Source organism: Pseudomonas sp. MWU13-2100, from assembly GCF_023242365.1.
In the GTDB taxonomy this organism is placed as follows: Bacteria; Pseudomonadota; Gammaproteobacteria; order Pseudomonadales; family Pseudomonadaceae; genus Aquipseudomonas.
Window position 1 is genome coordinate 57,433 of sequence record NZ_JALLIX010000009.1, and the last position, 57,671, is coordinate 115,103.

Consider the following 57,671-nt stretch of genomic DNA (forward strand, 5'->3'; position numbering starts at 1 on the left):
CGGATTCTCGGCGGTGGGTCTGGGGGTAGTGTTCGGTTTTATCTGGCCGCCGATCCAGAGCGCCATCAACAGCCTTGGCCTGCTGATGGTCGAGAGCGGCAGCCTCGGTGCCTTTGTCTTCGGCGTATTCAACCGCCTGCTGATCGTCACCGGCCTGCACCATATCCTCAACAACATGATGTGGTTCGTGTTCGGCAGCTACACCTCGCCCGAGACCGGGCTGGCGGTGACCGGCGACCTGGCGCGCTACTTCGCCGGTGACCCGAAGGCCGGGCAGTTCATGACCGGGATGTTCCCGGTGATGGTCTTTGGCCTGCCGGCCGCTTGCCTGGCGATGTACCGCAATGCCCTGCCGGAACGGCGCAAGCTGATGGGCGGCTTGCTGCTGTCGATGGCCCTGACCTCGTTCCTCACCGGGGTGACCGAACCGATCGAATTCGCCTTCATGTTCCTCGCGCCGATGTTGTACCTGCTGCACGCCTTGCTCACGGGACTGTCGATGGCGGTGACCAATGCGCTGAATATCCACCTGGGTTTTACCTTCTCCGGCGGCGCCATCGACATGGCCCTGGGCTGGGGCAAGTCCACCAACGGCTGGCTGGTGTTCCCGGTGGGATTGGCTTATGCCTTGCTGTACTACTTCGTCTTCGATTTCTGCATTCGTCGCTTCGACCTGAAAACGCCTGGGCGCGAGAACATCGCCAGTGCCAGCGCCACCCGGATACTCAGTGAGAACCAGCGGGCAAGGGCTTTTATCCAGGCCCTGGGCGGGGCCGCCAACCTGCTGACGGTCGGAGCCTGCACCACGCGCCTGCGGGTGGAGTTGCGGGACCGGGACAAGGCGCTGGACGCCGACCTGAAAAACCTCGGGGCGATGGCGGTGGTAAGACCGGGTCATGGCGGCAGCCTGCAAGTGGTGGTCGGGCCGTTGGCGGACAGCATTGCCGATGAGATCCGCCTGGCCTTGCCGGCGACCGGCTCGATCGACGTCGCGCTGAGCGAGCCGCCGTGTGCCGAACCGCTTGCGATCAGCGCGCAGCAGCTCCAGCAGTGGTTGGACGCGCTGGGCGGAAAAGACAATGTGCGGGCCTTGGAATGTGTTGCCCAGACGCGGCTGCGGGTGCAGCTCGAGGACGGTCGCCGGCTGTCGGAAGCGGATCTGAAAACCCTCGGCTGCCAAGGCGTCAGTCAAGTGGAAGGCGGAGCCTGGCATGTGTTGGTGGGGAGTCGGGCCAGCGGCATCAGTGACGCGCTGAGGACGCTATTGAACCGCAGGGAAACTTGCACGGCGCCACTCTAGCCGGCCACCCCGCTTGAGGTAACGGACTCGACCCGTTACCTCAGACTGCCTTGTTGCCGCCGAACAATAATCAATCGGGAGTTCTTGATATTACGAAGTCCCATGGGCCTTTTTTTTGCCAGCGGCAACAACCTCAAAGCGCGCGACGTTGCCACTGGGAATGTCAGGAGTGCGCGCCGTGAGTGCATATTTTTTTACGCCAGGCAATTGAAGCCCAATGACCCACCACTGCCCCGCCTCGCCGACAGGTTCGTCGGACCTCGCTAACGGAACTCGATTACCCTCATCATAAATGGAAACAACACTACCGGGTTTGGCGTGGCCTCCGTGTATATTGATCACCAGATCGGTGGTTTTTTTCCCCTCTATAGGCAGATGGGGATGGCTTACACCTACAACCAATGTAATAAGCACGCCCTCTGTATCTGCAGCCATGATGACTCTCCTCGTTAAATATCAAGTCGAGAAATCATTCAAAGGCATAACCAGGCACGTGACTACTGTCAGAAATAACAGGTAGCCATTGATTTCCGACCGGCGGAATCAGAGCAGGAGTGAATCAGAAGTCCGCCAGGCGCCAGACTTCATAAGCCGGCGTTTCGTAGGGATGACTCTGCTTCAGAGCCATCACCACCGCCTCGATCAAGGTGTCCGCCACCACCAGCTCAACCTTCCACTCCTCCACCTGCTCGACCACGCCGGTCTGCCCGAGAAACGGCTGGCTGCCGTCCAACGGGCGAAACTGGCCTTGGCCGAGCACCTGCCATGCGCACTGGTCGTAAGCACCGATCCGCCCGCCTCCGGCGGCGAATACGGCACTCTTGACCTGTTCCACATGGCTCGGCGGAACGAAAAAGCTGAGCTTGTACATGAGCGCTTAGTTCACCCAGACGCGGGCGTTACGGAACATGCGCATCCATGGCGCGTCTTCGTTCCAGTCTTCCGAACGCCAGGAGTTCTGCACGGCACGGAAGACCCGCTCAGGGTGCGGCATCATGATGGTGACGCGACCATCACGGCTGGTCAGCCCGGTGATCCCGCGCGGCGAGCCGTTCGGGTTGGCCGGGTAGCTCTGGGTGACCTTGCCGTGGTTGTCGACGAAACGCATGGCCACGCAACCCGACAGGTCGGCTTGCAGCAGGGCTTCCTCGCTTTCGAACTCGGCATGGCCTTCGCCGTGGGCGATGGCAATCGGCATGCGCGAACCGGCCATGCCCTGCAGGAAGATCGAATTCGACTCCTGAACCTGCACCATCGCCACCCGCGCTTCGAACTGCTCGGAGCGGTTGCGCACGAAGTGCGGCCAGAATTCGCTGCCCGGAATCAGCTCGTGCAGGTTGGACATCATCTGGCAACCGTTGCACACGCCCAGGGTGAAGCTGTCAGTGCGCTCGAAGAAACCCTGGAAGGCATCACGGGCACGGGCGTTGAACAGCGCCGACTTGGCCCAGCCTTCGCCAGCGCCCAGTACGTCACCGTAGGAAAAGCCGCCGCAGGCAACCATACCCTTGAAGTCGTTCAGGTCGACGCGACCGGCGAGGATATCGCTCATGTGCACGTCGATGGCGTTGAAGCCGGCACGGTCGAACGCCGCGGCCATTTCCACCTGGCCGTTGACGCCCTGCTCACGCAGCACGGCAACCTGTGGGCGGATGCCTTTCTTGATGTACGGCGCAGCGATGTCCTGGTTCACATCGAAGCTGGTCTTGTAGCTCAGGCCCGGGTTGCCCTCGTCGAGCAGTACATCGAATTCCTGGTCGGCGCACTCGGCGTTGTCCCGCAGGCGCTGGATGCGATAGCTGGTTTCCGCCCACTGGCGCTGCAACAGACGACGCTCGCCGGTGAAGACCGTCTCGCCGTCGAAGGTGATGCTGACTTCGCCGTTGTTCAACGGCTGGCCGATCACCGACACACAGTCGCCCAGGCCGGCGGCGCTGAACTGCGCCAGCACGTCCGGAGTGGAGTCCTGGCGCACCTGGATCACCGCACCGAGTTCTTCGTTGAACAGGATGGCCGCGAGGTCAGCCGAGGTTTCCGCCACGCCGTCAAGGTTCAGGTGCAGGCCGCAATGACCGGCAAAGGCCATTTCCAGTACGGAGGTCAACAGGCCGCCGTCGGAACGGTCATGGTAGGCCAGCAGGTGACCGTCGGCGTTGAGGCCCTGGATCACCGCGAAGAAGGCCTTGAGGTCTTCGGCGTCGTCGACGTCCGGTGCCTGCTTGCCGAGCTTGCCGTAGACCTGGGCGAGGATCGAGGCCCCCATGCGGTTCTGGCCGCGACCGAGGTCGACCAGGATCAGATCGGTGGTGCCCTTGTCCATGCGCAGTTGCGGGGTCAGGGTCTGGCGGATATCGGTGACCGGGGCGAAACCGGTAACGATCAGCGACAGCGGCGAGGTCACGCTCTTGTCGGTGCCTTCGTCGTTCCAGCGAGTGGCCATGGACATGGAGTCCTTGCCCACTGGAATGGTCAGGCCCAATTCAGGGCACAGTTCCATGCCGACCGCCTTGACGGTGTCGTACAGGCGGGCATCTTCGCCCGGATGACCGGCAGCGGACATCCAGTTGGCCGACAACTTGATATCGGACAGCTTGCCGATCCGCGAAGCGGCGATGTTGGTCAGGGTTTCGCCGATCGCCATGCGCCCGGAGGCCGGTGCGTTGAGCAGGGCCAGCGGCGTGCGCTCGCCCATGGCCATGGCTTCACCGGTGTAGACGTCGAAGCTGGTGGCGGTCACGGCGACGTCAGCCACCGGAACCTGCCACGGGCCGACCATCTGGTCGCGGGAGACCAGGCCGGTAATGGTGCGGTCGCCGATGGTGATCAGGAAGCTCTTGCTCGCCACGGCCGGGTGATGCAGGACGCGCTCCACGCACTCGGCCAGGGCCAGGGTGCTCGGATCGAAATCATCGCCCAGTTCGCTTTCACGCACCGCCGAACGGTGCATGCGCGGGGCCTTGCCCAGCAGCACTTCCAGCGGCATGTCCACCGGGCTGTTGCCGAAGTGGCTGTCGGTGACCGTCAGTTGCGGCTCGGCAGTGGCTTCGCCGACCACGGCGAACGGGCAGCGCTCGCGCTCGCAGATCGCCTTGAAGCGTTCGAAGTCCGCCGCGCCGACCGCCAGGACATAACGCTCCTGGGACTCGTTCGACCAGATTTCGTGCGGGGCCATGCCCGGCTCGTCATTGGGGATGTTGCGCAGTTCGAAACGACCGCCACGGTCGCCGTCGTTGACCAGTTCCGGGAAGGCGTTGGACAGGCCACCGGCACCCACGTCGTGGATAAAGCTGATGGGGTTCTTGTCACCCAGTTGCCAGCAACGGTCGATGACCTCCTGGCAACGGCGTTCCATTTCCGGGTTTTCGCGCTGTACCGAAGCAAAATCCAGGTCCGCCGAGCTGGTGCCGGTGGCCATGGAGGAGGCCGCACCGCCGCCCAGGCCGATCAGCATCGCCGGGCCGCCCAGCACGATCAGCTTGGAGCCGACGACGATTTCACCTTTCTGTACGTGCTCGGCGCGGATGTTGCCCATCCCGCCGGCCAGCATGATCGGCTTGTGGTAACCGCGCACTTCGTCGCCACGCGGGGTGGTGATCGATTGCTCGAAAGTACGGAAATAGCCGGTCAGGGCCGGACGACCGAATTCGTTGTTGAACGCGGCTCCACCCAGTGGGCCTTCGATCATGATGTCCAGCGCGGTGACGATGCGCTCAGGCTTGCCGTACGGCACTTCCCACGGCTGTTCGAAGCCTGGGATCTGCAGGTTGGACACGGTGAAACCGGTGAGGCCGGCTTTCGGCTTGGCGCCGCGACCGGTGGCGCCTTCGTCGCGGATCTCGCCGCCGGAACCGGTGGCTGCGCCCGGGAACGGGGCAATCGCGGTCGGGTGGTTGTGGGTCTCGACCTTCATCAGGATGTGCACCGGCTCCTGCACCGCGCCGTACTGGCGGGTTTCAGGGTCCGGGAAGAAACGTCCGGCAACGTTACCGACGATCACCGAGGCGTTGTCCTTGTAAGCCGACAGAACGCCTTCGCTGTGCATCTGGTAGGTGTTCTTGATCATGCCGAACAGGCTTTTTTCCTGGTTCTGGCCGTCGATGTCCCAACTGGCGTTGAAGATCTTGTGGCGGCAGTGCTCGGAATTCGCCTGGGCGAACATCATCAGTTCGATGTCGTGGGGGTTGCGCTTGAGGCCATTGAAAGCATCGACCAGGTAGTCGATCTCGTCTTCCGCCAGGGCCAGGCCCAATTCGACGTTGGCTTTTTCCAGCGCGGCGCGACCGCCGCCCAGCAGGTCGATGGCCGTCAGCGGCTTGGGCGCTGCATGGCTGAACAGACCGGCGGCCTGCTCCAGCGTGCCCAGTACGATCTGGGTCATGCGGTCATGCAGGGCCGCGGCGATCAGCTCGGCGTCGGCGTCACTGAACTGGCCGGCCACGTAGAACGCGATACCGCGCTCCAGACGCTGGACTTTCCCCAGGCCGCAGTTACGGGCAATGTCGCTGGCCTTGCTCGACCAGGGCGAAATGGTGCCGAAACGCGGCAACACCAGAAACAGACGACCGGTCGGTTCCTGGACCGGCACGCTCGGGCCGTATTTCAGCAGGCGGGCCAGCACTTGCTGTTCGTCGCCAGTCAGCACGCCAGTCACTTCGGCGAAATGGGCGAACTCGGCATACAAACCACTGACAGCCGGAACTTTTTGGCTCAGTTGTTCAAGCAGTTTGCTGTGGCGAAAGGCGGAAAGGGCAGGAGCGCCGCGCAGGATCAACATCTTCGGGACAGCCTCGGGAAGGGGTGTGCTTTGAGGCCGTGCATTCTAGCCTAAACCGCCCGCGACGGCACCCGAAACGGCACGCCTGCCTCACAAAGCAAATACCCCTCAAGGCTTACCGCCCTTTCCTACAGACAACAAGCATCATTCATCACTGCTATTTTATAAAGTTCGTGCGTACTCAAAGGCCCATTCCTACAGCCTCCAGCCATTCCTGCGGATCGCTAGCAGACCGGCGCGATTCTGTCGAGATATGGCGGCCGGGATCCTTTGCGTATACTGCGCAGATGTTCTCCCCAACTGCTTTCCGCCCGCGTTGTGCCAGGTGGCTCATCGCAACCGGACTCTTCCTGATGCTCGGTGCCTGTGTTGATAAACCCAGCACACTCGAGCGCGTAAAGGAGGACGGTGTACTGCGGGTGATCACCCGCAACAGTCCGGCCACCTATTTCCAGGATCGCAACGGCGAAACCGGCTTCGAGTACGAGCTGGTCAAGCGCTTTGCCGATGATCTGGGGGTCAAGCTCGAGATCGAAACCGCGGATAATCTCGACGACCTGTTCAATCAGCTGGGCAAGCCCAACGGCCCGGTACTGGCCGCCGCCGGCCTGGTGAGCAGTGACAAACGCAAGCTGCAGGCGCGCTTTTCCCATCCGTACCTGGAAGTCACCCCGCAGATCGTCTATCGCAACGGCCAGTCCCGCCCCACCACGCCGGCGGATCTGGTGGGCAAGCGCATCACGGTGCTCAAGGGCAGCAGCCATGCCGAACAGCTCGCCGAACTGAAAAAGCAGAATCCTGCGATCGAATACGAAGAATCCGACGCGGTTGAGGTGGTTGACCTGCTGCGCATGGTCGACGAGGGGCAGATCGACCTGACCCTGGTGGACTCCAACGAAGTGGCGATGAACCAGGTCTACTTCCCCAACGTACGGGTCGCCTTCGACCTCGGCGATGCCCGTAGCCAGCGCTGGGCGGTGGCCCCGGGCGAAGACAACAGCCTGCTCAACGAGATCAACACCTACCTCGACAAGGTGCAGAAGAACGGCACCCTGCAGCGTCTGAAAGATCGCTATTACGGGCATGTCGATGTACTGGGTTACGTCGGCGCTTATACCTTTGCCCAGCATTTGCAGCAGCGGCTGCCCAAGTACGAGAAACATTTCCGCGCCTCGGCCAAGGAAGAGAAGGTCGACTGGCGCTTGTTGGCGGCCATCGGTTACCAGGAGTCGCTGTGGCAGCCGGGGGTCACGTCCAAGACCGGCGTGCGCGGCCTGATGATGCTGACCCAGAGCACGGCCCAGGCCATGGGCGTGTCCAATCGCCTGGATGCCAAGCAGAGCATCAGCGGCGGAGCCAAGTACCTGATGTACATGAAGGATCAGTTGGACGAACAGATCGAAGAGCCGGACCGTACCTGGTTTGCCCTGGCGGCCTACAACGTCGGCAGTGGTCATCTGGACGATGCGCGCAAGCTGGCCGAGAAGGAAGGCCTGAACCCGAACAAGTGGCTGGATGTGAAGAAAATGCTCCCGCGCCTGGCGCAGAAGCAGTGGTACAGCAAGACCCGCTACGGGTATGCGCGAGGCGGCGAGCCGGTGCATTTCGTCGCCAACATCCGCCGTTACTACGACATCCTGACCTGGGTGACCCAACCGCAGCTGGAAGGCAGCCAGATGGTGGATGGCAACCTGCATGTACCGGGTGTGGACAAGACCAAGCCGACCGAGCAGCCGTCGCAGCTCTAAGCTGACGGGTGTTGTAGCGGCCAGCCTGGACTATTTTTAGCGTTATTTCGGGCCCCTTCGCGGGCAAGCTCCGCTCCCACATCCATGGCTCCCCCCTCCTCCCCGTGAACGCCAACTGAGTGTTCAAAGGGGGAGGCAGGGGTAGGGGTTACGCGGTCAAACTGTGGGAGCGGAGCTTGCCCGCGAAGAGACCGGAACAGACGCAACGACATTTCAGGTTGCGCCGCGAGATCACATACCCGGTAGTCAGGCCTTCGCCGCAGCCGCCAGGATCAACGCTTTCATCTCCACCACCGCCGCCTTGAATCCGACGAACAGCGCATGCGCCACCAGCGCATGACCGATGTTCAGTTCGTTGATCCCCGGGATCGCCGCCACCGCCTCGACATTGTGGTAATGCAGGCCATGCCCGGCATTGACGATCAGCCCCTGGGCCACGCCAAATGCCACGCCATCGGCTATCCGCTTCAGCTCTTCGGCGACTTCCGCCGGCGTATGGGCATCGGCATAACGTCCAGTGTGCAACTCAACGGCAGGCGCCCCGACACGCTTGGCCGCGGCGATCTGACGCTCGTCGGCATCGATGAACAGCGACACTTCGCTGCCGATCTTGCTCAAGCGCGCCACCGCCGCCTTGATCCGTTCCTCCTGCCCCGCGACGTCCAGACCACCTTCGGTGGTCAGCTCCTGACGGGTTTCCGGTACCAGGCAGATATGCGCCGGCCGAATGCGCTCGGCAAACGCCATCATCTCTTCGGTCACGCCCATCTCGAAGTTCATCCGCGTCTGCAGCACCTCCTTGAGCAGCAACACATCGCGCTCCTGGATATGCCGACGGTCTTCACGCAGGTGCACGGTAATACCGTCGGCGCCCGCCTCTTCGGCATCCAGCGCAGCCTTGACCGGATCGGGATAACGCGTGCCCCGGGCCTGCCGCAGGGTGGCGACGTGGTCGATGTTCACGCCGAGAAGGATACGAGTGCTGGTGCTCACGGAAAGACTCCTGAAGAGTGGAAGATTTGCCGCACAGCATACACGTCAGCCGCGGCCTGCATGGCCAGTTCTGTGTATCGGATGCGGATGTCGAGGGCTCAACGGGCGATCACTGAAGCGGCGTAAACCTGGCGCCGCCCTACCCGCCCTTCAGGACTTGCGAAACAACTCGCGACTGACCAGCGGCTTGCCGCCCAGGTGCACCGCCAGGGCTTGGCGCATCAGGCGCTTGGCCGCCGACAGCGCCCCCACCGCAGCCCAGTCAGCCTGCGCCATGGCCAGCAGTTCGGTGCCCTGGAACAGACCCGGTTGCAACAGATAGACGCGCTCCAGGCCGGCATCGACCTGCAGGCGGTACAACCCATCGGCTGCCAGGGGTTCGCCGTGAATATCCTGGTCCAGGGAAAAGCCATAACCGAGATCGTCCAGCAACCGCCATTCGAAGGAACGCAGCAGCGGTTCGAGCGGCCGGCCTTCGGCCAGGGCCAGCAAAGTCGCGGCGTAGTGGTCAAAGACCGCAGGATGCGGATCTTCGGCGGGCAGCAGGCGGATCAACAGTTCATTGAGGTAGAGACCGCTGAACAGGGCTTCGCCAACAAGCCAGGTGGAAACCCCGGCGCTTTCCATCCGACCGACGTTCTTCAACTCGCCGCGGCCGCGAAACTCCACCTCGAGGGGCACGAAAGGCCGCGCCAAGGTCCCGGCCTTGCCCCGCGCACTGCGCAGCACGGCACGCAGCCGACCTTGCGGGGTGATGAAATCCACCAGCGCGCTGCTTTCGCGGTAGGCACGGGAGTGCAGGACATAGGCGGGTTGGCCGGGAGGTGGCTGGCTGGACATCGGCGTATGAATGTCTCTGAAGGATATTGCTTGTGTGGCAAGAGGCCTTAGCTCAACCCTAGCCCGAACACCTGACTTGTGGGGAAGGTGCTTGTGTGGGAGCGGTGCTTGCCCGCGAAGCTTTTAGCGCTCTCACAGACCTCTTCGCGAGCAAGCTCTGCTCCCACAATGATCGCGCTCCGCCAGGGAGCGCTCGAACAACCCGATTACAGGTCGCCGTAACCCAACGAACGCAGGGCACGCTCGTCATCGGACCAGCCGCCCTTCACCTTGACCCACAGGTTGAGCATGATCTTCGAATCGAACAGCAGCTCCATATCCTTGCGCGCCTCGGTGCCGATGCGCTTGATGCGCTCGCCCTTGTCGCCAATGATGATCTTCTTCTGGCCGTCACGTTCGACGAGGATCAGCGCATGGATGTGCAGGGTCTTCCCCTGCTGCTTGAACTCTTCGATTTCCACGGTGATCTGGTAAGGCAGCTCGGCACCCATCTGACGCATGATTTTCTCACGCACCAGTTCCGCCGCGAGGAAACGGCTGCTGCGGTCGGTGATCTGGTCTTCCGGGAAAAAGTGCTCGTTTTCCGGCAGGTGCGTGGCGATCAGGCTTTCCAGATGCTCGAGGTTGTGCCCGTGCTGCGCCGAGATCGGCACGATCTGCGCCTTGGGCAACTGTTCCTGCAACCAGGTCAGGTGCGGCATCAGCTCGGCCTTGTCCTCGATCCGGTCGGTCTTGTTCAAGGCCACGATCACCGGGCCTTCGACGTACTGGATGCGCTCCAGGACCATCTGGTCCTCATCGGTCCAGCGAGTACGGTCGACCACGAAGATCACCACGTCGACGTCTTTCAACGCCGCCGAAGCGGTCTTGTTCATGTAGCGGTTGAGGGCCTTTTCGCCGCCCTTGTGCATACCGGGGGTATCCACGTAGACCGCCTGCACGGTGCCTTCGGTCTTGATCCCGAGCATGTTGTGGCGAGTGGTCTGGGGCTTGCGCGAGGTGATCGCCAGTTTCTGCCCGAGGATATGGTTCAGCAGCGTGGACTTGCCCACGTTCGGCCGGCCGACGATGGCGACGTAGCCGCAGCGTGTTGCCGTTGAATCAGTCATTACCATTCTCCACGCCCAGGGCAATCAGTGCTGATGCGGCCGCTACCTGTTCGGCAATACGACGGCTCACGCCCTGTCCTCGGCTTTTTTCATTCAATAGGGTGATCTCGCACTCGACGAAGAAGGTCCGGCAATGCGGCTCACCCTGGATATCCACCACTTCGTAACGCGGCAGGTCGCAGGCCCGGGACTGGAGAAACTCCTGCAGCCGGGTCTTGGGGTCCTTGTTGGTGTCCACCAGCGTCAGGCTGTCAAACTCCGAGGTCAGCCAGGCCAGCACCCGGTCCCGGGCCGCTTCCATGCCGGCATCCAGGTAAATCGCACCGATCAGCGCTTCCAGGGCATCGGCGAGAATCGACTCGCGGCGGAAACCACCGCTTTTCAATTCACCGGAGCCCAGGCGCAGGTACTCGCCCAACTCGAAACCACGAGCCAGCACCGCCAGTGTTTCACCTTTCACCAGGCGCGCGCGCAAACGCGACAACTGGCCTTCGCGAGCCTGGGGGAAACGCTCGAACAGCGCCTCGCCGGCGACGAAGTTGAGAATGGCATCACCGAGGAATTCCAGGCGCTCATTGTTGCGCCCGGCAAAACTGCGGTGAGTCAGGGCCAGGAGCATCAGCTCCTGATCCTTGAAGGTATAGCCGAGCTGGCGCTCGAGACGACTCAAAGACACGCTCACGGTTTGGCCACGCTGAATTCGTGGTCGAACTTGACCACCAGATCGATGTTCTGGATCAGCGGATCACGCTGCTCATATTTCAAGTGCGCGAGGAACCGGTTGTTCTCCAACGTCACGCTTAACACCTTGTTCAAATCCAAATCCTGAATACTGTTGACCTGCATGCCGCGGGTAACATGGGTATAAAAGTCGTTGACGGTGGTGATATCCGCCGCCTTGTCGGTTTCCACCGACATGATGATTTTCTTCATCGACATATAGTCGAGGTAATGCGGGACCAGCTTCAACGCCACGCTGGCGGCAAAAGCCACCAGGGCCAGGGTCAGTAACCAGCCAAAAAACGACAGGCCTTTTTGCGAGCGAGCAGATGTCATCTTCATGGTACTGCGGCACCTGAAAAAGCACTCGGCGCTGTGTGCACAGCGCCGGGTTTGGTTACTTGATCAGACCGACCCGGGAAAAATTCGGGAAGTGGCTGAGTTTCGGTTCAGGCCAGCTCATCCAGACCGCGAAGGCCTTGCCGACGATGTTCTCGTCGGGAACCATGCCCAGCAGCTCCTTGGGAATATTCGGATCATCCCAGTAGCGACTGTCGTTGGAGTTGTCGCGGTTGTCGCCCATCATGAAGTAGTGGCCCGCAGGGACCTTCCACTCGTGATCAGGCGGCGCGCGGTAGCGGCCCATTTCCTTGCGGATCAGGTGCTCGGCGGCGCCCAGTTGCTCTTTATAGAGCTCGGCACTGCCCAACATGCCCGGCTCGGCGCCGACCAGCTGTTCAGCCACCGACTGGCCGTTGACGAACAGCTTCTTGTCACTGGTGTAGCGCACCACATCGCCCGGCAAGCCGACTACACGCTTGATGTAGTTGACGTTGGGGTCGCTTGGGTAGCGGAACACCATCACATCGCCGCGCTGCGGATCACCGACTTCGATGACCTTCTTGTCGATCACCGGCAAGCGAATCCCATAGGAAAACTTGTTCACCAGGATGAAGTCGCCGACATCCAGGGTCGGTTTCATCGAGCCGGACGGAATCTGGAACGGCTCCACCAGGAACGAACGCAGTACCAGCACGATGAACAACACCGGGAAGAAGGATTTGCCGTATTCAACCAGCAAAGGCTCCTTGTTCAGCTTTTCGACCACATCGCCATCGGGCTGCGTCACGCTGCCCCGATAGGCTGCGATAGCGGAACGCCGACGAGGCGCCAGAAAGACCAGATCGAACAACGCCAACACACCACAGACGGCGACGGCGATGACCAGCAACAGCGGGAAATTTAGTGACATAGGACCTAACTATCCAACCTGAGCACTGCAAGAAAGGCTTCCTGTGGAATTTCCACGTTGCCCACTTGCTTCATGCGTTTCTTACCGGCCTTTTGCTTTTCCAACAGCTTGCGCTTACGGCTGACGTCGCCGCCATAGCATTTGGCCAGTACGTTCTTTCTGAGGGCCTTGACAGTAGTCCGCGCCACGATCTGCCCGCCAATGGCGGCCTGGATGGCAACGTCGAACATCTGACGAGGAATCAGTTCTTTCATCTTCTCGGTCAACGCACGACCTTTGTAATGCGCGTTATCACGATGCACGATCAGCGCCAGCGCGTCGACCTTTTCACCGTTGATCAGGACATCCAGCTTGACCAGATTGGCCGACTGGTAACGATCAAAATGGTAGTCCAGCGAAGCATAGCCGCGACTGGTGGATTTGAGACGGTCAAAGAAGTCCAGGACCACTTCGTTCATCGGCAAATCGTAGGTCACCTGCACCTGCGAACCGAGGAACAGCATGTCGTGCTGGATGCCACGCTTCTCGATGCACAGGGTAATGACGTTGCCCAGGTGCTCCTGCGGTACAAGAATATTCGCCCGGACGATCGGTTCGCGCATATCCTCGATGGCCGACAGGTCCGGCAGCTTGGACGGGTTGTCGACGTAAATGGTTTCGCCGTTCTTGAGCAGCAGCTCGAAGATTACCGTCGGCGCGGTGGTGATCAGGTCCAGGTCGTATTCGCGCTCCAGGCGCTCCTGGATGATCTCCATGTGCAGCATGCCGAGGAACCCGCAACGGAAGCCGAAGCCCAGGGCGTCGGAGCTTTCCGGGGTGTACTGCAGCGAGGAGTCGTTCAGCGTGAGCTTTTGCAGGGCTTCGCGGAAGTCTTCGAAATCGTCGGAGCTGACCGGGAACAGGCCGGCGTAGACCTGCGGCTGGATGCGTTTGAAGCCTGGCAGCACGTCGACATCAGGGGTAGTGCTCAGGGTCAGGGTGTCACCCACCGGCGCACCGTGGATGTCCTTGATACCGGCGATGATAAAGCCCACTTCGCCGGCCTTCAGGTCGACGGTGGCGGTGTGTTTCGGGTTGAACACACCGACGCTGTCCACCAGGTGCATCTTGCCGGTGGACTTGACCAGGATCTTGTCGCCCTTCTTCACGCGGCCGTGGCGCACGCGCACCAGGGACACGACGCCCAGGTAGTTGTCGAACCAGGAGTCGATGATCAACGCCTGCAGCGGATCTTCGATATTGCCGGTCGGCGCGGGAATGGTGGTCACCAGGCGCTCGAGCACTTCGTCGACCCCCAGGCCGGTCTTGGCGCTGCAGGTGACGGCGTCGGTGGCGTCGATACCGATGATCTTCTCGATTTCTTCCTTCACGCGGTCCGGATCGGCCTGGGGCAGGTCGATCTTGTTCAGCACCGGCATGACTTCCAGGCCCTGCTCGATAGCGGTATAGCAGTTGGCAACGGACTGGGCTTCGACACCCTGGCCGGCGTCCACCACCAGCAACGCACCTTCACAGGCCGCCAGGGAACGGCTGACTTCATAAGTGAAGTCAACGTGGCCGGGGGTGTCGATGAAGTTCAGCTGATAGGTGATGCCGTCACGAGCTTTGTAGTACAGGGTAACGCTATGGGCCTTGATAGTGATCCCGCGCTCGCGCTCGAGGTCCATGGAGTCCAGCACCTGCGCTTCCATCTCGCGCTCGGCAAGGCCGCCGCACATCTGGATGAAGCGATCGGCCAGAGTCGACTTGCCATGGTCAATGTGGGCGATGATGGAGAAATTGCGGATATGACTCAAATCACTCACAGGTCAACACTCAAAAAGGTTGCAGGCAGACTGCCCGCCGAAAAATAGCCGGGAATTGTACCTGATGCGCGGCCAGGGCGTCACGTTAACAGGCCCGGCGGCACGGACAAAAAAGCCTCGGTCACTGGACAGAGGCTTTTTCCTGGATCATTTACCGCTCGATCGCCGCATCATCCGGCCCGACGCAACAGCCAGACACCGGCCACCGCGCAGAACGCCGCCGGCACCACCACCGCCAGCAGCGGCGAGAAACCGAATACCAGGCTCGAAGGCCCGAGCAGGTCCTGGGCGATGCGGAAGGTGAAGCCCACCAGCACGCCGGTGAACACCCGCTGCCCGAGGGTAACCGAACGCAGCGGGCCGAAGATGAAGGAAATCGCCATCAACACCAGCGCCGCGGTCACCAAGGGTTGCAGGACCTTGACCCAGAACGCCAGCCAGTAGCGACCGTTGGCCAGGCCCTGGTCCGCCAGGTAGTGGATGTAGCTCCACAGGCCACTGATCGACAGGGCCTCGGGCACCATCACCACGGTGCTCAGCAGGTTCGGGCTCAAGGCCACGTCCCAGCGCTCTTCCGGTACATTGATCACTTCGGTGCGACCGTCGCGGAAATAGGTGGTGGTGACGTCCGTCAGTGTCCAGAGGTCGTTGTCGAAGTGGGCCTTCTTGGCAAAACTCGACGACAGCATGTGCCGCTCGCTGTCGAAGTGATAGCGGGTCACACCGTAAAGCAGGCCGTTGGGCTGCACGGCGTTGATATGGATGAACTCGTCACCCTGGCGATGCCACAGGCCGTTGCGCGAGCTTTGCGCATCCCCCGACCCCTGGGCCAGGGCCTTGGCCGCCTGGGCCTTGCTCTCGGTGGCCGGGGCGACATACTCGCCGACCAGCACGCCGACCAGCATCAATACCAGCATCGGCTTCATCACTGCCCAGACGATACGCCCGACGGAGACGCCCGCCGCGCGCATGATGGTCAATTCGCTGTTGCTGGCCAGGCTGCCCAGGCCGATCAGACAGCCGATCAGGCCGGCCATCGGCAACATGTCGTAGACCCGGCGCGGCGCCGTGAGCGCCACGAAGCTGAGCACATTGCCCAAGGTATAGGTATCGGAGATGCTGCCCATCTCATCGATAAAGGCAAACAGCGAGGCCAGCCCGAGGATGATTCCCAGTACGGCGAGAATCGCCATGAACACACTGCTACCGATGTAGCGATCGAGCTTACCCACGAGCCATCTCCTTCACAGTGCGACGACTCGCCAGTTTCAAACGCAGGGGTTCCCAATACAGCAGCGCCAGGCCGATGACCAGGAACAGGCCGTGCACCCACCACATGCCCAACAGCGGTGACAAGCTGCCTTTCTCCAGCGCGCCACGGGCCGAAATCAGCATGGTCAGGTAGGCCATATAAAGGAGGATCGCCGGCAGCAGCTTGAGGAAACGCCCCTGGCGCGGGTTGACCCGCGACAACGGCACGGCCATCAGGGTCACGATAAACACCAGCAACGGCAGGGAAAGACGCCATTGCAATTCGGCGACCGCCTTCAGATCCGGATTGCCGAGCAGGCTTGAGGTCATCATCGCATCGCGGTCGGTGACTTCTTCGCTGATTTCGGGTTTGGGCAACATGACGCCGTAGGTGTCGTACTTGATCGCCCGGTAATCAGCCATGCCCGGACTGCCATCATAGCGATAGCCGTTTTCCAGGATCAGGTAGCGATTGCCATCCTTGCGCACTTCCTGACGACCTTTCTCGGCCACCAGCACGGAAATGCCACGGTCCTTCTTGTTCACACCGAAGCGCTTTTCCGAGATGAACACCCCCCCCAGGTTTGCCCGGTCATCGGAGAGTTGCTCGGTATAGGTGACCCGCGAGCCGTCGTTGAGCTCCTGGAAGCGGCCGGGCACCAGGGTGTCGAATTCGGTCATCGCGTCCTGCTGGTTGAGCAGCAACTGGAATTGCAGGGCACCCTTGGGCGCCAGGCTCAGGCTGATCCAGGCAACGAGCACGGCTACCAGCAGTGCCGGCGCCATGGTCATGCCCAACAGGCGCTGCTGGCTCATGCCGGTGGCGGACAGCACGGTCATCTCACTTTCGAGATAGAGCCGTCCGTAGGCCAGCAGAATCCCGAGGAACAGCCCCAGCGGCAGGATCAGCTGGAGGAAACCGGGCAGGCGGAAGCCCATGATCAGGAATAGCGAACCCGGATCCAGTTGGCCGGAGGCGGCCTGGGCCAGGAACTTGACGAAGCGTCCGCTCATGGTGATGACCAGCAACACGGCGCTTACCGCACTCAAGGTAATCAAGACTTCGCGGGACAGATAACGAAAAACAATCAAACCAGACACTCCAGGGTTGTCAGGCTAAGGTGGCCGAACAAGCAAACATAGGCACCGACAGATGGCCCGCCGCGGCGGGCTGTCTAAAAGAGGCGCATTATCCTGTGATTGCTCCCGGCTGTCACTGCGCACTTGCCTACAGCACCCGCCTTATTGCAATGCCGCATTCAGTCGTAGGCAAACTCCTGACTTGACCCCGAGCATTGTGGGAGCCGGATTTATCCGCGAAGAGGCCCCAAAGGTCACCAAAAGCTTCGCGGCGGTGCGGCGTCCCGACAAGCGCCGCTCCCACGGGTTATCTTGCACGTTTCAGATTACGCCCCCTTAAAACGAACAGCTTTGCCTTCGGTATTGGGGCTTGCCCCCGGCCAGCGGCGAGGTTCAAACTGCGGCCTTTGCCGAAGGCCACGCCATTGCGTCGCCTCGCCCCGGCGCAGAGCTGTCTCTGTGCCCTTTGACCTTAATATTCAGGGACCCGGACATGGAACTGGTTGTAAAAAGCGTCAGCCCAGAAACGTTGAAAACCGCCACCCTGGTACTCGCCGTCGGCGAAGGCCGCAAACTCGGCGCGGTCGCCAGCAAAGTCGACGAACTCAGCGGCGGCGCCATCAGCGCCATCCTCAAGCGCGGCGACCTGGCCGGCAAAGTCGGCCAGAGCCTGCTACTGCAAAGCCTGCCCAACCTCAAGGCCGAACGCGTGCTGCTGGTGGGCGTGGGCAAGGACGCCGAACTCGGCGACCGTCCGTTCCGCAAAGCCGTTGCCTCGATCCTCGCCACCCTCAAGAGCCTGGGCGGCAGCGATGCCGTGCTGGCCCTCGACGAAGTCGTGGTCAAGGGCCGCGACAGCTACGGCAAGACCCGCCTACTGGCCGAAAGCCTGCTGGACGGTGAATACAGCTTCGACCAGTTCAAGAGCCAGAAGGCCGAACCGCGCACCCTGAAGAAAATCACCCTGGTGACCATCAAGGCCGCGCAAGCCGAAGTCGAACGCGCCGTCAGCCACGCCCGCGCCATCGCCGGCGGCATGGCCTTCACCCGCGACCTGGGCAACCTGCCACCGAACATCTGCCACCCGAGCTATCTCGCCGAACAGGCGAAGAACCTCGGCAAGGCGAACAAAGGCCTGAAGGTCGAGGTCCTTGACGAGAAGAAGATCAAGGAACTGGGCATGGGCTCGTTCTACGCCGTGGGCCAGGGCAGCGACCAGCCGCCACGCCTGATCGTCATGCAATACAACGGCGGCAAGAAATCCGAGAAGCCGTTCGCCCTGGTCGGCAAGGGCATCACCTTCGACACCGGCGGCATCAGCCTCAAGCCGGGCCTGGGCATGGACGAGATGAAATACGACATGGGCGGTGCCGCCAGCGTATTCGGCACCCTGCACGCCGTGCTCGCCCTGCAACTGCCGATCAACCTGGTGTGCATCCTCGCCTGCGCCGAGAACATGCCGAGCGGTAGCGCGACCCGTCCGGGCGACATCGTCACCACCCTCAGCGGTCAGACCGTGGAAATCCTCAACACCGACGCCGAAGGCCGTCTGGTGCTGTGCGATGCCCTGACCTACGCCGAACGCTTCAAGCCGCAGGCGGTGATCGATATCGCCACCCTGACCGGCGCCTGCGTGGTCGCCCTCGGCGCCCATACCTCGGGCCTGCTGGGCAACAACGACGAACTGATCGAGCAACTGCTCAGCGCCGGCCGCCAGGCTGACGACCGCGCCTGGCAACTGCCGCTGTTCGACGAGTACCAGGAACAGCTGGACAGTCCGTTCGCCGACATCGCCAACATTGGCGGGCCGAAAGCCGGGACCATCACCGCGGCCTGCTTCCTGTCGCGCTTCGCCAAGCAGTTCAACTGGGCGCACCTGGACATCGCCGGCACCGCCTGGACCAGCGGCGGCAAGGACAAGGGCGCCACCGGCCGTCCGGTGCCCCTGCTGACCCAGTACCTGCTGGACCGCGCCAAGGCCTGAACCTGAGCCTGCCGGGCGGCGTCGACCAATGACGGCGCCCGGAATCCGGAATCCTCTATGACCCAAGTCGACTTCTATATCCTTCCCAGCGCGGATCCTTCGGCACGCCTGGATTTTGCCTGCAAGCTGACCGAAAAGGCCTGGCGCCTGGGACACAAGGTCTACCTGCATTGCCGCGACAGCGCCCAGCGCGACGACCTGGACGCCCGCCTGTGGCAGTTCAAGGGCGAAAGCTTCATTCCCCACGGCCCGGCGGAAAACGAACCGGAAGGCCGCGTGGTCCTGGGCCTGGGCGAAGATCCTGGCACGCATCAGGACCTGCTGGTGAACCTCGATATGAAGGTACCGCCGTTTGCTTCGCGCTTTGCCCGCGTGGCGGAAGTGGTGGTCGAAGACCCGGCTATTCGTCAAGCGGCGCGGGAGAGTTTCCGCTTCTACCGCGAACAGGGCTATCCTCTGCAAGATCACCGTCTACAGCGACTTTGAGCACCCCGATGGACACTCCAAAACAGCCCCAAAAAGCCGCGCCCCTGCTGGACGAGCTCGAATCGATCCGCAAACTGCTGGGCGACGACACCTTGCAACCGCCGCTACTGACCGAAACGGTCGCCAGTGAAGGACAGATCCCCCTGTTGTTCGACATGGTAGGTAATAAAACCAAGGTCGAGGTGCAGCCCGAGGTGGTTGCCACGCCGGTGGTCGAGCCCAAACCGGCACCGCCAGTCGTCGCGGCGGAACCGGCCAAACAGAAGAGCCAGGACGCCCTGCTGCATCTGGACAGCGAACTGCGCGCCGCCGCGCAATTGATCATGCAGGACGTGATCGACGACTTCGCCCCGCATATCGAGACCGAGATCAAGCGTCGCCTGGATGCCCGCATGGAACGCCTGCTCAGCCAATATCCTTCCTGACCCCATTCGCCCTTCTTGGTAGAAGCAGGGCTTTCCCCCTCCACAACGCTCTCAAGCCTGACCAGGATCTGTGGCGAGCGGGCTTGCCCGCGCTGGGCTGCGAAGCGGCCCTAAAACCAGCGATTGCGGTGTATCAGGTACAGCGAGGTGGCCAGTTATACGACTGCTGCGCAGCCGAACGCGGGCAAGCCCGCTCGCCACAGGACCGCGCTCGGCTTCAAACGCTCTGAGCTGACCGAGACTGGCCCGCCAGCGGGCATTTTTGTGCCAGCCGCCCTCACCTCGCTCTACGCCCCGCGCCATATCCCCGTTATACTTGCCGGCTTTCCTGAATTAATGCCTAAGGGTCCCGCCGCGCATGGATAAGACCTACCAGCCGCACGCCATTGAAACTTCCTGGTACCAGACCTGGGAGTCCGAGAATTATTTCGCCCCGCAAGGTACCGGCGACGCCTACACCATCATGATCCCGCCGCCGAACGTCACCGGCAGCCTGCACATGGGCCACGGTTTCAATAACGCGATCATGGACGCCCTGATCCGTTTCCGCCGCATGCAGGGGCGCAACACCCTGTGGCAGCCGGGCACCGACCACGCCGGGATCGCCACGCAGATGCTGGTGGAGCGCCAACTCGAAGCCCAGGGCCAGAGCCGCCATGACCTGGGCCGCGAGAAATTCCTGGAAAAGGTCTGGGAATGGAAGGATCAATCCGGTGGCAACATCAGCCGGCAGATCCGCCGACTCGGTTCGTCCGTGGACTGGAGCCGCGAGCGTTTCACCATGGACGACGGCCTCTCGGAAGCGGTCAAGGAAGCCTTTGTGCGCCTGCACGAAGACGGCCTGATCTATCGCGGCAAGCGTCTGGTCAACTGGGACACCAAGCTGCACACGGCGATCTCCGACCTCGAAGTGGAAAACCACGACGAGAAAGGTTTCCTCTGGAACCTGCGTTATCCACTGGCTGACGGCGCCAAGACCGCCGACGGCCTGGATCACCTGATCGTCGCCACCACTCGCCCGGAAACCATGCTCGGCGACTCGGCCGTGGCGGTAAACCCGCAAGACGAACGCTACAAAGCGCTGATCGGCAAATTTGTCGAGCTGCCGCTGGTCGGCCGCCGCATCCCGATCATCGCCGACGACTACTGCGACCCTGAATTCGGCACCGGCTGCGTGAAGATCACCCCGGCCCACGACTTCAACGACTATGAAGTCGGCAAGCGGCACAACCTGCCGCTGCTGAACATCTTCGACAAGAACGCCGCCATCCTGCCGGCCTGCCAGGTGTTCAACCTCGACGGCACGCTGAACGACAGCATCGACGGCAAGATCCCGGCGCAATACGTCGGCCTCGACCGCTTCGAAGCGCGCAAGCAGATCGTTGCCGCCTTCGAGGCCGCCGGCCTGCTGGTCAGTGTTGACGACCACGGCCTGAAAGTGCCGAAGGGCGACCGCTCCGGGACCATCATCGAACCGTGGCTGACCGACCAGTGGTATGTGTCGACCAAACCTCTGGCCGAGCCGGCCATTGCCGCCGTGGAAGACGGCCGCATCGCCTTCGTGCCCAAGCAATATGAAAACATGTACTTCTCCTGGATGCGCGATATCCAGGACTGGTGCATCAGCCGCCAGCTGTGGTGGGGTCACCGGATTCCGGCCTGGTACGACGAGTCGGGCAAGGTCTATGTCGGTCGCGACGAAGCCGAAGTACGGGCCAAGCACCACCTCGGCCCGGATGTGGCGCTGCAACAGGACAACGACGTCCTCGACACCTGGTTCAGTTCGGGCCTGTGGACCTTCTCGACCCTGGGCTGGCCGGAACAGACCGACTTCCTCAAGACCTTCCACCCCACCGATGTGCTGGTGACCGGTTTCGACATCATTTTCTTCTGGGTCGCCCGGATGATCATGCTGACCATGCACCTGGTGAAGAACGAGGACGGCACCCCGCAGGTACCGTTCAAGACCGTCTACGTGCACGGCCTGGTACGTGATGGCCAGGGCCAGAAGATGTCCAAGTCCAAGGGCAACGTCCTTGACCCGCTGGACATCATCGACGGCATCGAACTCGAAGCCCTGGTGCAGAAGCGTACCACCGGCCTGATGCAGCCAAAATTGCAGAAAGCCATCGAGAAACAGACCCGCGCCGAGTTCGCCGAGGGCATCGCCAGCTACGGCACCGATGCCCTGCGCTTCACCTTCTGCTCGCTGGCGTCCACCGGTCGTGACATCAAGTTCGACATGGGCCGCGTCGAAGGTTATCGCAACTTCTGCAACAAGATCTGGAACGCCGCGCGCTACGTGCTCGACAAGGGCGAAGACTGCGGCCAGAACGGTGAAGCGTTCGAACTGTCCCTGGCCGATCGCTGGATCATCTCGCAGTTGCAGCGCACCGAAGCCGAAGTGACCCGCCAACTCGACCAGTTCCGTTTCGACCTGGCCGCCCAAGCCTTGTACGAGTTCATCTGGAACCAGTATTGCGACTGGTACCTGGAACTGTCCAAGCCGGTGCTGTGGGACGAGAATGCGCCGGTCGAACGCCAGCGCGGCACCCGTCGCACCTTGGTGCGCGTGCTGGAAGTAGCCCTGCGCCTGGCGCATCCGTTCATGCCGTTCATCACCGAGGAAATCTGGCAGCGCCTGGCGCCGCTGGTCGGTGCCGAGGGCAAGACCATCATGCTGCAACCGTGGCCGGTGGCGAACGAAGCGCGGATCGACCCGGTTGCCGAAGACGATATCGAATGGCTCAAGGGCCTGATGCTCGGCGTGCGTAACATCCGCGCCGAGATGAATATCGGTCCGGGCAAGCCACTGGCGTTGTTCCTGAACAACGTCAAGGCCCAGGACCAACGGCGCCTGAGCGAGAACGAGCAGCTGCTGAAAAAGCTGGCCAAGCTCGAATCGATCACCGTGCTGGCGGCCGGCGACGAAGCCCCGCTGTCCGCGACCGCCCTGGTCGGCGAGATGGAAGTGCTGGTACCGATGGCCGGGTTGATCGACAAGGCCGCCGAACTGGCGCGCCTGGACAAGGAAATCCAGCGCCTGCAAGGTGAAGTGCAGCGGGTCGGCGGCAAGCTGTCGAATGCCGCGTTCGTCGACAAGGCCCCGGCCGAAGTCATCGAGAAGGAACGCGCCAAGCTGGCCGAGGCCGAACAGGCCCTGGGCAAGCTGGCCGAGCAGCATGCGCGGATCGCCAGCCTGTAAGCTTGGTGATCGACTGAAAAAGGGAGGCCCTCGGGCCTCCCTTTTTCATGCCCACATGCAGCCCTGAACAGACTTCTTGCAGGCCCCACAAAACCGGTGGGCACGGAGCTTGTCGGATCGCCGCACCGCCGCGAAGAGGCCCGTGATACCGCTAAAAGCTTCGCGGGCAAGCACCGCTCCCACAGTCCTTATGGGACAATACCCGCCAATCAAAGCCCTGCCCGAATCGACCCTGCCCATGACCGCCCCGAGCAAACCCAAAGCCCCACGCAAGAAGCCCAAGCCCGCGCCCCCGGCCAAGGCCGTCGAGCCACGCGAAAAAGCCAGTCTGCACCCGCGCAATCGCCATCAGGGCCGCTACGACTTCCCGCAATTGATCAAGGGCTGCCCTGAACTGGGCCGCTTTATGATTCTCAATCCCTACGGCAAGGAAAGCATCGACTTCGCCGACCCGGCCGCCGTGCGTGTATTCAACCGTGCCCTGCTCAAGTCCTTCTACGGCATCGCCCACTGGGATATCCCGGCGGACTTCCTCTGCCCGCCAGTGCCAGGTCGGGCCGACTACGTACACTTCCTCGCCGACCTGCTGGCCGAGGACAACGAAGGCGTGATCCCCCGAGGCGCGGCTGTACGCGTGCTGGATATCGGCGTCGGCGCCAACTGCATCTACCCGCTGATCGGCCACAGCGACTACCGCTGGCAATTTCTCGGTTCGGACATCAATCCCACCGCCCTGGCCGCGGCCAAGGCCATCGTCCAGTCCAACGCCCTGAACAAGGCCATCGGCCTGCGCCTGCAAGGCAATCCGAAGCACATCCTCAACGGCCTGCTGGAAAGCACCGAGCATTTCGACCTGACCCTGTGCAATCCACCCTTCCACACCTCCCTGGACGAAGCGCAAAACGGCAGCCGGCGCAAATGGCGCGCCCTGGGCAAGGCCGATCCGCAGCGCAGACTGCCCGTACTGAACTTCGGCGGACAAGCGTCGGAATTGTGGTGTGAAGGCGGTGAAATACGCTTTGTAACCCAACTGATCGCCGAAAGCGCCGCCCTGGGCCAACAGGTATTGTGGTTCAGTACCCTGGTGTCCAAGGCCTCCAACCTGCCAGCCATAGAAAGCGCGCTGAAAAAGGCCGGCGCCCTGCACAGCCAGGTGGTGGAAATGTCCCAGGGGCAGAAACAGAGCCGTTTCGTGGCCTGGACCTTCCAGGATCAGGCGCAGCGGCAAACGTGGCGCCAGGAGCGCTGGAGCCGGCTTAACAGCTGAACCACGCCCCGCTGAGGCGCCCCACACTTTTCCACAGGCGAAAAAAAACCGTGCCCGGATAGACTCCGGGGCACGGTTTCAGTGCATCTTACTTGTTTACAGCGTCGGTCAGAACCTTGGCCACAACCAGCTTGATCACTTTCTTGGCAGGGATTTCGATGGCAGCGCCAGTCGACGGGTTACGGCCGGTACGGGCAGGACGCTCGGTCACTTTCAGTTTGCCAACGCCTGGCAGAGTGATTTCGCCGCCGTTTTCCAATTGATCAGCAACGATCTGGGCCAGTTGGTCCAGAGCGGCACGCGCGGTAGTTTTCGGCGCGTCGATAGCTTCGGCGATATCGGCGATCAGTTGGTCTTTGGTAATAGCCATTGAGATGTTCCTTCCCTATCAAATTCATTTGGATTGCAGAGTGCAGTATCAGCCATCGAGCCAGCCTTGTGCCCCCCCGCAGACAACCACGACGGATCGCAGATGTAGATAGCAGATTTGGGGTTTGGTTCGACGTGACACCTGCTGAATGCACGCTTTGCGCCGTTACCGAGCGCAAGACCGGGCAAAACTAGCACAGAGACGGGGAAATATCCGCCTCTACCTAGCCATTTGGTCAGCTTTTGCGCTCGTTTTCGAAAAAAAAGCTCTCTGAAACCGCTCACACTGCCCGAACGACCGCGCAAAGACGGATTCACCCCGTGGGTGCGGTACACTGGGCGCTTTTCCGGGGAGCTCGCCTTCCCCCTGACAAATCAGCCGAGAGACCTATGCCGATCCGTCATTGCATCGTCCACCTGATCGACAAAAAACCCGACGGCAGCCCCGCGGTCCTGCATGCCCGTGACTCTGAACTGGCCGAATCCCAGGCCATCGAGCACATGCTTGCCGACCTCAACGAAAGTTACAATGCCAAGCAAGGCAAAGCCTGGGGCTTCTTCCATGCCGAGTCCGGCGCGCATCCGTTCAGCGGCTGGCTGAAGGAGTACCTGGACGGCGGCAAGGACTTCACCGCGTTCAGCCGAATTGCCGTCGAACATCTGCAAAAGCTGATGGAGGAGTCCAACCTCTCGGTGGGCGGTCATGTACTGTTCGCCCACTACCAGCAAGGCATGACCGACTACCTGGCGATCGCCCTGCTGCACCACAGCGAAGGCGTGGCGGTAAACGCCGAGCTCGACGTAACCCCGTCGCGCCACCTGGACCTGGGCCAGTTGCACCTGGCGGCGCGGATCAACGTGTCCGAGTGGCAGAACAACAAGCAGTCCAAACAGTACATTTCCTTTATCAAAGGCAAGAACGGGAAAAAGGTTTCGGAGTATTTCCGCGACTTTATCGGCTGCCAGGAAGGTGTCGACGGTCCGGGCGAGACCCGCACCCTGCTCAAGGCCTTCAGTGACTTCGTCGAAAGCGAAGACCTGCCTGAGGAAGATGCCCGGGAAAAAACCAAGACATTGGTGGACTACGCCAGCAGCCAGGCGAAAATGGGTGAGCCCATGGGTCTGGAAGAGCTCTCCGGGCTGATCGACGAGGATCGTCCACGGGCGTTCTACGAACATATCCGCAACAAGGATTACGGCCTGTCGCCGGAAATCCCGGCCGATAAGCGCACCCTGAACCAGTTCCGCCGCTTCACCGGCCGCGCCGAAGGCCTGTCCATCAGCTTCGAGGCGCACTTGCTGGGTTCGAAGATCGAGTATGACGAAGAAGCCGGGACCCTGATCATCAAGGGCCTGCCGACCCAGTTGACCGATCAGCTCAAGCGGCGCAAGGACTGAGTCATGCTTACAGGCCTGCTGAAGAAGGTCCTGCTGATCCTGCTGGTGGTGGTGGTTTATCAGAACTGGGGCAAGATCGAGCGAGTGTTCAATCCGGGGCAGATGGTCTCGGAGCAGACCCGGGCCAAGGCCCGGGTGGTGCTCTATGCGACCGACTGGTGCGGTTACTGCAAGCAGACCCGGCGCTTTCTCGACCAGAAAGGTATTCCTTACCAGGAATTCGATATCGAGAAAAACGCCGAGGCCCGCAAGGCCTACCAGGTCCTGGGCGGCGGAGGGATCCCGATGCTGGACGTGAACGGCACCTTGATCCGCGGCTATGAGCCGGACGCGATCCTCGCCGCACTGAAATAATCACCGCCGAACACGGACCGTGCCGGAGCCGGCTTGCTGGCAATGGCGGCCGCAAGATCGATACAAGGCTCACGGGCCTCATCGCTGGCAAGCCAGCTCCTACAGGGGTTGCGCTGTGCTCAACCCTATAGCGCTTCGATCTTGAAGCCGAGCCGCGGGAAGTGCACATGCACCACGCCCGCGCGCTCATCCTCACGGCGCACGATCAACTCTTCGCAACCGGCAAACACCAACTCGCCCGCCACCGGATCAACGCCATAGTCGGTCGCCGCGACGATCACCGACTGGCCGGCGACAAAACCGTTCGGATCGTTGAACAGCTCATCAGGAAGCGCCGCCGGCGTCGACTCGCGGGCCACCTGCAAGGCCTGCTCGGCGGTCATCTCACTCGGGGCGCCGTGCCCGAACGCCATGACCCGGGCCAGCCAGGCAACCACCGCCGGATAGGCATCCACCAGCGGCGCGGTCACTGGCGTCGCCTTGAGGAACCACAGCGGATGAGCCATGGCGATATCGGCAATCGACGGCTCGCCGAGCAGGAAGTCGCCCTCCTCATGCTGCAACTGCTGCTCCAGCCGCGCCATGAACACCGGCCACTGGTGCTTGGCCACCGCCAACGGGACCTTCGCCGCCGAGCCGCCGCTGAACAGGCCGGCACGGTCGATCATGAAGTCTTTGACCTGCTCCGGGGACAAGCGGGCAAAGCGCACCGCCACCGAATCGGGCTGGAACACCAGGCTGACCGCATGACTGAACACCACCGAATCGGCCCAGGCGGCAAAGGTCGCCGCGACCATTTCCAAACTCTGGGGGAACAGCCGCGGCGTGGCCTTTTCCTGCTCCAGACGGCGGGCGATCAAGGCGGTGTCACAATAGATATCGGCACCGACCTGCAACACCGGGGTTTTCCGATAGCCACCGGTCAGCGCGGTCAGCTCGGGCTTGGGCATCATCGGCGGAATGTGCACCGAGCGCCAAGAGAGCCCTTTGAACCCCAGCAGCAAGCGGGCCTTTTCGGCAAAGGGAGAGGTCGGATAATGATGAAGAATCAACTCAGACATGCTGGAGTCCGCCGGGCAAATAAGAACCTGCAGCTTAGCCTGCAAATCGCCGGCGGCCTACCCGACAAGCCTGATGTTGCCTTATCAACAGCATCAATTGCCGGAGCACCGAAAGACGCCCCGACTCATTTCCGCCCGGCGGCAAAGGCATCCAAATCGAAGCCAGCCGCCAGGGTTTCCTTGGCGCTCTTGCGCAACTTCTTGATCAGGCGCTCCTGGCGCAGGGCCTCGCCCTTGTCGCGACAGGCCTCCACATAGACCAGCGCGATCGCCGGGCTGGAATAGAAGAAGCGCGCGCCCTTGCCACTCTGATGCGAAGCAAAACGCCGCTGCGGGTCATCGCTGATCCCGCAATACAGCGAGCCATTGGCGGCGCGCACCAGATAGACAAACCAGGGTTTGACCGCAGGCGCTGCCGGCTCGGTTTCGGCACTGGGCGTTTCACTGATGTTCACGTGGCAAAGGGCTTGATCGCTGACGAGGCCGCGATCTTAGCAGAACCTAGCGGCTGGCCTGGAAGGCCTTCAAGCCTTTCAACGCCTGGGCACGCACGGCGTTCCTGACCAGCGGCGTCCAGCCCAGCAGCAAGCCCTTGGTCCCCAGCGCCTGACGCGACCAGCGCCACAAGTCGAAGCTGTCATGGTGCTCGCAAATCTTGCCGTCGCGAAACACGAAGCGCGCATTGATATCGTTGACCACGGTATTCCCGGTCTGGCTGAACAGGTAGGTCGCGATCCAGTGGGCACCGCCACTGCGCTCGTCGGCACGGACATTGTCAAAGGTCAGGGAAAAATCCTTGGCCCGACTGGTCAGCATGCGCCACATGTCGCCGGCATCGCGGCCACGCAACTCGCCGAACGCCGGATCACTGAACACCACATCCTCGGTGTAGCAGGCACTCATGGCCTCGGCATCCAGCCGTTGGAACGCTTTATAGAACTCAGTAATCAACGCGCTGTGGGCATCACTCATGAACGGGCTCCGTGCAGGTAAAAGGATCGCCTGCACGATAGTCTGCAAATGCCCGGCTGACTATCGGCATTCGCGCTCCGAATACCGGGAGTGCGAGGTGCTTCAGAGTTTTTCGCTGGTCACCTGTACATAACGCGCCCGACCGGCACCGAGGCCGAAGACAATAGCGCCCAGGCCGATCACGGCGAAGATCCAGCCCAGCGCCTCCCAGCCACCGGTGAGGTCATGTACCAACCCGACCGCGAACGGCCCCATGGACGCCAGGGTGTAACCGATGCCCTGGGCCATGCCCGACAGGTTCGCCGCCACATGGGCGTCGCGCGAGCGCAACACGATAAGAGTCAGCGCCAGGCTGAAGGTCCCGCCCTGCCCCAGACCGAGCAGGATCGCCCAGCCCCAGAGCCCTTCGAGCGGCGCATACAGGCAACCGAACAGGCCGCCCAAGGTCAGCACCATCACCACGACAATCGCCAGCCGCTGATCCTTGCCTCGCGTCGCCAACCAGGGCGTCGCCAATGAGCTGATCAGTTGGATCAGAATCGATCCGGACAGCACGATCCCCGCTTGGGTAGCGCTCAGGCCGCGTCCGATCAGCACCGAGGGCAACCAGCCGAAAACGATATAGGCCAGGGACGATTGCAGGCCCATGTACAGGGTCACCTGCCAGGCCAGCGGATCGCGCAGCAAACCGCGCACACGGTAGGACACGTGATGGGCACCGTGTTTCTGCCCCACTTGCGGCAACCAGAAAATCGCTGCCACCAACGCCGGCACCACCCAGAAACCCAGGCCGATCGACCAGCTCCCGGCAAAGTGCTGGCTCAGCGGCACCGTGGCCCCCGCCGCCAGTGCCGCGCCCAGACACAGGGCCATGGTGTAGACGCCGGTCATGGTCCCGGCCTGCTTCGCGAAGTCGCGCTTGACGATGCCCGGCAACAGCACGCCGATCACCCCAATGCTCGCGCCAGCCAGCACACTGCCGGCAAACAGGCCGAACTCGCCCAGGAAACTGCGCAGGATGATCCCGCCGGCCAGCGTCAGCAGAATGCCGAGCACAACCCGCTCACTGCCGAAACGCCGGGCCAGCAACGGTGCCAGGGGCGCCGCCAGACCGAGGCAGAGTACCGGCAGAGTGGTCAACAGGCCGGCCTTGGCCGCCGACAACCCCAGGCTGCGGGACACGTCGCCGAGCAACGGCGCCATGCTCGACAACGCCGGACGCAGGTTCAGGGCCACCAGCACCAAGCCCAGCAGCAACAGCCAGGGCCGACGCAACACTGGCGGTTGCTGCTGGACCAGATCGTCATCGGCCTCGGCGTCGATCAGCAGTCGATCGAGCTCGACCGGCTGCGAGGCGACACCGGGTTCTACAGGAGCACGGGACATGGGGCTCTCGCTTTCAAGGTTCATTGATCAAGCTCCGGCACAAGGCCTTGGCACGCTCGGGATCCTGTTGCTCCACCGCTTCGAGCAGGGCCACATGCAGGTCGAACACCGATTGGCGCCGGGGGCTGATATCCAGGGTCTGGCGCAGGGCACCGGCGATCACGCTGGAGAAGTAACGGTACAGCTCGCTGAGCATCGGGTTGTGCGCGGCGTCGATCAGACGCTGGTGAAACGCCAGGTCGCAGCTGATGTAGCGGTCGAGATCGCCGTGATAGTGGTCGCCGCTGGTGTGCAGGGCCTCGCGCAAACCCTTGAGATCCTCCTCGGTGCGCCGCAACGCGGCCAGGCCGACGGCCTCGACCTCGAAGCTGTGCCGGGTCTCACGGGCCTGGTCGAGGGAACAGCGCGACAACGCCTGCATGGTCGTCAGCGGATCGATGGTCGCCCGCAGGTAGCTGCCGTCGCCCTGGCGGATCTCGATCAATCCGGAAAACGCCAGTACCCGCAGGGCTTCACGCATGGTATTGCGGCTGATGCCCAGCTCCGCGGCCAGTTCCGGCTCGGTGGGCAACCGCGCGCCCACGGCCCAGGCACCACGGCTGATGCGCTCGCGCAATTGCTCCAGGGCCTGGTCGACCAGGGAGCGCTTGATAAGGGGAATGCTCTGAGACATGAAAATCGCCCTGACATCCAGTCATAGGATGAATTGAGCAAAAGGTTACTGCAAACCTGACTGCGAGTTCAAGAACCAACGTTTCCTACAGGAGATGGGGAATCCACCGCCTATCTAAAAATTACCCTATAAGGGTAATTTTAAGCTCTACTATATCAAAGGTGTCTTATGGAAAAGAAAACACCTCATTATGATCTGGCGGCGATCAAGACGGACGTGACAAGGCTTGGCGCCACGGCATTCACGCTAAGCGCCAGGGATGGCGGCAGGAAAATGGGGTTCACCCTCGCCGATATGCTGCAAGTCATTGAATCATTGGAAAGAAGGATGCTTTATAAATCAATGACCACCTACGCCGATCACAGAATCTGGCAGGACGTTTACCACTATCCGCTCCTGGGTAGACTGATTTATATAAAAGTGAGCTACCGCCCTGCTGGCGGCCCTCCAGTGATCTCCTTCAAGGAGAGTGAGTCATGAAACGACAGAACTGCGTCAGCTGCGGCGCGCACAACGCCATGCACTGGTTTGAAGGTCGGGACTTCGAAGTCGACTTCAAGGCATTGAAAAAACCGGTTGCGGCGCTCTCGGGCTGGCAGTGCGAGACCTGCTCGGAGATCGAGCTTGATCCTGGAAGCGCCCAGCGCTATTCAGACGCCAGCGATGAGCTTATCTATCAGTCTAGGCGAGAAGTAGCCAATGAGATGAAGCGAATCCGTCGCAAACTTCACTTCACTCAACGCACAGCGGTGGAGCTGCTGTCGGGCGGTGGACACAATGCGTTCTCAAGGTATGAAAGGGCGGAAATCGACCCACCAAAACCCTTGTTCGTACTCATGCGCCTTCTGGACCGACACCCTGAGCTGGTCGACGACATCAAGAGCATCAGCGAAGGCAAGGAGCCCTGGCATCCATCAAGTGCCAGAGAAGGCGAACACCCGCTCACCTGATCGATAAAACGCAATCGAGTAGGAGGCGGATTTACATCCGCCGTCCTCTCACGCCACCGTACGTACGGTTCCGTATACGGCGGCTCAGGCCAGGCGGCTAAGCCGGTTGATCGTATCCAGTATTGAGACCAGCCCAAGAGCATCGGCGACAGCGGGCCGCCTTGCGGCGTCCCCTCCTGCCGTTGGCCGATCAGCCCGCCCGACAGAACACCCGCTTCGAGGTAACGGCGAATCATCCTGAGCACTCGCTTGTCTTCGATTTGACGCTCGACATAAGCCATCAGGACATCGTGTGTTGAGCCGATCAAAGAACTTCTCAAGATCGAGTTCCACGTACCAGCGCTGTCCCGCCGCCACATGGTCGCGAGTTATTTCGATGGCTTGATGAGCGCTTCTGCCCGGACGAAAGCCGTAGCTGTAGTCCGAGAACAGGGGATCGAAAATCAGCGTGAGCTGTTGCAGCAAGGCTTGTTGGATCAGGCGATCCACGACACTGGGAATACCCAACTGCCGGGTTCCGCCTTTGGGTTTGGGAATTTCGACGGCGCGCACACCTTGCGGGTGATACTCACCGGCCAGCAGCCGTGTCTTGAGGATCGGCCAATACTGTTTCACGTAGTCTGCCTATTGCCCGACCGTCATGCCATCGGCACCCGGCGCGCCCTTGTTGCTGACCACGCGTTGATACGCACGCTTGAGGTTGGCGGGTGCAAGCACCCGCTCCATCAGCCTGCCCGGCTCCGCGTTCGTTCGCACGACCTTCCTGCTTATGCCTGTCGGATCTACGTCGCAGCGTTCCGTGCAAGTATCGGGTTTTGACGATTACCGCCGTCTTACCCCGCTGCGCCGCCTCTATCCGCTTCCTGTTCGTCAGGCCAGCATTTTGCCTCGGGCTTCCTTCGGATTCGCAGTCACCCGCGACACCCTTGCCTCCGGCTAGCACTTCCCCTTGCCGGGTGTGTAGAGGACTTTCACCTCCAAGTCACCAGCGAAGCCAGCACAGCCAAGCTGGTTGCGCTTGCGCGCAACGCGCCATGCCTGGCGCACGGCGAAAAAAACCCGGACCAGGTCCGGGTTTTTCATTCAACGCGAGCTGATCAATGCAGGATCTGGCTCAGGAACAGCTTGGTCCGATCGTTCTGCGGGTTGTCGAAGAAGTCGTTCGGCGCCGCCTGTTCGACGATTTCGCCCTTGTCCATGAAGATCACGCGGTTGGCCACGGTACGGGCAAAGCCCATTTCGTGGGTCACGCAAAGCATGGTCATGCCGTCTTCGGCCAGGCCGATCATGGTGTCCAGTACCTCTTTCACCATTTCCGGATCGAGCGCCGAGGTCGGTTCGTCGAACAGCATGATTTTCGGCTTCATGCACAAGGCACGGGCAATCGCCACACGCTGCTGCTGACCACCGGACAACTGGCCCGGGAACTTGTGGGCCTGCTCCGGGATACGCACGCGCTGCAGATAATGCATGGCGATTTCTTCCGCCTCGCGCTTGGGCATCTTGCGCACCCACATCGGCGCCAGGGTGCAGTTCTGCAGGATGGTCAGGTGCGGGAACAGGTTGAAGTGCTGGAACACCATGCCGACTTCACGGCGGATCGCTTCGATCTGTTTGAGGTCGTTGGTCAGCTCCACGCCATCGACCACGATACGACCCTGCTGGTGCTCTTCCAGACGGTTGAGGCAGCGGATGGTGGTGGACTTGCCCGACCCCGACGGACCGCAGAGGACGATACGCTCGCCCTGCCGGACATTCAGGTTGATGTCTTTCAACACGTGGAACTGGCCGTACCACTTGTTCACGCCCTGCATCTGAATAATGCCTTCAGGACCCACAGGCTGTTTGATCGCTTCACTCATGAAAAAACTCCTAACGCTTGTGGCCTGTGTCCAGCTTGCGTTCCAAATGCATGGAATAGCGGGACATACCAAAACAGAAAATCCAGAACACCAGGGCGGCGAACACGTAGCCTTCGGTGGCCATGCCCAACCATTTCGGATCGGCGGAGGCTTGCTTGACGCTGTTGAGCAGGTCGAACAGGCCAATGATGATCACCAGGCTGGTGTCCTTGAACAACGCAATCACGGTGTTGACGATCCCCGGGATAACCAGTTTCAAGGCTTGCGGCAGAATCACCAGGCCCATCGCGCGCCAGTAACCCAGGCCCATGGCGGCAGCCGCTTCGTACTGGCCCTTGGGAATGGCTTGCAGACCGCCGCGCACCACTTCGGCGACATAGGCCGACTGGAACAGAATCACCCCGATCAGTGCTCGCAGCAACTTGTCGAAGTCCATGCCCTCAGGTAGAAACAACGGCAGCATCACCGAGGACATGAACAAAACGGTGATCAGCGGCACGCCACGCCAGAACTCGATAAAGGTCACGCAGACGACCTTTACCGCTGGCATGTTCGAGCGCCGCCCCAGCGCCAGTAGAACCCCCAGCGGCAAGGCCCCGGCGATACCGACGGAGGCAATGACCAATGTCAGCATCAGACCGCCCCACTGGCTGGTGGCAACACTGGTCAGCCCCAGGTCGCCGCCACGCAACAGCATGAAAGCGATGATCGGGTACAGCACCAGAAAGCTCAGGCCGTAGATCGCCTTGCGCGGGAAGCGCGAGATGAACAGCGGCGCCACACCGAGTACTGCCAGCAACACGGTAGCGTCCACACGCCAGCGCAGCACGGGCGGGTAGTAGCCGTACATGAACTGACCGAAACGCTGCTGGATAAATACCCAGCAGGCACCTTCCTTGGTGCAGTCGGCGCGGGAAGTGCCGACCCAGTTGGCGTCCAGGATGGCCCAGTGCAGCAGTGGCGGGACGATCAGGTAGATCAGGTAGAAGGCAAACAAGGTCAGCAGCGTGTTGAGCCAGCTGGAGAACATGTTGGCGCGCATCCACGCCACCACACCGATACTGTTGTTCGGCGGTGGCATGTCAGGTTTGAAAGTATGCGAACTCATGGGCGTTTCCTCACCGCTCGATCAGCGCAATGCGCTTGTTGTACCAGTTCATCAGCAAGGAAATGCTGATACTGATCGCCAGGTACACGCTCATGGTGATGGCAATGACTTCGATAGCCTGTCCGGTCTGGTTCAACACCGTACCGGCAAACAACGAAACCATTTCCGGGTAACCGATACCGGCGGCCAGGGACGAGTTCTTCGCCAGGTTCAGGTATTGGCTGGTCAGCGGCGGAATGATCACGCGCAAGGCTTGCGGGATGATCACCTTGCGCAGGGTCGGACCGTTGCGCAGGCCGAGGGAACGCGCCGCCTCGGTCTGGCCATGGCTGACCGACTTGATGCCCGAGCGCACGATCTCGGCAATGAACGCTGCGGTGTACACCGTCAGGGCCAGGGTCAAGGCCAGCAATTCAGGGATCAATACCCAACCGCCGACGAAGTTGAACCCTTGCAGCTTGGGCATTTCCCAGTACACGGGAGCACCGAAGACCAGGGCGCACAACCCCGGGATCACCAGGAACAAGGCCAGGCCGACCCAGAACTTGTGGAACGGCACGCCGGTTTCTTCGAAGCGTTTGGTCGCCCAACGGCTCATCAGCACGATTGCCACGATGGCCAGCACAACGCTGATCACGAATGGCCAGAAACCTTCGGAAGCAATGGCCGCCGGCATGTTCAGGCCGCGACTGCTCATGAAGAAAGTGTTACCGAAGTTGTGGCTGTTGCGTGGTCCCGGCATGCTCAGGAACACGGCAAAATACCAGAACAGAATCTGCAACAACGGCGGGATGTTACGGAATACCTCGATATAGACGGTGGCCAGTTTGTTGATTACCCAGTTCGACGACAGTCGCGACACACCGATGATGAAACCCAGCAAGGTCGCCAGGATGACGCCGATGACGGTCACCAGAAGGGTATTGAGAAGACCGATGACAAACACCCGGGCATAGCTGTCCGATTCGGTGTAGTCGATCAGATGCTGGGCGATACCGAAACCGGCACTGCGCTCAAGAAAGCCGAAACCCGAGGTAATGCCTCGGTGCTGCAGGTTGGTCTGGGTATTGTGAAACAGATACCAGCCCAGCGAGATCACCGCGACAATCGTGATGATCTGAAATAGCCACGCACGCACTTTGGGGTCGCTGAAGCTGAGCCTCTGCTTGGGTGCGCCGATTTTATTTTGCATGAAGTGCCCCAGGAAGAACGGAACAGGAACATCGCCCGGCAGTTGGCCTGCCGGGCGATAGGTCAATCAGCGCACGGGAGGTGCGTATTGAATGCCGCCGTTGGTCCACAGAGCGTTCAGGCCGCGGTCGATGTCCAGCGGAGTGCCCTTGCCGAGGTTCTTCTCGAAGATCTCGCCGTAGTTACCGACCTGGGAAACGATTTTGACGACCCAGTCCTTCGGCAGCTTCAGGTCCTTACCATATTCACCGTCGCCACCCAGCAGACGGGCAACGTCAGGGTTCTTGGTGGCCTTGGCTTCGGCCAGCACGTTTTTCGAAGTGATACCGGCTTCTTCAGCGTTGAGCAGCGCATAGCCGACCCAGCGCACAATTTTCATCCAGTCTTCGTCGCCATTGCGCACCACAGGACCCAGCGGTTCCTTGGAGATGGTTTCCGGCAGTACTACGTAGTCCTTCGGCGAGGCCAGCTTGCTGCGCTGGGCGAACAGTTGGGACTTGTCGGAAGTCAACACGTCGCAACGACCAGACTCCAGCGACTTGGCGCTTTCATCGGAGGTATCGAAAGTGATCGGGGTGTACTTCAGGCCATTGGCGCGGAAGTAGTCGGCCACGTTCAGCTCGGTGGTGGTACCCGCCTGAATGCAGATGGTCGCGCCATCCAGTTCCTTGGCGCTTTTCACACCCAGTTTCTTGTTGGCCAGAAAACCGATGCCATCGTAATAAGTGATGAATCCCGGGAAAACCAGCCCCATGCCCGCATCACGGGAACTGGTCATGGTGGTGTTACGCGACAGGATGTCGATTTCGCCCGACTGCAGCGCGGTGAAACGCTCCTTGGCGTTCAACTGGCTGAACTTGACCTTGGTCGCGTCGCCGAAAACGGCAGCGGCCACGGCACGGCAGACGTCAGCGTCGATACCGACGATCTTGCCGGAAGCATCAGGCACCGAGAAGCCCGGCAAGCCATCACTCACGCCACACTGAACAAAACCCTTCTTCTGTACGGCATCCAGGGTAGCGCCCGCTTGCGCGAAACCGCTGACGCCCAGTACGACGGCTGCAGTCACGACTGCCAGGGTGGATTTCAACATCTTCATTCAAACCTCCAGTTGCTCTTGTTGTGTCGGAGCTAGAGTCTAGCCGCACCCTTATGAGGCGTTGTTAACCCGTGCTGGCTTTTTTTTGGGTCAAGCGGCTAAAGACTTGAGCTATGAGTTTAGTAGGAGAACATCTCCCGTCTGTAAAACTCACCGCCCACCAAATTGGCCGAACGGGCATCAGCCCTTTCCAGATTCGCTAAAGCCCTGCCGGCCCTCGGCGAACGTGAATCAGAACCCGCCGAAACGGATTCATTTGCTATCCCACGGCCAGCGGTAGACTGATAGTGTTACCGCCAGGGGTGAATGCATTCACTCGGTTCTCCCATAGCAAAGCCCGTACCACAGTGACGGCTAAAGCGATTCAGCCACAGGTCAATAGAAAAACGGTCAACAACGCGACATTTTATTAACGAATCCACTATTTACGCACCATCACCGCGCACACATCCGAAGCGCACGCACACTAATGGAGCACACATGACTGAACCGCTGATCATTCACCCCGCCAAGACCGCAGACGCTTGTGTTATCTGGCTTCACGGCCTGGGAGCCGACCGTTATGACTTCCTGCCGGTGGCCGAGGCGCTGCAGGAGAGCCTGACCAGCACACGCTTCGTCCTGCCCCAGGCACCGACCCGCGCGGTAACCATCAATGGCGGCTACGCCATGCCCAGCTGGTACGACATCAAGGCCATGAGCCCGGCGCGTTCGATCAGTTTCGAGGAGCTTGAAGAGTCCGCGGCGACCGTCATCGAATTGCTGGAAGCCCAGCGGGCCGCGGGTATCGACCCTTCGCGGATCTTCCTCGCGGGCTTTTCCCAGGGTGGCGCCGTGGTGCTGCACACCGCCTATCTGAAGTGGCAGGGTGCCCTCGGCGGCGTGCTGGCGCTCTCCACCTACGCCCCGACCTTCAGCGATTCCCTGCAACTTTCCGCCAGCCAGCAGCGAATTCCAGCCCTCTGCCTGCATGGCCACTATGACGAGGTGGTCCAGAACGCCATGGGTCGAACCGCCTATGAGCACCTCAAGCGCCTTGATGTCACCGTGACATGGCAAGAATACCCAATGGGCCACGAAGTGTTACCCGAAGAAATCCAGGACATCGGTACCTGGCTGGCCGCTCGTTTGCGCTGATATCGGTAACACACTACGCCGCGCCCGATTCTTGCATTACACTGGCCGGCGTACATTCCTTAACCAAATTAACGAGATGACCGTGCTCAAAGCACTCAAAAAAATATTCGGTAAAAGCGAGGCTGAGCAGCTCGCACCAGGCTCCAGCGCCCCAGTTCCAAGCTCCGACAGCCGCCATCACGGCCAATCTGCGGAGCGCGCCGAGCCTGTCACCAAACCGAAAGCCTCGGCCGCCATCCCGGAACAGCCCGCCACGGCCGTTGAAGCGCCGCGCGCCGAACAGCCGAAAGCCGAGCAACCGCGCCGTGAACGAGCGCCGAAGCCCCCGGTCAAACCCTGGAAACTCGAGGACTTTGTCGTCGAGCCGCTGGAAGGCAAGACCCGCTTCCACGATTTCAAGCTGGCGCCCGAGCTGATGCACGCCATCCAGGACCTCGGTTTCCCCTATTGCACGCCGATCCAGGCGCAGGTCCTGGGTTTCACCCTGGCCGGCAAGGACGCCATCGGTCGCGCCCAGACCGGCACCGGCAAGACCGCCGCCTTCCTGATCTCGATCATCACCCAGCTGTTGCAGACCCCGCCGCCGAAAGAGCGCTATATGGGTGAGCCACGGGCGCTGATCATCGCGCCGACCCGTGAGCTGGTGGTACAGATCGCCAAGGACGCCGCCGACCTGACCAAGTACACCGGCCTCAACGTCATGCAGTTCGTCGGTGGCATGGACTTCGACAAACAGCTCAAGCTGCTCGAAGCCCGTCACTGCGACATCCTCGTTGCCACCCCTGGCCGCCTGCTGGACTTCAACCAGCGCGGTGAAGTGCACCTGGACATGGTCGAAGTGATGGTCCTGGACGAAGCCGACCGCATGCTCGACATGGGCTTTATCCCGCAGGTCCGGCAGATCATCCGCCAGACCCCGCCCAAGAACGAACGCCAGACCCTGCTGTTCTCCGCCACCTTCACCGAAGACGTGATGAACCTGGCCAAGCAATGGACCACTGACCCGTCCATCGTCGAGATCGAATCCCTGAGCCTGGCCAACGCCAACGTTGAACAGCACGTCTACGCCGTGGCCGGCGCCGACAAGTACAAGCTGCTCTACAACCTGGTCACCGACAATGGTTGGGAGCGGGTAATGGTCTTTGCCAACCGCAAGGACGAAGTGCGGCGCATCGAGGAACGCCTGGTGCGCGACGGCGTCAACGCCGCGCAATTGTCCGGCGATGTACCGCAACACAAACGCATCAAGACCCTGGAAGGTTTCCGCGAAGGCAAGATCCGCGTGCTGGTGGCCACCGACGTGGCCGGGCGCGGGATCCATATCGACGGCATCAGCCATGTGATCAACTTCACCCTGCCGGAAGTGCCGGACGACTACGTCCACCGCATCGGCCGGACCGGACGGGCCGGTGCCGACGGTGTGTCCATCAGCTTCGCCGGCGAAGACGACTCCTACCAGTTGCCGGCGATCGAGACCCTACTGGGGCACAAGATCAGCTGCGAAATGCCGCCCACCGAGTTGTTGCGTCCGGTGGTGCGCCAGCGTCCGGCCTGAACCGCCCAGGCCCAAAGGCACGCTGCACGACAAAACGTCGCCCGATACCAGGCGGCGTTTTTTTTCGCCCGGCGATTGCCGAAATAAACTAAAAGTCCATAATGGACAAATAAGTTTAATTCTAGTCATTCGGGAGCACTCCATGTCCGGCCACCCCCCCTACGTGATCGACAGCCAGCAGGCCCATCGACTCCTGCGGCAGATCGACGTACCGCGGATCCTGCGCAAGTTGTTCCGCGACCTGGCTGCCGGGCAAGCGGTACAACCGGCGCAGCAGTTGGTGGAGTTCCCGCAGGGTGCCGGCGACTTCATCAACTACCTCGGGGTGTTGGCCGACGACCAGGTCTATGGCGTCAAGACCTCGCCCTACATCCTCCGCGAACAGGGCCCGCTGGTGACCGCCTGGACCCTGCTGATGTCGATGCACAGCGGCCAGCCGCTGCTGCTCTGCGATGCCGGCGAACTGACCACCGCACGCACTGCGGCGACCACCGCCGTGGCCGTGGATGCCCTGGCCCCGCCGGACGCCAGGCGCCTGGCCATCATCGGCAGCGGTCCGCTGGCCCAGGCGCACCTGCACTACGCCAAGGGCCTGCGCGACTGGCAGGACATCAGCCTCTACACGCCCAATGTAAATGCCGAAAAGTGCCTGCGCCTGACCGCCATCGAACCGCGCCTGCGCATTGTCGAACAGCGGGAGCAGGCACTGGAGGATGCCGACGTGATCCTGCTCTGCACCTCCTCCGCGACTCCGGTGATCGACCCGGGCCAGCTGCGCAAACCGGCGCTGATCACCTCCATCAGTACCAATGCCGTGCGCGCCCATGAGGTGCCGCCGCAGGCCTTGAGCGACATGCAGGTCTACTGCGACTATCGCCAGACCACGCCGGGCTCGGCCGGGGAAATGTTGATTGCCGCCAGCCAGCACGGTTGGAACGCCGGAGAGATTCGCGGCGACCTGGCCGAACTGCTGAGCGGGCAGACGCCACGGCCGGGCTACGAGCGCCATGTGTTCTTCCGCTCCATTGGCCTGGGATTGGAAGACATCGCCCTGGCCAATGCGCTTTATCATCTACACCACAAGGCCAACTGAACAGTGCTTTTGCAGGACTGGAGCACGACGCAGAATCCGGGACCGACCACCTACTAATGTGGGAGCCGGCGCCTACAGGTTACGCAGACCACCGTTAGAACCTACCAGCAGGAAGCCTTGAATGAACCAGGCAGACTTCATCATCATCGGCGGCGGTATTGCCGGCGCCTCCACCGGTTTCTGGCTGGCCGAGCACGGCCGGGTGATCGTGCTCGAACGTGAATCGCACCCCGGCTATCACGCCACCGGACGTTCCGCCGCCCTCTACACCGCTGCCTACGGCACCCCGCAGGTGCGCGCCCTGACCCTCGCCAGCCGGGCCTTCTTCGACACCCCGCCGCCCGGCTTCGCCGAACATCCGCTGCTCACCCCACGGGGCGAAATGACCGTGGACTTCAGCGGCGACCCCGACGAACTGCAACGGCAATACCTCAGTGCCAAAGCCAGCGTGCCCGAAATGCAGCTGCTCAGCGCCGACGAGGCGTGCGCCCGCCTGCCGATCCTGCGCCGGGAAAAAGTCCATGGGGCGATCTACGACCCCAGCGCCAGCGACATCGACACCGACGCCCTGCACCAGAGTTATCTGCGCGGCATCCGCCGCCAGCAAGGAGAGGTCCACACCGACTGCGAAGTCCTCGGCCTCGAGCGCGATGCCGACGGCCTGTGGCAGGTCCGCACGGCCGGACAGACCTTCAGCGCCAAGGTACTGATCAACGCCGCTGGCGCCTGGGCCGACAAGCTCGGCGAACTGGCCGGTGCCCGTCCCCTCGGCCTGCAACCCAAGCGCCGCGCCGCCTTTATCTTCGCGCCGCCCGAAGGCCTGGAAATCCACGCCTGGCCGATGTTGGTCAGCCTCGACGAATCCTTCTATATGAAGCCGGATGCCGGCATGTTCCTCGGCTCCCCGGCCAACGCCGACCCGGTCGAGCCCCACGACGTGCAACCCGAAGAACTGGACATCGCCATGGGCATCTACCAGATCGAGGAAGCCACCACCCTGACCATCCGCCGCCCGACCCGCACCTGGGCCGGCCTGCGCAGCTTCGTCAGCGACGGCAACCTGGTCGCCGGTTTCGATCCCCTGGTCACCGGCCTGTTCTGGGTCGCCGCCCAAGGCGGATACGGCATCCAGACCTCGCCGGCCATGGGCCAGGCCAGCGCGGCATTAGTGCGTGGTCAGGCCTTGCCCGAGTCGCTCGCGCACTTTGGCCTCGACGCCGCGATGCTCGCCCCTGCCCGTCTCGGGTGACGACTGACGCTGATTGCGGCACACTCTTTAGTACGCCCGTACCTGGGCACGACCCTTTCGCCGCCAGGTGATCAGGTCTACCTTTTGCAAGGCGACCCGATCACCGCACCAGCTGTATTCCTTTGGCTCCATCCCAAGGACGCTGAAGTTGCCTGGAGATTCACCATGACAGCCAAACAGGCCCCCGCCCTGGATAACTTCCGGGCGATTGCCGATGCCATCGCCACGCTATTCTTTCCCCATGCCGAAGTGGTGCTGCACGATTTGCGCACGCAGCGGATCGACTACATCGCCAATAATATCTCCAAGCGCGAGATCGGCGATGACGCGGCGCTGGAAGACATGCTCGAAGAGGGCATCAACGAGCGCAATATCGGTCCATACGAGAAACTCAACTGGGACGGCCAGAAAATTCGCAGCGTCAGCACCGTGCTGCACGACGCCCAGGGCACGCCGCTGGCGGTGTTGTGCATCAACCTGAATATTTCCCTGTTCGAAAGTGCCAGGGCGGCGCTGGACCTGTTCCTCTCACCGAACAAACTGATCCCGCAACCCGATGCGCTGTTTCGTGATGACTGGCAGGAGCGGATCAACACCTTCCTGCACAGCTGGCTGCGTCAACGACAACTCGGGCTGAACCTGCTGACCCGCGACCACAAGCGCGAGCTGGTGCTGGCGTTGCACGCCGAGGGCGCGTTCAAGGGCAAGAGCGCGGCCAACTATGTGGCCAACGTGCTGAATATGGGGCGGGCGACGGTGTACAAGCACCTGAAGGAGTTGAAGGCGGAGGTCTGAGGGCGATCCATCGCCCAGGCGAACACCAGGTTTGTAGAGGTCTTGCCCAATATCGGTCAATACAAGAAGGTCTGAAGCCGGGCGCGGTTTTGTGGCGAGCGGGCTTGCCCGCGCTCGGCTGCGCAGCAGTCGCAAAACCTGTGACTGCGTTTTATCTGACACGATGAAGTCGCTGACCTCAGGGGCGCTTCGCGCCCCAACGCGGGCAAGCCCGCTCGCCACAAATTTCGGCCAGGCCGAAGACATCAGTGCGCCAATAATCAGTCGCCGTAGATATCCGTCTTGAAGTACTTGCCCTCGATCTTCTGGTACTCGCCACTGGCGCGCAGCCCGTCGATGGCCTTGTTCAATTTGCTCACCAGCTCGGTGTTACCTTTACGCACCGCGATCCCGGCGCCCTCACCTACGTACTTCGGATCCTTCAGCTCCGGCCCGACAAACGCGTAAGCGGCGCCACGGGGCATCGAGAGGAAATCGTCCAACGGGATGGTGTCGGCAAAGATCGCGTCCAGGCGTCCGGACGCCAGGTCCATGTAGATCTCTTCGTTGTTGCTGTAGCGCATCACCTTGATCCCCAGCGGCTCGAAGACTTCCGTGGCGTAACGGTCGGTGGTAGTGGAACGCTGCACACCGATAGTCTTGCCCTTGAGGCTGGCGTACTGGTCATCCACCACGGCGCCCTTTTTCATCACCAGGCGCGAGGAGGTGAAGTAGTACTTGTGGGTGAAATCCACCGACTTCTTGCGCTCGTCGGTGATGGTCATGGACGACAGCGCCGCGTCGATCTTCTTGACCTTCAAGGCCGGGATCAGGCCGTCGAACTCGCCTTCGATCCACTCGCACTTGACCTTCATCTGCGCGCACAGGGCATTGCCGATGTCGTAGTCGAAACCGACGATGGTGCCTTCGGCGGTTTTCGAAGCGAATGGCGGGTATGCCGCCTCAATGCCGATGCGCAAGGTCGGTTCGGCGGCAAACGCAGTGCTGCCGGCCAGCAGGCCCAATGCCAGGCCGCCGATCAGGGTGAATTTCTTCATGCTGGAACTCCCGCTCTTTTATTTGAGGTGTGGTGGCAAGACAGTAGAAGGAAGACGATAAGGCTATTTTGTACTTATAAGTCCATCGTGGACTTATAAGTACAAATCGTCAACGAGCAAATGCGTGCGCTTTGTCAGAAAGCCACGCACAGATGAATATTTGAAGGTGGGATACGAGAGGGACTGTTAGTCCTGCGGCGCCTGCTGGCGATGGGGCCCGGGAGCCCAGCGTCAAGCAAACGACAAGCGGCTACTTCCAGCGTTCTGCCGCCGCCTGGTCGCTGGCGCGACCTTCTACCCAGTGCGGGCCCTCGGCGGTGGTTTCCTTTTTCCAGAACGGGGCCTGGGTTTTCAGGTAATCCATGACGAAATTGCAGGCATCGAACGCGGCCTGGCGATGGGCACTGGTGACCCCGACAAACACAATGGGCTCGCCCGGCTCCAGGGCACCAACCCGGTGCAGCACCTCCAGCCCAAGCAACGGCCAGCGCTCCCGAGCTTGCGCCACGATCTTGCCCAGGGCCTTTTCGGTCATTCCCGGATAATGCTCGAGGAACATCCCGGCCACTTCATGCCCATCGTTGAAATCGCGCACGTAGCCGACAAAACTCACTACCGCGCCGATTCCCAGGTTGGCGGCATGCAAGGCATTCACCTCAGCCCCCGGATCGAATGCTTGCACCTGCACGCGAATCGCCATCTCAGCCTCCGGTCACCGTAGGGAAAAACGCCACTTCGTCGCCATCGGCCAACGGCTCGACGAGGGCGCACAGGTCTTCGTTGCGCGCGCACATCAAGTTTTGTTCGCCGAGGACCTGCATGCCTTCGCGCAGGAGCAGAAGCCGGCGGACATCATCGACGCTGGCGAAGTCCCCTTCCACCACCAACTCATCCACTCCGAGCACCTCACGGTAACGGGCAAAGAACTTCACCACGACCTTCATGGCGCATCCGCCAGGTAGTGCCCGCTCTTGCCGCCGAGCTTTTCCAGCAAGCAGACGTTTTCGATGATCATGCCGCGATCCACTGCCTTGCACATGTCATAGATGGTCAGCGCGGCGACACTGGCCGCGGTCAGCGCTTCCATCTCCACCCCGGTCTGCCCGGACAGCTTGCAGCGCGCGACGATGCGCACGGCATCCTCACCATCGGCGTTCAGCTCGACCTTGATACTGGTGAGCATCAGCGGATGACACAAGGGAATCAGGTCGGAGGTTTTCTTCGCCGCCTGGATACCGGCGATCCGCGCCACGGCGAACACATCGCCCTTGGGGTGGCCGCCGCTGACGATCATTTGCAGGGTTTCGGGCAACATGCGCACGCGAGCCTGGGCCACCGCCTCGCGGAAAGTCACAGCCTTGTCGGTGACGTCGACCATATTGGCGCGACCTTGGGAATCGAGATGAGTCAGCACAGCGATACTCCTGATCAGGAGCGTCGATTGTAAACCCGCGAGTCAGCTTTGTGCGACCACCGAAAAGCCGGTGATAGCACACGGACTCAATGTCGTAGCCGGCTGGCCGGCGATGGCGCCCGAATAGGCACCGCAAGGCTCAAGGGCCTCATCGCCGGCAAGCCAGCTCCCGCAGGGATTGCGCCAATACGATATTTTGCGGTGATACGCGGACTTGTAGGTGCCGCAATACTACGGACAAAAAAGGGCGGCCACTTGGCCGCCCTTGGTTGTGCATGGGATTACAGGTGGGATTCGGCGTATTCGGCCAGGATCGAACGCGGCACGCCCTGCAGGGTGATGTGTACGCCGTTCGGGAAGTCCTTGAAACGTTCGGTCAGGTAGGTCAGCCCGGAGCTGGTCGCGGACAGGTAAGGGGTGTCGATCTGTGCCAGGTTGCCCAGGCACACCACTTTGGAACCGGCACCGGCACGGGTGATGATGGTTTTCATCTGGTGCGGCGTCAGGTTCTGGCATTCATCGATCAGGATCAGGCTCTGCTGGAAGCTGCGACCGCGGATGTAGTTCAGGGATTTGAACTGCAATGGCACCTTGCTGAGGATGTAGTCGACGCTGCCATGGGTGCTTTCGTCATCCATGTGCAAGGCTTCGAGGTTGTCAGTAATCGCCCCCAGCCAAGGCTCCATCTTCTCCGCCTCGGTGCCGGGCAGAAAGCCGATTTCCTGGTCCAGGCCCTGCACGCTGCGGGTCGCGATAATGCGCCGGTAGCGCTTGCTGACCATGGTCTGCTCGATGGCGGCGGCCAGGGCCAGGATGGTTTTCCCGGAACCGGCGGCCCCCGTCAGGTTGACCAGGTGGATGTCCGGATCGAGCAAGGCGAACAGCGCCAGGCTCTGGTAGATGTCACGCGGTTTCAGGCCCCAGGCTTCCTGGTGCAACAGGGGTTCCTGATGCAGATCGAGAATCACCAGCACATCGGCGCGGATTTCCTTGACCCAGCCGACAAAGCCCTGCTCATCGATGATGAATTCGTTGACGTGCACCGCCGGCAAGTTGTCGGTCAGTTGCACCTGGTGCCAGGTGCGACCATGGTCCTGGCGGGTCTCGACCTTGCTGACACGATCCCAGAACGACCCTTTGACGTCGTGATAACCGTTGGGCAGCAAGGACACATCGTCGACCAACTGGTCAGTGCTGTAGTCCTCGGCCGCGATCCCGCAGGCGCGCGCCTTGAGGCGCATGTTGATGTCCTTGGTCACCAGGACCACCCGCAGGTCCTTTTCCCGCGCGTGCAGATCGATCAACTGATTGATGATGATGTTGTCGTTCAGGTGTTCAGGCAGCACCAGGTTCGGTTCGCTGCGCTTGCTCATCAGGATCGACAGCAGGCCCTTGGGGCCGCTCTTGCCACGCTGGATCGGCACACCCAGCTCGACGTCCTCGGGGCTGGCGTCGCCCAGGGTCTTGTCGATCAGGCGGATCGCCTGCCGGCATTCGGCGGCAACGCTGTGATGCCCGCCCTTGAGCTTGTCGAGCTCCTCAAGCACGGTCATCGGGATGGCGACGTGGTGTTCTTCGAAATTGAGTAACGCGTTTGGATCGTGGATCAGTACGTTGGTATCGAGCACGTAAAGGATTGGCTGGTTGGAAGAAGGAGTGCGTCCGTGATCATCCATACTCGGTCACCTTTGTGGGAGCCAGTCGACGCAATACCTTGACGGTGCTGCGCCTCGAAGTGACCGCCGAATTCGCCTGTGAAGGGGCAGGCGTTCTGTGCACAAGTAGGGTCTTGTAAGACGCCACCTGTGTCGCAGGTTTCGGCGGTCTGACTCCGTAATACCGCAAAAGACATGACAGGAAAAAGCACTTTGACGTTTTTTTGAAGTTTATTTTTCAAGCTGACGAATAGCCCTTGGCGAGGCGCCCGCACACCGTTACAGTCGGAAGTCTGCCTGCATCGAAATCATCAGTTGATTTCCCCCCGGCCCAACAAATACGGGCTTGCGTACTTTTCCCTTCTAACGAAACGCATCCTTGCACTCCTGCCAGCCGATTCCGCTTTCGGCAGTCTGCTTGAGCAGCCAGGGCAATGCCGTGCGTGCCTTGTCCTGGGTGTCATGGAAGACGATGACGCCACGACGCCAGAGCAGCATCAAGGTCATCACCCGCTGCGCGGACTGCTCGGCGCTGAGCTTGCCGGTGGCATCCGCCGAATCGATGTCCCACAAGGCGACCTGCAAGTGCTGCGCCTTGAAAAAGTCAGCGCCGTCGGCCCGCCGCTGCCCGTAGGGCGGGCGGAACAGCGCGGCATAGTTGTCCGGCAAGGCGCCCTGCACCAGCGCGACACTGCGCAGGATCGAATCCTCCCAGTCCTGCCATTGACTGTGGGAACGGTACTGCCAGCCTTCCACGCCCACGCATTGCTGGCGGTAAAGCTCGCGCACCGCTGGCATCGAGGTCTTGTCCAGGCGCGTCTGCAAGGCATTGCCGAGGACAAAGAACAGTCCGTTCATCTTCTGTTTGCGCAGGTAGTCGGCCAACTCGTCGGTATTGCCCTGGGCCATCGTCGGCCCGCCTTCGAAGGTCAGCAGGAACAGGCGGTCGTTGAACCCTTCGCCATTGCGCTCGTGATCACCCATCAGCTGGATCTCGCTGCTGGTCTGCGGCAATAGCGCGGCCAGGCGCAGCTGCTCGTCCAGATAACGTTCATTGAATGCCCGGGCCGGCTCGGCCCAGCGCGCATAAAAGGAGTCATCGGCGACCCGGAACTTGCCGGCGGCTTTTTGCAGGCTGTCCATGTCCTCGACGTAGAAACAGAAGGACGCGTCTTCTTCACAACTCTGCTGGGCGGCGTTGTAGCTGGTCAGCAGGCGCTGCCACATGCGCTGGCGCACCGCGTCGATGGAGACCATGTTGATCTGCTTGAGCCCCAGGCGCTTTTTCAGGGCCGGCTCATCGAGCAGCTCGCTGACCAGCAGCAGGTGGGCGAACATCAGGATTTCCGCGCGCGAGGCGACATCGAACAGTGCCGGGCTGCTCAGCTGTTCGGGCCAGGTGCTGCGATCCAGGGTCGCGGGGTCGTTCGGCGCGGCAACGGCGGCGAAACAGGTCAGCAGGGCCGAGAAGAAAAGAACGATACGCAAAAGGGGGCCTCCATTTCAGATCCCGCGGCGCACTATAGCCGATCTGACGACCGGAGCCTTTGTGGTGGCTGTTCCGGCCTATTCGCGGGCAAGCTCCGCTCCCACAGGTTTTCAGCCGTTCACAAAATGTCGGTACGTCTCAGGACTGATGTGGGAGCGGAGCTTGTCGGATCGCCGCACCGCCGCGCAGAGGCCCTCAATATCAACAAAGATCGCCCAGACCAACCACACAGCGGCTATCGCCATCATAGGTGGAGTCAAACCGCCCGAGCCCCTAGAATCCCCCGACGATTAAAGGAGACGACTTCATGCTGATGGTGATTTCCCCCGCCAAGACCCTCGATTTCGAAACACCGGCGGTGACCCGGCGCTTCACCCAACCGCAATACCTGGACCATTCCCAGGAGTTGATCGAGCAACTGCGCAGCCTGACCCCGGCGCAGATCAGCGAGCTGATGCATGTCTCCGACAAGATCGGTGGCCTCAACGCCGCGCGTTTCGGCAGCTGGACCCCGGCGTTCACTCCGGACAACGCCAAACAGGCGCTGCTGGCGTTCAAGGGCGACGTCTACACCGGCCTCAACGCCGAAGACTTCAGCGACGCCGACTTCGACTACGCCCAGACCCACCTGCGCATGCTCTCCGGCCTCTATGGCCTGTTGCGCCCACTGGACCTGATGCAGCCCTATCGCCTGGAAATGGGCAGCAAATTCGCCAATGCCCGGGGCAAGGACCTCTACGCGTTCTGGGGCACGCGCATCAGCGAATGGCTCAATGAAGCCCTGGCCGAGCAAGGTGATGACGTGCTGCTGAACCTGGCGTCGAACGAGTATTTCTCGGCGGTCAAACGCTCGGCCCTGAACGCGCGCATCGTCAATACCGAATTCCGCGACCAGAAGAACGGCCAGTACAAGATCATCAGTTTCTACGCGAAAAAGGCCCGCGGAATGATGGCGCGCTTCGTGATCCGGGAACGCCTCCAGAACCCGGAGCAATTGAAGACGTTCGACGAACAAGGCTACCGCTTCAGCGCCGAACTCTCCAAGGCGGACAACCTGGTGTTTTTGCGCGATCACGCACCGGAGTAACGTCGCCCATCAGTGAGAGCGCGTCATCATTCTTCGCGGGCAAGCTCCGCTCCCATCAGAACTGATGTGGGAGCGGAGCTTGCCCGCGAAGAGGCCGCAACAGGCACCACACTCGACCCAGCCACACACTTCTGTACCCTGCCCCCACTTAGCGCATTACACGCAATGTGTAACCTCAACAAATCCGCGCCAAACCGCAATTATTTGACGCCAATAAACCGCCTGTTACAACCATGAAAATTCTTTCACTCGACATTTACAATTTTTTTGAGTAGTGGCACGCGATTTTTTTCCCGATAGTGGCAAACCACCATCTCGGCATTTTCAATCCCTATAACTAAAGGGCGAAACGGAAAGTGCTATCAATATGAAGCCGTGCCATCTTTCATCATATTCCCAGCAATTCCAGGAAACAGGATGAGCGGACCGGAACTTATGTTCCAAAACATCGCTCATACCACCCGTAACGATTCTCACAGAGCCTGTAAGAGAAGACTTACATGGAGACGGGATGAAATGTTTAAGTTGCCAACAGCGACTTACAACCGCGACCCACACTTTCAACCGACAGTAAAGGACAGGAGATACGCACCATGATATCCCCTACACAGGCCAAGGCAGGCCCTCAGACCAAGCAGCTGCAAGGCGACTATAACCTGTTGATCCACAATAATTTTTCTGTGGACACAAGCAGGCTTTAGGTACGCCGGCAAAGGTCTTTCCGTGGAAGGCCGGCCATATTCAAGGGCATACCCCTAATAACAAGGCCAGGCTGCGCACAACTTGAGTGCAATTATTTGGCCACTCGACATTTATATGCCGGTATTCGGAGACGCGAGCGCTTTGGGCCGCCCTGCGAGTGCATCACGGTAACTGAGCACATTAACTCCGGCCATTTAATGGCGTGATTAAGATAGAGGTAAATGCAATGCGCATTAGCATATTCGGTTTGGGTTACGTCGGTGCAGTCTGTGCCGGTTGCCTGTCTGCACGGGGTCATGATGTGGTTGGCGTCGATATTTCCCAGGACAAGATCGACCTGATCAACAACGGCAAATCACCGATTGTCGAACCCGGCCTGGAAGCCCTGTTGGCCCAGGGGATTGCCACCGGCCGACTGCGCGGCACCACCGACTTCGCCGAAGCGATTCGCGCCACCGACCTGTCGATGCTCTGCGTCGGCACACCGAGCAAGAAGAACGGCGACCTGGAACTCAACTACATCGAATCGGTGTGCCGCGAAATCGGTTTTGTCCTGCGTGACAAGACCAGCCGCCATACCATCGTGGTCCGCAGCACCGTGCTCCCGGGCACCGTGAAAAACGTGGTGATCCCGATCCTCGAAGACTGCTCGGGGAAAAAGGCCGGCATCGACTTCGGTATCGCGGTCAACCCTGAGTTCCTGCGCGAAAGCACCGCGATCAAGGACTACGACTTCCCACCGATGACCGTCATCGGCGAACTCGACAGCACCTCCGGCGACGTCCTCCAAACGCTCTACGAAGAACTCGACGCGCCAATCATCCGCAAGGACATCGAAGTCGCCGAAATGATCAAGTACAGCTGCAACGTCTGGCACGCCACCAAAGTGACCTTCGCCAACGAGATCGGCAACATCGCCAAGGCGGTCGGGGTCGACGGTCGCGAAGTGATGGACGTGGTCTGCCAGGACAAGACCCTCAACCTGTCCCAATACTACATGCGCCCCGGCTTTGCCTTCGGCGGCTCCTGCCTGCCCAAGGACGTGCGCGCCCTGACCTACCGCGCCGGCGCCCTGGACGTCGAATCACCGCTGCTCAACTCGCTGATGCGCAGCAATGAAAGCCAGGTGCAAAACGCCTTCGACCTCGTCGCCAGCCATGACAAACGTCGCATCGCCCTGCTCGGCCTGAGCTTCAAGGCCGGCACCGACGACCTGCGCGAAAGCCCGCTGGTGCAACTGGCGGAAATGCTTATCGGCAAGGGTTTCGACCTGAGCATCTACGACAAGAACGTCGAATACGCCCGGGTCCACGGCGCGAACAAGGACTACATCGAATCGAAGATTCCCCATGTGTCGTCCCTGCTCAACGCCGACTTCGACGAGGTGATCGACAACAGCGACGTGATCATCCTCGGCAACCGTGACGAGCGCTTCCGCGCCCTGGCCGAGAACGCCCCGCATGGCAAACAGGTCATCGACCTGGTGGGCTTCATGTCCAAGGCCACCAGCACGAGTAGCCGGACCGAAGGTATTTGTTGGTAAGCCAACAGCAACCGCTGCGCGGTTGATCGCCCGCAAGCCGGCTCCTGCAGGACGAGGTCGGACACAGAACTTGCGTACGGCTGCGCACTGTAGGAGCCGGCTTGCGGGAGATGGCGTGCGAAAGGACGCCCCGCTCCCGACATCAGGTAACACCTGCCTTAACCCCATCGAGCCAGCCTCCACCGGCTCGCCCGAGACAGAGACGGATGCAGATTATGCACAGGCTAAAACACGGCCTTCTTCAGGCCGCCGGTTGGCTGTTCTATTTGAGTTTGCTGATGGGCCTGGCCTTGTTGCTGCCCACCTCGACCTTCGACGCCGACTCCAAGGACTTCATCTTCCTGATCGGGGCCGTGGGCATCTGGCGCTACTCCATGGGCGCCACCCATTTCGTGCGCGGGATGATTTTCCTCTACATCGTCTACCCGCACCTGCGCCGCAAGGTACGCAAGCTGGGCGAGGCCGCGGCCCCCTCGCAGGTGTTCCTGATGGTCACCAGCTTCCGCATCGATGCGCTGACCACCGCCCAGGTCTACAGCTCGGTGATCCGCGAAGCCATCGACTGCGGCTTCCCGACCACCGTGGTCTGCTCCCTGGTGGAAATGTCCGATGAACTACTGGTCAAGAGCCTCTGGGCGAAGATGAATCCGCCCGAGCGGGTCAAGCTCGACTTCGTGCGCATCGCCGGTACCGGCAAGCGCGACGGCCTGGCCTTCGGTTTCCGCGCCATCTCCCGTCACCTGCCGGACGACCGCGCCGTGGTGGCAGTGATCGACGGCGACACCGTGCTCAGTGAGGGCGTAGTGCGCAAGACCGTGCCCTGGTTCCAGCTGTTCGGCAATGTCGGCGGCCTGACCACCAACGAGTTCTGCGAAGTGCGCGGCGGCTACATCATGAGCGAATGGCACAAGCTGCGCTTCGCCCAACGCCACATCAACATGTGCTCCATGGCCCTGTCCAAACGCGTGTTGACCATGACCGGACGCATGTCGGTGTTCCGCGCCAGCGTGGTCACCGACCCGGCCTTTATCGCCGACGTCGAAAACGACTCGCTGCAACACTGGCGCCTGGGCCGTTTCAAGTTCCTCACCGGCGACGACAAGTCCAGCTGGTTCAGCCTGATGCGCCTGGGCTACGACACCTTCTACGTGCCCGACGCGGCGATCCACACCGTGGAACACCCGCCGGAAAAGAGCTTCATCAAATCCAGCCGCAAGCTGATGTACCGCTGGTACGGCAACAACCTGCGGCAGAACTCCCGGGCCCTGGGCCTGGGGATCCGCCGCCTCGGCCTGTTCACCAGCGTGGTGCTGTTCGACCAGCGCGTGTCGATGTGGACCTCGTTGCTGGGACTGACCATCGCCGTGATCGCCAGCTTCAAGTACGGCATCGCGTTCATCCTCGCCTACCTGCTGTGGATCGGCCTGACCCGGCTGGTCCTGACCCTGCTGCTGGCCTGTTCCGGACACAGCATCGGCCCGGCCTACCCGGTGATCCTCTATTACAACCAGATCGTCGGCGCACTGATGAAGATCTACGTGTTCTTCCGCCTCGACCGCCAATCCTGGACCCGCCAGGACACCAAACTGAGCCGCGACCTCGCCAGCTTCCAAGGCTGGTTCAACACCTGGTCGTCACGAACCATGACCTTCTCCGCCGGCAGCATTTTCGTCGCCGTGCTGATGACGATGGTTTGACCCGACCCGCCTGAATTAGTGAATGGAGCTTTACCCATGAATGCCCAAGTCAATGCCAACGTCGTCCACGAATCCGAAGCCCAGCGCCAGCATGCGCGGGTGAAAATCCCGGCCAAGCTGTGCTTCCTCGGCAGCGAGAACCCGTCCCTGGAAGTCCGGGTCCATGACCTGTCCGCCGGCGGCCTGAGCTTCAATGTCCCGCCGCAACAGGCCCTGACCCTGAAGCTCGGCGAGGTGTACAAGGGCCGCCTGCAATTCGTCATCGACAACCTCGGCCTGGCCATGGACGTCGAGCTGCAGGTGCGCTCCTACGACCGCCAGAGCGGCCGGGTCGGTTGCCAGTTCCAGAACCTCGAGCAGCAGGACATCGGCACCCTGCGCCACCTGATCACCTCGCACCTGTCCGGTGACATCGTCAACATGGGCGACGTGCTCGCCACCCTGCAGCGCGACAACTTCACCAAGGCGCGCAAGAACAAGGATAACGGCAGCGGCATGAGTGCCTTCGGTCGCCTGCGCGCCGTGACCTTCAGCCTCGGTATCTTCGTGGTGGGCCTCGCGGCCTTCGGCTTTGTCCTCAAATCGGTGTACGGCCTGTACTTCGTCAGCCATGCCCAGGCTGGCCTGGTCAGCGTGCCGGGCATGAACATCACCATGCCCCGCGACGGCACCGTGCAAAGCCTGATCAAGGAAGACGGCGTCGCCGCCAAGGGCGCGCCGCTGGCGACCTTCAGCACCAGCATGCTCGACGTGCTCAAGGGCCATCTGGATGACAACCAACTGGAACCGGCCAAGGTCGAGGAACTGTTCGGCAAGCAGATGACCGGCACCCTGACCTCGCCTTGCGATTGCACGGTGGCGCAGCAACTGGTCGCCAATGGCCAATACGCCAGCAAGGGTGATGTGATCTTCCAGTTGGTCCCACGGGGCAGCCTGGCAAATGTCGAGGCGCGGTTCTCCTATCGCCAGTTCGGCGATGTCCGTCCTGGGACCCGCGTGAACTTCCAGATCGCCGGCGAAGACCATGTGCGCCAGGGCAAGATCGTCAGCAGCACCAGCCTGAAAAGCACTGACCTGTCCTCCGATATCCGCGTCCTGATCAAGCCTGACGAAAGCCTCGACAGCACCCTCGCCGGACGGCCGGTAGAGGTCAACAGCGACCGCGGGCCGAGCATGAACTGGCTGATCGACAAAGCCATGGCCGCTGGTCTGTAAAGCGAGGACATGCCTGTGAACAATCGCCCCCCCTACGAGTGCCCCGCACTCGGTCGCGAGCAAGCTTGCTCCTACAGTGAGCCGTTTGCCCACGCTATTGACTGCGCCACGATCCCCCGTAGGAGCGAGCTTGCTCGCGATAGGTTCCAAGGCCAGCGCCGCCTCGCGCTGGGCACCCTGACCCTGGCCATCGCCCTGGCCGGTTGCGCCAGCCTGCCCGACCAGCGCCTGGCCAATGAAGCGCTCAAGCGCGGTGACACCGCCCTGGCCGAGCAGAACTACCGCAAGCTGGCCGACCTGGGCTACAGCGACGCACAGGTCGGCCTGGCCGATATCCAGGTGGAAAGCCGCGACCCGGCCAAGCTCAAACTGGCGGAAGCGACCTACCGCGCCGCCGCTGATACCTCGCCCCGTGCCCAGGCACGCCTGGGCCGCCTGCTGGTGGCCAAACCTGGCGCCAGCGAAACCGAACACCGCGAAGCCGAAGGCCTGTTGAAAAAGGCCTTCGCCTTTGGCGAAGGCAACACCCTGATCGCCCTGGCAATGCTCTACCTGCAATTCCCGCAGAGCTTCCCCGAGGTCAATGCCCAGCAACAGATCAGCCAATGGCGTAGCGCCGGCTACCCGGAAGCGGGCCTGGCGCAAGTGCTGCTCTATCGGACCCGGGACACCTACGACCAGCATCTGGACGAGGTGGAAAAGATCTGCAGGAGCGCACTCAACAGCAGCGACATCTGTTACGTCGAACTGGCCACCGTGTACCAGAAACGCGCCCAACCGGAGCAACAGGCTGCCCTGCTCAAGCAACTGCAGGCCGCCTACAGCCGTGGCGCCGTCGGTGCCCAACGGGTCGACAGCGTGGCCCGCGTGCTCAGCGATGCGAGCCTCGGCCAACCGGATGAGAAGACCGCCCAAGCGCTGCTGGAACAGATCGCCCCCGGCTACCCGGCCTCCTGGGTCAGCCTGGCGCAACTGCTCTACGACTTCCCCAACCTGGGCGACGTCAAGCAGATGCTGGAATACCTGGACAACGGCCGCGCCGCCGACCAGCCCCGCGCCGAACTGCTGCTGGGCAAGCTCTACTACGAAGGCAAATGGGTGCCGGCCGACGCCAGGCAGGCCGAAGCGCATTTCCAGAAAGCCCTCGGCAAGGAAGTCGCCGCCGATTACTACCTGGGGCAGATCTATCGTCGTGGCTACCTCGGCCAGGTCTACTCGCAAAAGGCCCTCGACCACCTGCTCAAAGCCGCCCGCAACGGCCAGAACAGCGCCGACTTCGCCATCGCCCAACTGTTTTCCCAAGGCCGTGGCACCAAGCCCGACCCGCTCAATGCCTACGTGTTCAGCCAACTGGCGAAAGCCCAGGACACGCCACTGGCCAATGAGCTGGCCCAACAACTTGACGCCCAACTGCCGCCGGCCCAGCGCGCCGACGCCCAGCGCCTGTTGCAACAGGAACAGCGCCTGCGCGGGACCCTGAGCCGCAATCCGCTGGACCTGCAACAAGTCCTGCAGGAAGGCGATCGCGAGGAAAAAACCTTATGACACTCAATCCATTCGTCAAGGCCGGTCTCGGCCTGAGCTTCGCCCTGATCTGGTCCTGCCCGAGCCTGGCGGCGATCACCGAGACCCGGAACTTCGGCCTCGAAGTGAAAATCACCGGCCAGTCCGAAGACGACCGCGACCTTGGTACCCTCAAGGGCGGCGACGTCAACGGCATCGGGCTGGACCTGCGGCCGTGGGTCTACGGCGAGCGCGGCAACTGGAGCGCCTACGCCATGGGCCAGGCCGTGACCGCCAGCGACATCATTGAAACCGACACCCTGCAACAGTCCGATGCCAGCCAGGAGACCTCGAGCAACGACGCCCGCAAACCGGACAAAAGCTACCTGGCCCTGCGTGAATTCTGGATCGGCTACAAGGGCCTGACGCCTTATCCGGGCGAGCAGCTCAAGCTCGGTCGCCAGCGCCTGCGCAATGACGACGGGCAGTGGCGCGACACCAATATCGAAGCGTTGAACTGGAGCTTCGACACCACCCTGCTGCGCGCCAATCTGGGCGCCGCCGAGCGCTTCAGCGAGTACCGCACCGACCTCACCGAACTGGCGCCCAAGGACAAGGACCGCCTGCATGTCTACGGCGACGTCGCCTACCAGTGGACCCCCGGCCAATGGCTCGGTGTACGCGCCCACCACACCCATGACGACGGCTCGCTCGACTACCCGACACCCGGCGTCGCCGCCGACCCGCTCGATAAAAAAGCCAATGGCGACCTGACCTGGCTCGGCGTGGAAGCCAACAGCGACGCTTATAACTGGCGCAACACCAATACCGTCAACTACTGGGCCAGCCTGACCGGCATGAGCGGCCACCGCGACAGCGTCAACCCGCTCAACGCCGACGGCAGCCGTCCCGTGGATGCCAGCCAGGGCAGCCACATCAACGGCTGGACCACCGACCTCGGCGTACGCCTGCGCCTCGACCCGAACTGGCAGGTCGGCGCCGCCTATGCCCGCGCCAGCGGCGACTACGAACAGAACGGCCTGGAAAGCAACCGCTCGAACTTCACCGGCACCCGTTCGCGAACCCACCGTTTCGGCGAAGCCTTCCGTGGCGAAATGAACAACCTGCAGACCGCCACCCTGTTCGGCTCCTGGCAGCTGCGCGAGGACTATGACGCCAGCCTGATCTACCACAAGTTCTGGCGCGTCGACGGGCAGAAGGACGTCGGCAGCAACGGCATCAACGCTGTACAGAACAACTACGACGACGCCACCGGCGCCCTGCTCTCCAGTGCCTCGCTGCCGTTGCAGGACGGCAAGAAGGACCTGGGCCAGGAAGTCGACCTGGTAGTGACCAAGTACTTCAAGCAAGGCCTGCTGCCGGCGGCGCTGAGCCAATCGATCGACGAGCCTTCGGCACTGGTGCGCTTTCGCGGTGGCGTGTTCAAGCCCGGCGATGCCTACGGAAAGAGCGTCGATTCCTACATGCACCGGGCGTTTGTCGACGTGATCTGGCGCTTCTGATGCAGACCGCCAAGGGAGTGACCGAGATGAACCATAGCGCCCTGCAAGGCTCGCTCAGCATATTGGCCGGCGCCCTGCTGCTGGCCAGTAGCGCGGCCTTCGCCAGCGTCGAAGCGCCGCCCGGCAAAACCGAGCACGCACCGATCATGGCCAAGGAGCTGCAACAGGCCAAGACCTACACCGTCAGCAGCGCGCCGACCGAGCCGCTGCACCTGGAAAAACCCAAGCTGCCGAACCTCGCCGGCTACACCGCCGAGGCCGTCGCGGCAAAGATAGTGCGCGGCAAACCGGGCAAGATCAGCGTGCGGCGGATGA

The 57,671-nt window shown here is 61.5% G+C and carries 51 protein-coding genes and 1 pseudogene (2 of these 52 only partly in view); 23 read left to right on the top strand and 29 right to left on the bottom strand.

Going from position 1 to position 57,671, the window contains the following annotated elements; genetic code table 11:
- Positions 1 to 1,300, top strand: the 3' portion of a protein-coding gene (gene nagE / locus M5B99_RS08855) for an N-acetylglucosamine-specific PTS transporter subunit IIBC (RefSeq protein ID WP_248803672.1). It extends 416 nt beyond the left edge of the window; only the last 1,300 of its 1,716 coding nucleotides appear in the window; the start codon falls outside the window, past its left edge; its stop codon occupies positions 1,298 to 1,300.
- A 90-nt stretch (positions 1,301 to 1,390) separates the two neighbouring features.
- Here nagE and M5B99_RS08860 read toward each other — a convergent pair whose 3' ends face one another.
- The 3 genes from M5B99_RS08860 to purL all read right to left on the bottom strand — a co-directional run bounded on the left by M5B99_RS08860 (position 1,391) and on the right by purL (position 6,074).
- Entirely contained in the window at positions 1,391 to 1,735 is a 345-nt protein-coding gene (locus M5B99_RS08860) for a hypothetical protein (protein ID WP_248803673.1), read from the bottom strand.
- A gap of 124 nt (positions 1,736 to 1,859) precedes the next feature.
- Positions 1,860 to 2,171 carry a YqfO family protein gene (locus tag M5B99_RS08865; protein ID WP_248803674.1) on the bottom strand — a complete coding sequence of 104 codons (312 nt, stop codon included), beginning with the start codon at positions 2,169 to 2,171 and terminating at the stop codon, positions 1,860 to 1,862.
- Between the two features lie 6 nt (positions 2,172 to 2,177).
- Positions 2,178 to 6,074: a phosphoribosylformylglycinamidine synthase gene (gene purL, locus M5B99_RS08870; protein WP_248803675.1), complete on the bottom strand. Its 3,897-nt coding sequence runs from the start codon at positions 6,072 to 6,074 to the stop codon at positions 2,178 to 2,180.
- A 287-nt stretch (positions 6,075 to 6,361) separates the two neighbouring features.
- Here purL and mltF point away from each other — a divergent pair, with 287 nt between their 5' ends.
- On the top strand, positions 6,362 to 7,822 hold the full coding sequence (gene mltF, locus M5B99_RS08875) for a membrane-bound lytic murein transglycosylase MltF (RefSeq protein ID WP_248803676.1): 1,461 nt from the start codon (positions 6,362 to 6,364) through the stop codon (positions 7,820 to 7,822).
- Between the two features lie 246 nt (positions 7,823 to 8,068).
- Here the strand turns inward: mltF and pdxJ are convergent, their stop codons facing one another.
- From pdxJ to lptF, 9 genes are all read right to left on the bottom strand, one after another.
- Positions 8,069 to 8,815, bottom strand: a complete 747-nt coding sequence (pdxJ, locus tag M5B99_RS08880; protein WP_248803677.1) for a pyridoxine 5'-phosphate synthase — start codon at positions 8,813 to 8,815, stop codon at positions 8,069 to 8,071.
- Positions 8,816 to 8,965: 150 nt separating this feature from the next.
- A complete protein-coding gene (gene recO / locus M5B99_RS08885) occupies positions 8,966 to 9,655 on the bottom strand; it encodes a DNA repair protein RecO (protein WP_248803678.1) in 690 nt (229 codons plus the stop codon).
- Positions 9,656 to 9,861: 206 nt separating this feature from the next.
- Entirely contained in the window at positions 9,862 to 10,764 is a 903-nt protein-coding gene (gene era, locus M5B99_RS08890) for a GTPase Era (RefSeq protein WP_103497032.1), read from the bottom strand.
- Complete coding sequence (gene rnc / locus M5B99_RS08895) at positions 10,757 to 11,446, bottom strand: ribonuclease III (RefSeq protein WP_103497033.1); 690 nt, start codon at positions 11,444 to 11,446, stop codon at positions 10,757 to 10,759. The genes era and rnc overlap by 8 nt, the downstream gene beginning before the upstream one ends.
- On the bottom strand, positions 11,443 to 11,820 hold the full coding sequence (locus M5B99_RS08900; protein ID WP_248803757.1) for a DUF4845 domain-containing protein: 378 nt from the start codon (positions 11,818 to 11,820) through the stop codon (positions 11,443 to 11,445). Before M5B99_RS08900 ends, rnc begins: the two co-directional genes overlap by 4 nt.
- A 61-nt stretch (positions 11,821 to 11,881) precedes the next feature.
- Positions 11,882 to 12,736, bottom strand: coding sequence for a signal peptidase I (gene lepB, locus M5B99_RS08905; protein ID WP_248803679.1), 855 nt, complete (start codon positions 12,734 to 12,736; stop codon positions 11,882 to 11,884).
- Between the two features lie 5 nt (positions 12,737 to 12,741).
- Entirely contained in the window at positions 12,742 to 14,541 is a 1,800-nt protein-coding gene (gene lepA, locus M5B99_RS08910; protein ID WP_177099692.1) for a translation elongation factor 4, read from the bottom strand.
- Between the two features lie 170 nt (positions 14,542 to 14,711).
- Entirely contained in the window at positions 14,712 to 15,773 is a 1,062-nt protein-coding gene (gene lptG / locus M5B99_RS08915; RefSeq protein ID WP_248803680.1) for an LPS export ABC transporter permease LptG, read from the bottom strand.
- Positions 15,766 to 16,884 (bottom strand): LPS export ABC transporter permease LptF, encoded by a 1,119-nt coding sequence (lptF, locus tag M5B99_RS08920; protein WP_248803681.1) that lies wholly within the window; start codon positions 16,882 to 16,884, stop codon positions 15,766 to 15,768. Before lptF ends, lptG begins: the two co-directional genes overlap by 8 nt.
- A 481-nt stretch (positions 16,885 to 17,365) precedes the next feature.
- Here lptF and M5B99_RS08925 point away from each other — a divergent pair, with 481 nt between their 5' ends.
- The 5 genes from M5B99_RS08925 (at position 17,366) to rlmF (ending at position 24,239) form a co-directional block, all read left to right on the top strand.
- On the top strand, positions 17,366 to 18,856 hold the full coding sequence (locus M5B99_RS08925; RefSeq protein WP_248803682.1) for a leucyl aminopeptidase: 1,491 nt from the start codon (positions 17,366 to 17,368) through the stop codon (positions 18,854 to 18,856).
- A gap of 57 nt (positions 18,857 to 18,913) precedes the next feature.
- On the top strand, positions 18,914 to 19,342 hold the full coding sequence (locus tag M5B99_RS08930) for a DNA polymerase III subunit chi (protein WP_248803683.1): 429 nt from the start codon (positions 18,914 to 18,916) through the stop codon (positions 19,340 to 19,342).
- 8 nt (positions 19,343 to 19,350) lie between these two features.
- Entirely contained in the window at positions 19,351 to 19,767 is a 417-nt protein-coding gene (locus M5B99_RS08935) for a DNA polymerase III subunit chi (protein WP_248803684.1), read from the top strand.
- Between the two features lie 358 nt (positions 19,768 to 20,125).
- Positions 20,126 to 22,972, top strand: a complete 2,847-nt coding sequence (locus M5B99_RS08940; protein ID WP_248803685.1) for a valine--tRNA ligase — start codon at positions 20,126 to 20,128, stop codon at positions 22,970 to 22,972.
- Between the two features lie 238 nt (positions 22,973 to 23,210).
- Positions 23,211 to 24,239 (top strand): 23S rRNA (adenine(1618)-N(6))-methyltransferase RlmF, encoded by a 1,029-nt coding sequence (gene rlmF / locus M5B99_RS08945; protein WP_248803686.1) that lies wholly within the window; start codon positions 23,211 to 23,213, stop codon positions 24,237 to 24,239.
- Between the two features lie 88 nt (positions 24,240 to 24,327).
- On the opposite strand, the gene M5B99_RS08950 is transcribed toward rlmF, so the two are convergent.
- A complete protein-coding gene (locus M5B99_RS08950) occupies positions 24,328 to 24,609 on the bottom strand; it encodes an HU family DNA-binding protein (protein WP_040064476.1) in 282 nt (93 codons plus the stop codon).
- Positions 24,610 to 24,998: 389 nt separating this feature from the next.
- Here M5B99_RS08950 and yejK point away from each other — a divergent pair, with 389 nt between their 5' ends.
- A complete protein-coding gene (gene yejK, locus M5B99_RS08955) occupies positions 24,999 to 26,006 on the top strand; it encodes a nucleoid-associated protein YejK (protein WP_103497043.1) in 1,008 nt (335 codons plus the stop codon).
- 3 nt (positions 26,007 to 26,009) lie between these two features.
- The gene (locus M5B99_RS08960; RefSeq protein WP_248803687.1) at positions 26,010 to 26,360 is read left to right on the top strand and encodes a glutaredoxin family protein; all 351 of its coding nucleotides are present in this window, start codon (positions 26,010 to 26,012) and stop codon (positions 26,358 to 26,360) included.
- A 125-nt stretch (positions 26,361 to 26,485) separates the two neighbouring features.
- Here M5B99_RS08960 and M5B99_RS08965 read toward each other — a convergent pair whose 3' ends face one another.
- The 5 genes from M5B99_RS08965 to M5B99_RS08985 form a co-directional block, all read right to left on the bottom strand.
- A complete protein-coding gene (locus tag M5B99_RS08965; RefSeq protein ID WP_248803688.1) occupies positions 26,486 to 27,421 on the bottom strand; it encodes a glutathione S-transferase family protein in 936 nt (311 codons plus the stop codon).
- Between the two features lie 125 nt (positions 27,422 to 27,546).
- The gene (locus M5B99_RS08970) at positions 27,547 to 27,876 is read right to left on the bottom strand and encodes a GIY-YIG nuclease family protein (protein WP_248803689.1); all 330 of its coding nucleotides are present in this window, start codon (positions 27,874 to 27,876) and stop codon (positions 27,547 to 27,549) included.
- A gap of 46 nt (positions 27,877 to 27,922) precedes the next feature.
- Positions 27,923 to 28,393 (bottom strand): nuclear transport factor 2 family protein, encoded by a 471-nt coding sequence (locus tag M5B99_RS08975; protein ID WP_248803690.1) that lies wholly within the window; start codon positions 28,391 to 28,393, stop codon positions 27,923 to 27,925.
- Positions 28,394 to 28,495: 102 nt separating this feature from the next.
- A complete protein-coding gene (locus M5B99_RS08980; protein ID WP_248803691.1) occupies positions 28,496 to 29,803 on the bottom strand; it encodes a CynX/NimT family MFS transporter in 1,308 nt (435 codons plus the stop codon).
- Entirely contained in the window at positions 29,793 to 30,452 is a 660-nt protein-coding gene (locus M5B99_RS08985) for a FadR/GntR family transcriptional regulator (protein WP_248803692.1), read from the bottom strand. Before M5B99_RS08985 ends, M5B99_RS08980 begins: the two co-directional genes overlap by 11 nt.
- A 168-nt stretch (positions 30,453 to 30,620) precedes the next feature.
- On the opposite strand from M5B99_RS08985, the gene M5B99_RS08990 reads away from it, so the two are divergent.
- Both M5B99_RS08990 and M5B99_RS08995 read left to right on the top strand, forming a co-directional pair.
- Positions 30,621 to 30,932, top strand: coding sequence for a type II toxin-antitoxin system MqsR family toxin (locus M5B99_RS08990; protein ID WP_248803693.1), 312 nt, complete (start codon positions 30,621 to 30,623; stop codon positions 30,930 to 30,932).
- Complete coding sequence (locus M5B99_RS08995; protein ID WP_248803694.1) at positions 30,929 to 31,402, top strand: type II toxin-antitoxin system MqsA family antitoxin; 474 nt, start codon at positions 30,929 to 30,931, stop codon at positions 31,400 to 31,402. Before M5B99_RS08990 ends, M5B99_RS08995 begins: the two co-directional genes overlap by 4 nt.
- A gap of 137 nt (positions 31,403 to 31,539) precedes the next feature.
- On the opposite strand, the pseudogene M5B99_RS09000 reads toward M5B99_RS08995, so the two are convergent.
- The 5 genes and pseudogenes from M5B99_RS09000 to M5B99_RS09020 form a co-directional block, all read right to left on the bottom strand.
- Positions 31,540 to 32,173: pseudogene (locus M5B99_RS09000) on the bottom strand (reverse transcriptase domain-containing protein); the annotation flags it as partial.
- Positions 32,174 to 32,499: 326 nt separating this feature from the next.
- Entirely contained in the window at positions 32,500 to 33,264 is a 765-nt protein-coding gene (locus M5B99_RS09005; RefSeq protein ID WP_191485564.1) for an amino acid ABC transporter ATP-binding protein, read from the bottom strand.
- A 10-nt stretch (positions 33,265 to 33,274) separates the two neighbouring features.
- Positions 33,275 to 34,372, bottom strand: a complete 1,098-nt coding sequence (locus tag M5B99_RS09010) for an amino acid ABC transporter permease (protein WP_248803695.1) — start codon at positions 34,370 to 34,372, stop codon at positions 33,275 to 33,277.
- A gap of 10 nt (positions 34,373 to 34,382) precedes the next feature.
- Entirely contained in the window at positions 34,383 to 35,564 is a 1,182-nt protein-coding gene (locus M5B99_RS09015) for an amino acid ABC transporter permease (protein WP_248803696.1), read from the bottom strand.
- 66 nt (positions 35,565 to 35,630) lie between these two features.
- Positions 35,631 to 36,662, bottom strand: a complete 1,032-nt coding sequence (locus tag M5B99_RS09020) for an amino acid ABC transporter substrate-binding protein (RefSeq protein WP_248803697.1) — start codon at positions 36,660 to 36,662, stop codon at positions 35,631 to 35,633.
- A gap of 480 nt (positions 36,663 to 37,142) precedes the next feature.
- On the opposite strand from M5B99_RS09020, the gene M5B99_RS09025 reads away from it, so the two are divergent.
- The 5 genes from M5B99_RS09025 (at position 37,143) to M5B99_RS09045 (ending at position 42,491) form a co-directional block, all read left to right on the top strand.
- Entirely contained in the window at positions 37,143 to 37,799 is a 657-nt protein-coding gene (locus M5B99_RS09025; RefSeq protein ID WP_248803698.1) for an alpha/beta hydrolase, read from the top strand.
- A gap of 76 nt (positions 37,800 to 37,875) precedes the next feature.
- Positions 37,876 to 39,354, top strand: a complete 1,479-nt coding sequence (rhlB, locus tag M5B99_RS09030; RefSeq protein ID WP_248803699.1) for an ATP-dependent RNA helicase RhlB — start codon at positions 37,876 to 37,878, stop codon at positions 39,352 to 39,354.
- A gap of 142 nt (positions 39,355 to 39,496) precedes the next feature.
- A complete protein-coding gene (locus M5B99_RS09035; RefSeq protein ID WP_248803700.1) occupies positions 39,497 to 40,447 on the top strand; it encodes an ornithine cyclodeaminase family protein in 951 nt (316 codons plus the stop codon).
- 121 nt (positions 40,448 to 40,568) lie between these two features.
- Positions 40,569 to 41,696: an NAD(P)/FAD-dependent oxidoreductase gene (locus M5B99_RS09040; protein WP_248803701.1), complete on the top strand. Its 1,128-nt coding sequence runs from the start codon at positions 40,569 to 40,571 to the stop codon at positions 41,694 to 41,696.
- A gap of 165 nt (positions 41,697 to 41,861) precedes the next feature.
- Positions 41,862 to 42,491 carry a transcriptional regulator gene (locus tag M5B99_RS09045; RefSeq protein WP_248803702.1) on the top strand — a complete coding sequence of 210 codons (630 nt, stop codon included), beginning with the start codon at positions 41,862 to 41,864 and terminating at the stop codon, positions 42,489 to 42,491.
- Between the two features lie 260 nt (positions 42,492 to 42,751).
- Here M5B99_RS09045 and M5B99_RS09050 read toward each other — a convergent pair whose 3' ends face one another.
- The 6 genes from M5B99_RS09050 to M5B99_RS09075 all read right to left on the bottom strand — a co-directional run bounded on the left by M5B99_RS09050 (position 42,752) and on the right by M5B99_RS09075 (position 48,085).
- Positions 42,752 to 43,528 (bottom strand): ABC transporter substrate-binding protein, encoded by a 777-nt coding sequence (locus M5B99_RS09050; RefSeq protein WP_248803703.1) that lies wholly within the window; start codon positions 43,526 to 43,528, stop codon positions 42,752 to 42,754.
- Between the two features lie 250 nt (positions 43,529 to 43,778).
- On the bottom strand, positions 43,779 to 44,228 hold the full coding sequence (moaE, locus tag M5B99_RS09055; RefSeq protein WP_248803704.1) for a molybdopterin synthase catalytic subunit MoaE: 450 nt from the start codon (positions 44,226 to 44,228) through the stop codon (positions 43,779 to 43,781).
- A gap of 1 nt (position 44,229) precedes the next feature.
- Positions 44,230 to 44,472 carry a MoaD/ThiS family protein gene (locus tag M5B99_RS09060; RefSeq protein WP_248803705.1) on the bottom strand — a complete coding sequence of 81 codons (243 nt, stop codon included), beginning with the start codon at positions 44,470 to 44,472 and terminating at the stop codon, positions 44,230 to 44,232.
- Positions 44,469 to 44,942 carry a cyclic pyranopterin monophosphate synthase MoaC gene (gene moaC / locus M5B99_RS09065; RefSeq protein WP_248803706.1) on the bottom strand — a complete coding sequence of 158 codons (474 nt, stop codon included), beginning with the start codon at positions 44,940 to 44,942 and terminating at the stop codon, positions 44,469 to 44,471. Before moaC ends, M5B99_RS09060 begins: the two co-directional genes overlap by 4 nt.
- 281 nt (positions 44,943 to 45,223) lie before the next feature.
- A complete protein-coding gene (locus M5B99_RS09070) occupies positions 45,224 to 46,618 on the bottom strand; it encodes a PhoH family protein (RefSeq protein WP_248803707.1) in 1,395 nt (464 codons plus the stop codon).
- A gap of 342 nt (positions 46,619 to 46,960) precedes the next feature.
- Positions 46,961 to 48,085 (bottom strand): polysaccharide deacetylase family protein, encoded by a 1,125-nt coding sequence (locus tag M5B99_RS09075; protein ID WP_248803708.1) that lies wholly within the window; start codon positions 48,083 to 48,085, stop codon positions 46,961 to 46,963.
- A gap of 308 nt (positions 48,086 to 48,393) precedes the next feature.
- On the opposite strand from M5B99_RS09075, the gene yaaA reads away from it, so the two are divergent.
- The 7 genes from yaaA to algG form a co-directional block, all read left to right on the top strand.
- On the top strand, positions 48,394 to 49,173 hold the full coding sequence (yaaA, locus tag M5B99_RS09080; protein WP_248803709.1) for a peroxide stress protein YaaA: 780 nt from the start codon (positions 48,394 to 48,396) through the stop codon (positions 49,171 to 49,173).
- Between the two features lie 928 nt (positions 49,174 to 50,101).
- On the top strand, positions 50,102 to 51,418 hold the full coding sequence (locus M5B99_RS09085; RefSeq protein ID WP_248803710.1) for a nucleotide sugar dehydrogenase: 1,317 nt from the start codon (positions 50,102 to 50,104) through the stop codon (positions 51,416 to 51,418).
- 215 nt (positions 51,419 to 51,633) lie between these two features.
- The gene (alg8, locus tag M5B99_RS09090) at positions 51,634 to 53,115 is read left to right on the top strand and encodes a mannuronan synthase (RefSeq protein WP_412548715.1); all 1,482 of its coding nucleotides are present in this window, start codon (positions 51,634 to 51,636) and stop codon (positions 53,113 to 53,115) included.
- Positions 53,116 to 53,151: 36 nt separating this feature from the next.
- The gene (locus M5B99_RS09095; RefSeq protein ID WP_248803711.1) at positions 53,152 to 54,330 is read left to right on the top strand and encodes an alginate biosynthesis protein Alg44; all 1,179 of its coding nucleotides are present in this window, start codon (positions 53,152 to 53,154) and stop codon (positions 54,328 to 54,330) included.
- 168 nt (positions 54,331 to 54,498) lie between these two features.
- Positions 54,499 to 55,875: an alginate biosynthesis TPR repeat lipoprotein AlgK gene (gene algK / locus M5B99_RS09100; protein WP_412548716.1), complete on the top strand. Its 1,377-nt coding sequence runs from the start codon at positions 54,499 to 54,501 to the stop codon at positions 55,873 to 55,875.
- The gene (locus tag M5B99_RS09105) at positions 55,872 to 57,356 is read left to right on the top strand and encodes an alginate export family protein (RefSeq protein WP_248803713.1); all 1,485 of its coding nucleotides are present in this window, start codon (positions 55,872 to 55,874) and stop codon (positions 57,354 to 57,356) included. The genes algK and M5B99_RS09105 overlap by 4 nt, the downstream gene beginning before the upstream one ends.
- Positions 57,356 to 57,671: the 5' end (the start) of a mannuronan 5-epimerase AlgG gene (gene algG / locus M5B99_RS09110; RefSeq protein ID WP_248803714.1), read on the top strand. 1,301 nt of this gene lie beyond the right edge of the window; 316 of the gene's 1,617 nt are visible here — the first part of the coding sequence; its start codon is at positions 57,356 to 57,358; its stop codon lies beyond the right edge, outside the window. The genes M5B99_RS09105 and algG overlap by 1 nt, the downstream gene beginning before the upstream one ends.

Bases quoted from the DNA above. Each gene is read 5' to 3' on its own strand.
- M5B99_RS09025 (WP_248803698.1), top strand. From the start codon at position 37,143: ATGACTGAACCGCTGATCATTCACCCCGCCAAGACCGCAGACGCTTGT.
- M5B99_RS09070 (WP_248803707.1), bottom strand. From the start codon at position 46,618: ATGGATGATCACGGACGCACTCCTTCTTCCAACCAGCCAATCCTTTAC.
- M5B99_RS09015 (WP_248803696.1), bottom strand. From the start codon at position 35,564: ATGCAAAATAAAATCGGCGCACCCAAGCAGAGGCTCAGCTTCAGCGAC.
- M5B99_RS08990 (WP_248803693.1), top strand. From the start codon at position 30,621: ATGGAAAAGAAAACACCTCATTATGATCTGGCGGCGATCAAGACGGAC.
- M5B99_RS08965 (WP_248803688.1), bottom strand. From the start codon at position 27,421: ATGTCTGAGTTGATTCTTCATCATTATCCGACCTCTCCCTTTGCCGAA.
- M5B99_RS08985 (WP_248803692.1), bottom strand. From the start codon at position 30,452: ATGTCTCAGAGCATTCCCCTTATCAAGCGCTCCCTGGTCGACCAGGCC.
- M5B99_RS08995 (WP_248803694.1), top strand. From the start codon at position 30,929: ATGAAACGACAGAACTGCGTCAGCTGCGGCGCGCACAACGCCATGCAC.
- M5B99_RS09040 (WP_248803701.1), top strand. From the start codon at position 40,569: ATGAACCAGGCAGACTTCATCATCATCGGCGGCGGTATTGCCGGCGCC.
- lepB (WP_248803679.1), bottom strand. From the start codon at position 12,736: ATGTCACTAAATTTCCCGCTGTTGCTGGTCATCGCCGTCGCCGTCTGT.
- M5B99_RS08950 (WP_040064476.1), bottom strand. From the start codon at position 24,609: ATGGCTATTACCAAAGACCAACTGATCGCCGATATCGCCGAAGCTATC.
- M5B99_RS08940 (WP_248803685.1), top strand. From the start codon at position 20,126: ATGGATAAGACCTACCAGCCGCACGCCATTGAAACTTCCTGGTACCAG.
- M5B99_RS08860 (WP_248803673.1), bottom strand. From the start codon at position 1,735: ATGGCTGCAGATACAGAGGGCGTGCTTATTACATTGGTTGTAGGTGTA.
- M5B99_RS09005 (WP_191485564.1), bottom strand. From the start codon at position 33,264: ATGAGTGAAGCGATCAAACAGCCTGTGGGTCCTGAAGGCATTATTCAG.
- yaaA (WP_248803709.1), top strand. From the start codon at position 48,394: ATGCTGATGGTGATTTCCCCCGCCAAGACCCTCGATTTCGAAACACCG.
- recO (WP_248803678.1), bottom strand. From the start codon at position 9,655: ATGTCCAGCCAGCCACCTCCCGGCCAACCCGCCTATGTCCTGCACTCC.
- M5B99_RS09095 (WP_248803711.1), top strand. From the start codon at position 53,152: ATGAATGCCCAAGTCAATGCCAACGTCGTCCACGAATCCGAAGCCCAG.
- yejK (WP_103497043.1), top strand. From the start codon at position 24,999: ATGCCGATCCGTCATTGCATCGTCCACCTGATCGACAAAAAACCCGAC.
- M5B99_RS09010 (WP_248803695.1), bottom strand. From the start codon at position 34,372: ATGAGTTCGCATACTTTCAAACCTGACATGCCACCGCCGAACAACAGT.
- M5B99_RS08980 (WP_248803691.1), bottom strand. From the start codon at position 29,803: ATGAACCTTGAAAGCGAGAGCCCCATGTCCCGTGCTCCTGTAGAACCC.
- purL (WP_248803675.1), bottom strand. From the start codon at position 6,074: ATGTTGATCCTGCGCGGCGCTCCTGCCCTTTCCGCCTTTCGCCACAGC.
- M5B99_RS09020 (WP_248803697.1), bottom strand. From the start codon at position 36,662: ATGAAGATGTTGAAATCCACCCTGGCAGTCGTGACTGCAGCCGTCGTA.
- M5B99_RS09105 (WP_248803713.1), top strand. From the start codon at position 55,872: ATGACACTCAATCCATTCGTCAAGGCCGGTCTCGGCCTGAGCTTCGCC.
- era (WP_103497032.1), bottom strand. From the start codon at position 10,764: ATGACTGATTCAACGGCAACACGCTGCGGCTACGTCGCCATCGTCGGC.
- M5B99_RS08975 (WP_248803690.1), bottom strand. From the start codon at position 28,393: ATGAGTGATGCCCACAGCGCGTTGATTACTGAGTTCTATAAAGCGTTC.
- alg8 (WP_412548715.1), top strand. From the start codon at position 51,634: ATGCACAGGCTAAAACACGGCCTTCTTCAGGCCGCCGGTTGGCTGTTC.
- rlmF (WP_248803686.1), top strand. From the start codon at position 23,211: ATGACCGCCCCGAGCAAACCCAAAGCCCCACGCAAGAAGCCCAAGCCC.
- rhlB (WP_248803699.1), top strand. From the start codon at position 37,876: ATGACCGTGCTCAAAGCACTCAAAAAAATATTCGGTAAAAGCGAGGCT.
- M5B99_RS08930 (WP_248803683.1), top strand. From the start codon at position 18,914: ATGACCCAAGTCGACTTCTATATCCTTCCCAGCGCGGATCCTTCGGCA.
- M5B99_RS08960 (WP_248803687.1), top strand. From the start codon at position 26,010: ATGCTTACAGGCCTGCTGAAGAAGGTCCTGCTGATCCTGCTGGTGGTG.
- M5B99_RS08925 (WP_248803682.1), top strand. From the start codon at position 17,366: ATGGAACTGGTTGTAAAAAGCGTCAGCCCAGAAACGTTGAAAACCGCC.
- M5B99_RS09045 (WP_248803702.1), top strand. From the start codon at position 41,862: ATGACAGCCAAACAGGCCCCCGCCCTGGATAACTTCCGGGCGATTGCC.
- M5B99_RS09060 (WP_248803705.1), bottom strand. From the start codon at position 44,472: ATGAAGGTCGTGGTGAAGTTCTTTGCCCGTTACCGTGAGGTGCTCGGA.
- M5B99_RS09085 (WP_248803710.1), top strand. From the start codon at position 50,102: ATGCGCATTAGCATATTCGGTTTGGGTTACGTCGGTGCAGTCTGTGCC.
- mltF (WP_248803676.1), top strand. From the start codon at position 6,362: ATGTTCTCCCCAACTGCTTTCCGCCCGCGTTGTGCCAGGTGGCTCATC.
- M5B99_RS09035 (WP_248803700.1), top strand. From the start codon at position 39,497: ATGTCCGGCCACCCCCCCTACGTGATCGACAGCCAGCAGGCCCATCGA.
- moaE (WP_248803704.1), bottom strand. From the start codon at position 44,228: ATGGCGATTCGCGTGCAGGTGCAAGCATTCGATCCGGGGGCTGAGGTG.
- M5B99_RS09050 (WP_248803703.1), bottom strand. From the start codon at position 43,528: ATGAAGAAATTCACCCTGATCGGCGGCCTGGCATTGGGCCTGCTGGCC.
- M5B99_RS08865 (WP_248803674.1), bottom strand. From the start codon at position 2,171: ATGTACAAGCTCAGCTTTTTCGTTCCGCCGAGCCATGTGGAACAGGTC.
- M5B99_RS08900 (WP_248803757.1), bottom strand. From the start codon at position 11,820: ATGACATCTGCTCGCTCGCAAAAAGGCCTGTCGTTTTTTGGCTGGTTA.
- M5B99_RS08935 (WP_248803684.1), top strand. From the start codon at position 19,351: ATGGACACTCCAAAACAGCCCCAAAAAGCCGCGCCCCTGCTGGACGAG.